This is a genomic window from Micromonospora sp. NPDC023737, from assembly GCF_040639715.1.
GTDB lineage: Bacteria > Actinomycetota > Actinomycetes > Mycobacteriales > Micromonosporaceae > Micromonospora.
In genome coordinates, this window is sequence record NZ_JBFAAL010000004.1 from 230,687 (window position 1) to 288,357 (window position 57,671).

Here is a 57,671-nt window from a genome sequence, read left to right on the forward strand (position 1 = left end):
ACGCCCGTCGAGCAGCACCGGTGCCCGCAGGTGCACCTCCTGCGCCCCGGTCTCCGCGAGCACCTGCCGGACGTTGTGCGACCGGATACCGCCGCCGGCGATCACCCGCAACCGGTCGCCGGCCCGTTGCCGAAGGGCAGCGATGCGCGCGGCGCCGGCCAGCGCGGTGGGCGCCGCGCCCGAGGTGAGCACCGCGTCCGCCCCGAGGTCGATGATCTCGTCGATGGCCCGCAACTGGTCGTCGACCTCGTCGAAGGCCTTATGCACGGTCACCGGCAGCGGGCCGGCCGCCTCGATCAGCCGGCGTAGCACGGCCAGGTCGAGGCCACCGTCGTCGGCCACGGCGCCGACCACCACCCCGACTGCGAGACCGTGTGGATTGGGCAGCCCGCGGATGGCCTCGATGTCGGCGAGCATGACCTGCTCCTCGACCTCGCTCACCCGGAAGTCGCCACCGCGGGGACGGACCATCACCCGCACCCCCACCCTGCGCAATGTCCGCAGCGCGACCCCGACCGTTCCGAGGCTGGGTGTGGTGCCGCCCTGGCCGAGGTCGGCGCAGAGCTCCAGCCGGTCGGCCCCGGCCGCCTCGGCCACCAGAGCGGTCGGCACGTCACTCACGCAGATCTCGACAGTGGTCACGCCGCGGCCCCCGTCCCCGCGGACGCCGCGGTCGACTCCGGACGCAACGGGAAGTGGCAGGCCACCTGGTGCCGGTCGCCGGCCAGCGGCGGCTCCGTCTCGCAGATCTCCTGGGCCAGCGGGCAGCGGGTCCGGAACCGGCACCCGGTGGGCGGGTTCATCGCACTGGGCAGCTCACCCCGGATGGTGATGCCGTCACGGGCCGCCGCGGTGTTCGGGGTGATGGACGGGACGGCGTCGATGAGCGCCTGCGTGTACGGATGCCGGGCGGCCCGGACCACCTCGCGGGCGGGTCCGATCTCGACGAGCTTGCCGAGGTACATGACGCCGATCCGGTCGGCCATGTAGTCGACCACCGACAGATCATGGCTGATGAACACGTACGCCAGGCCCAGTTCGTGCTGCAGGTCCTTCATGAGGTTGAGGACCTGCGCCTGGATCGACACGTCCAGCGCGCTGACCGGCTCGTCGCCGACGATCAGCCGGGGTTGCAGGGCCAGCGACCGGGCCAGCCCGATGCGCTGCAACTGGCCGCCGGAGAACTCGTGCGGGTAGCGCTCCAGCACCCGCCGGGAGAGTCCCACCTGGTCGAGCAGGCTCGCGATCCGCGCCCGCCGCGCCGCCCCGTCGCCCACCTTCTGGATCTCGAGCGGTTCGGCGAGGATGGCGTCGACGCGCATCCGCGGGTTCATCGCGGCGTAGCTGTCCTGGAACATCAGTTGGACCCGCCGGTGCATCCGGCGGCGCTCGCGCCCGGCCAGGCCGGCGATGTCGGTGCCGTCCAGCACGATCTGCCCGGCGGTGGGCCGTTCCAGCCCGACGGCCAGCCGCCCGACGGTGGACTTGCCGCAGCCGGACTCGCCGACCAACCCGAAGGTCTCCCCCGGCGCGACCTCGAACGAGACGTCCGCGACGGCGCTCACCTGCCCGGCGTCCCGGCGCAGGAACCCACGACCGTGCGCGGCGTAGTCCTTGACGAGCGAGCGCACCGACAGGACCGGCGTCGCCGCCGGCCCGTCCGGTCCGGTCGGCGGGGCCGCCGGTTCCGGCGCCGGCTCGGCCTCGATCCGGACCGGGGCCGGCAGGGTGACCGCGCCGGCGGAGGCCGCGGGCACCGGGTGCAGGCAGGCGTGCTGGTGCGCGCCGGGTGAGAGGGTGACCTCGGTGGTCCGGCACTCGTCGGTGACGTGCCGGCAGCGGGGCGCGAACCGGCAGCCGGTCAGCGGTCGGGACAGGTCCGGCGGCAGCCCGGGGATGCTGTAGAGCCGGGCGTGTTCACCGGCCTCCCGGATGGCCGACTCGGGCAGCGCCTCCATCAGCGCCTCGGTGTAGCGGTGCCGAGGTGAGCGGAACAGCTCTCCGGTCGCCGCGGTCTCCACCACCCGTCCGGCGTACATGACGGCGACCCGGTCGGCACGGCCGGCGATCACGCCCAGGTCGTGGGTGACCAGGATGACCGCCATCCCGAACTCTTCGCGCAGATCGTCGATGAGTTCGAGGATCTGCCGCTGCGTGGTGACGTCGAGCGCGGTGGTCGGCTCGTCGGCGATGAGCAGGCGCGGGGAGCAGACCAGCGCCATCGCGATGGCGACGCGCTGCCGCATCCCGCCGGACAGCTCGTGCGGGTAGTTGTCGACGATCCGGTCCGGGCGTGGCATTCCCACCCGGCGCAGGATCTCGATGGCCCGCTCGCGGGCCTCCGCCTTGCCGACCCTCTCGTGCACCCGGAGCGGTTCGGCGACCTGGACCCCGATCCGCATGGTCGGGTTGAGTGAGGTGAGCGGGTCCTGGAAGACCATGCCCATCCGGACCCCACGGATCCGGCGTACCTCGTCGGCTGCCAACGACCGCAGGTCCCGGCCCTCGAAGAGGATCTGTCCCCCGGTCACCCGGCCGCCCTGAGGCAGCAAGCCCATGATCGACAGTGCGGTCATCGTCTTGCCACTGCCCGACTCGCCCACCACGCCGAGGGTCTCCCCCGGCATGACCTCGAAGCTGACCCCGTCGAGGGCGTGCACCGTGCCGCGGCGCAGCGCGATGTCCGTGTCGAGGTCACGCAGTTCCAGCAGGGGCCGTACCCCCACCCTGTCCCGGTCCGCCGAGGAGTTCCGGACGATCGGTTCGGTCGATTCGCTCATTTCGTGCTCCTGCTAGCGTCGCCGGAGGCGGACCTCGAAGGCGTCCCTGAGCCCGTCGCCGATGAAGTTGAAGGCGAGGACGATGAGGATGATGGCGATTCCGGGCGGGTACAGCAGCCACCAGTGGCCGCTGTAGGTGTCCGCGAGCCCGTCGGAGAGCATCCCGCCCCAGTTCGCCGCCGGCGGGGGTACGCCGAGGCCGAGGAAGGACAGGTACGCGACGTAGAGGATCGCGTCGGCCACCTGGAAGGTTGCGTTGACGATCACCGTTCCGATGGCGTTGGGCACGATGTGCCGGCGCACCGCCCGGCCGCCCGTGCCCCCCATCCCCCGCATCGCCTGGACGTACTCGCGGGAGCGCAGGGTCAGCGCCTCACCCCGGACCAGCCGGGCCGGCCCCAGCCAGGCGAAGGCGCCGATGATGACGATGAGCATCGGCACACTCGGTGTGACGATGGCGGCGAGCAGCATGAACAGGAACAGCGACGGGATCGACATCATCGCGTCGACCACCCGCATCATCGCCGCGTCGGCCCATCCACCGACGAACCCGGCGACGGCTCCCCAGATCGTGCCCACGGCGGTGGCGAGGATCCCGGCCGCCAGCCCGACGATGATCGACGTCTGGCCGCCGAGCATCAGCCGGCCCAACTGGTCGTAGCCGACCCCGTCGGTGCCGAGGGGGTGCCCCTGCTCCCCGGGGGCCAGGTGCACGGCGCTGAGGTCGGTGTGCACCTGGTCGGTGTGGTAGAAGACCGGGCCGAGGAAACAGAGCCCGGCCAGCAGGATGAACAGGCCCAGGCCCACCAGGGCGAGCCGGTTCTCGCAGAAGACGACCAGCCCCTGCCGCCAGAGGCCGCGTACCGGGGCCTCGGACGCGTCGGCCGGTTCGGGGGCGGTGCCGGGGTGGGCCGCCTCGGAGAGTGTGGTCATGACGCCCTCCCGCGGAGTCGGACCCGGGGATCGACGGCGGCGTAGAGCAGGTCGGCGACGAGCGCGCCGACGACCGTCGCGATCGAGATGATGACGGTGACCCCGAGCAGGATCGGGAAGTCACGCTTCAGCGCCGCCTGCCAGAACAGCTGCCCCATGCCGGGGAAGTTGAACAGGGACTCGACGACGAGTGCCCCGCTGAACAGCGCGGGCAGGTACATGCCGAGCAGGGTGATGACCGGGAACAACCCGTTGCGCAGGGTGTGCCGCAGCACGACCCGCCGCTCGGAGAGGCCCTTGCTGCGGGCGGTGCGGACGTAGTTCTCGTTGAGGTTGTCGACCATCGTGGAGCGGACGTACCGCGAGTAGACCGCGATGGTGACGATGGCGAGGGTGATCGTGGGCAGGACCAGCCCGGCCGGGTCGGCGAGCACCTCCCCGACCGTGAAGCCCTGCGGCGCCTCGGGTGGCAGGACCGGCCACACCTGCGAGAAGAGGATGATCATCATGAGGCCCATGAAGAAGATGGGCGTGGCGTACGCCAGCAGCGACAGCGAGGTGATGGCGTAGTCGGGCCAGCGGTTGCGGCGTACGGCCTGGATGACCCCGAGCGGGATCGCGAGCACGATGGCGAGCAGGGTCGACAGCAGCGACAGCACCATGGTCTTCGGCAGCCGCTGGGTGATCGCCTCGACGACCGACTGGTTCAGCTGGTACGAGTAGCCGAGGTCGCCGTGCAGCAGGCGCTGCACGTACATGAGGTACTGCTGGATCCAGGGCCGGTCGTAGCCCATCTCGTGGTTGAACGCCGCCAACTGCTCCAGCGTCGCCTCTTTGCCGAGGGTGGCTCGCGCCGCGCCTCCGGGCAACAGGTGCAGGATGAGGAACGCGATCACCGTGACGAGCACGACGACGACGAGGGCCTGGCCCAGGCGCGTGATGAGGTACCGGACCACCTGGTCGGTTCCTCCTCCCCGGTTGGGGCCCCGGCGGCGCGGTGTGCGCCGCCGGGGCCGGGACGATCAGTGATCGGTCACTTCCAGGACCAGTCCTGGAAGTACATGAGGTTCATCGGGTCCTGCGGCTCGACGCCCTGCAGGCCGGACCGGTACGCCGAGTTCTGGTAGACCGGGTTCGGCATCCAGAGCACCGGCAGGTCCTTGGCGAGGAAGTCGTTGTACGCCTTGAGCGCGCTCTCGTCACCGGAGAACTGCGTGGCCTCGATGAGCCGGTCGGCTTCCGCGTTGCTGTAGCTGCCCAGGTTCACCGGCGCGCCGGTGGCGAAGAGCCGCTCACCGCTGGCGAAGGCCGGGTAGTACCAGCTGCCCTGCGAGCCGAAGAAGGACATGTCCCACGAGCAGGTCGCCTCGGTCGGCTTGCAGGCCGGGGTGACGGCGACCGAGTCGGGAACCTCCTTGATGTTCAGCTGGATGCCGAGCTTGGACATCTGCGACTTGATCTCGGCGAACATCTTGGTCGTGGCGGCGAAACCGGTCTGGCTGGTCACGGTGAGGTTCAGCGCGGTGCCGGCGGCGATGCCCTCGCCGCACTGGTTGGCCGCGGTGCCCGGGGTCTGGCAGGTGGTCTCCCCGTCCGGGGTCACCTTCCAGCCGTGGCTCTCCAGCAGCTCCTTGGCCTTGGCCGGGTCGAACGAGTACACGCAGCCGGCGGCGTCGGTGCCGTTGGTGCCCGGCTTGGCCGGCACCGGGCCACAGGTGGGCGCCGCCGTGCCGGACCAGATCACCTTGCTGATGGTCGGCTGGTCGATGAGCATCTGCATGGCCTGCCGCAGGTACGGCTGCTTGAACAGCGCCCCGGTCTTCGGGTTGTTGAAGTTCAGCTGCAGGTAGGTGACGGACCAGCCGTACCAGGGCGAGACCGTGTAGCCCTTGGACTTGAGGTAGCTCTCCTGGGAGACGTTGGCCGCCGGGATGTACCCGTAGTCGACGTCCCCGGCGCGCAGCACGTTGAACTCGGCGTCGTCGCTGGTGAACGGCCGCAGCACGACCTTGGCCAGCTTCGGCTTGTCCTCGCCCGAGTACTTCGGCTGGGCGGCGAGGGTGACCTCACCGTTCGGGACGTACTTCGCGAGCTGCCACGGGCCGCTGTTGACCTTCCACAGCTCGTTGGAGTCGTACGTCTTCAGGTCCTTCGACGCCGCGGTGAGGAAGTCGAAGACCTTCTTGGCGCCCTCCGGCTTGCTGGCCAGGTCACTCACGGCCGCGGTCGCGGAGTCCTTGTCCCAGGCGTGCTGGGGCAGGGGCGTGATCCGGTTGAGCTGGTTGTCGACGAACCACGCGGTGTTGTAGGCCTGCTTGGTGGTGATCGAGAAGGTCTTGTCGTCCTTGATCGACCACTGCGCGATGTTGTCGGGGAAGCCGCCGGGCCGGTAGGACGCCCACTTGTCCTTGTTCGCGCTGACCAGGTCGTACCAGAACTGGATGTCCTTGGTGGTGACGGGCTCGCCGTCGGACCAGGTGTTGTCCTTGAGCGTGATGGTCAGCGTCTTACCGCCGTCGCTGACCACCGGCGGCTCGGCCATCGACCGCTTCGGGTCGATGTTGTACTGCGCCGTGCCGTCCAACTTGTACTGGTACAGCGACCGGTACAGCGCCTGGCCGAAGATGGCGTTCTCACCCTGGGTGAAGCCTGGCGCCGAGACCGGCAGGATCCAGTTGGGCGTGCGGAAGGCGACGGTCACGGTGTCCTTGCCCTGGCTACCGCCGTCCTTCGACGAGCCGCCGCCGCAGGCGACCAGGCCCGCCCCGAGGGCGAGCGCGCCCGCTAGCGCCACCGCGCCACGGAGGGCGCGCCCGGGAAATCTGCTCCTCATGAGTCTCCTCGATTGATGTGCACGTGCCCCGCGTCTCCGGGCGCTGGCGGCGTTGCCACAGGTACAGCCGCCTTGTGCCGCTGCTCGACGATCAACGCGGAGAATCTATCCACGCCGAAGTGCTGAGTCAACGAAAAATTCCCTCTTTATTCGCGAACTTTGGCCACGGTATGATCGAAGTCGGCGAGGCATCGAAAGATGCTCTCCGCGCGGACTCCGGAGCGCGACCTTGCTTTGGCACTGCGACACACTGAGGCTGCGGCGCCGGAGTACCGCCCGAACGAGGAGAGACATCTTGGAACCATCGATCTCCGCCACCTTGCGGGATCAGACCCTCGATCTGCTGGCCAGCGGCGCCGCCAGCTCGCGGGCGGACCTCGTCGAGGCGCTGCAGGTCGCTCCCTCGACCGTCACCACCGTGGTGCGTCGGCTGCTCGAGGAGGGCGTGATCCTGGAGGAGGGCGTGGGACGGTCAACCGGCGGACGCCGTCCCCGGATCCTGCGGCTGCGGGACACCGACGGGTTCTTCGCCGTCGCGGAACTGGGCGGCAGGCACGCCCGGGTGGGGTTGTGCGCACCCGGCGGCGGGCTCCGCGCAACCGAGGAGGTGGCGATCGACATCGCCGCCGGGCCCGCGGAGGTCTTCGACGTCGTCGCGACGAGCCTCGCGCGGCTGCAGACGGCGGCCGCGCCCGGCCAGCCGATGCTCGGGCTCGGCGTCGCCCTACCGGGCCCGGTCGAGTTCCCCCACGGGCGGCTGATCGGTCCGGCCCGGATGCCCGGTTGGAGCGGCCTCGACGCGAGGGCCGACCTGACCGCGCGCTTCCAGGTGCCGGTGCTGGTCGACAACGACGCCAAGGCGGCGGCCATCGGCGAGTACGTCACCCGCGGCCGCGAGTCCGCCGACATGATCTACGTCAAGGCGGGCACCGGCATCGGCGCCTGCCTGGTCAGTGGCGGGCAGATCTACCGCGGCGGTCGTGGCCTCAGCGGCGACGTCACCCACGTACGCGTTGCGGACAGCGGCGAGCGGCACTGCTCCTGCGGCAGCAGGGGCTGCCTGGAAACCGTCGCCAGCGGCGCCGCCCTGGCCCGCGAGTTGGCCGAGCAGGGTTCGTCGGCGACCACTGTCCGTGAGATCGTGACGGCCGTCGGCGACGCCGACCCCACCGTGGTGACCATGGTGCGCCACGCCGGTGGGCTGCTCGGGGTGGCTCTCTCCGGCCTGGTCAACTTCCTCAACCCCGACAGCGTCGTCATCGGCGGCGCCCTGTCCAGCCTCGACGTCTACGTGGCCGCGACCCGCGGAATGCTCTACGAGCGCTGCCTACCGTCCATGACCCAGTCCCTGACCATCGAAGCCAGCGTCGCGGGCCCGGATGCGGCCCTGGTCGGCCTCGGGCACCTGCTGCGCACGACGGCCGACGTACGACCCTCCTGAGGAGCCACCACCCGTGCCACGTCCCCTTCGCGTCGCCATCGGCGGCATCCACATCGAGTCCAGCACCTTCTCGCCCCACCTGAGCACCGCCGACGACTTCGAGGTCACCCGGGGCGATGCGCTGCTGGCGCGATACGACTGGCTCTCCCCCGCCCAGCCCTGGGCCGTCGACGTCGAGTGGATCCCGCTCGTACACGCCCGTGCGCTGCCGGGCGGGGCGGTGGACGCACCGACGTACCAGGCCTGGGCCACGGAGCTGGTGGAGAAGCTGACCGCGGCCGGCCCGCTGGACGGCATGCTGCTGGACTTCCACGGTGCGATGAGCGTCGTCGGACTCGACGACGCGGAGGGCGACCTGGTCACCGCCATCCGCTCGACCATCGGGCCGGAGCCGTTCATCTCCGCGGCGATGGACCTGCACGGCAACGTCTCGAAGGTGCTCTTCGACGCCTGCGACCTGCTCACCTGCTACCGCACCGCCCCGCACGTCGACGTGTGGGAGACCCGTGAACGCGCCGCCCGCAACCTGGTCGAGGCGCTGCGCCGGCAGCAGCGCCCGCACAAGGCGCTGGTCCACGTGCCGATCCTGCTGCCCGGCGAGATGACCAGCACCCGCGAGGAGCCGGCCCGGGGCCTGTACGCGAGGATCCCCGAGATCGAGGCCCGCGACGGCATCGTGGACGCGGCGATCTGGATCGGGTTCGCCTGGGCCGACCAGCCACGCTGCCAGGGCGCGGTCGTGGTCACCGGCACCGACGCCACCGCCGCCGCCGACGCGGCCCGTGAGCTCGGCGGTCACTTCTGGGCGGCCCGTGAGGAGTTCGCCTTCGTCGCCCCCACCGGCACGATGGACGAGTGCCTCGACACCGCCCTGGCCGCGGTCGCCGACCCGGCCCGGCGACCGTTCTTCATCAGCGACTCGGGCGACAACCCCGGCGCCGGAGGCGCCGACGACGTCACCTTCGCCCTCGAACGGATGCTGGCCCGCCCCGAGATCCGCGACGGCTCGCGCCGGGCCGTGTTCGCCTCGCTGGTCGACCCCGAGGCGGTGGCCCAGATCGCCGACCAGCCGCTCGGCTCTCCGGTCCGGGTGACGGTCGGCGGGCGGATCGACTCCCGCGATCCGGGGCCGCTCCCGCTCGACGGGATCCTGGAGGCGGTGGCCGACGATCCCGACGGCGGACGCTGCGTCAGCGTGCGGGTCGGCGGCCTCAGCGTCTTCGTCACGTCCCGCCGGATGCAGTACCGGCTGCTCAGCTCGTACAGCCGGTTGGGGGTCGCGGTCGACACGGTGGACCTCGTCGTGGTGAAGATCGGCTATCTCGAGCCCGAGCTGTTCGACGCGGCCGGCGACTGGCTGCTGGCGCTGACACCGGGCGGCGTCGACCAGGACCTCGTGCGGCTGCCGTACCAGAACGTGGTGCGACCGATGTTCCCCCTGGACCGCGACTTCACCGCGGACCTCGCCGTGGTGACCGGGTGATCGCGTGACTCAGCCCGAAGACCGGTGCGTCCTCGCCGTCGACGTCGGCGGGACGACCATCAAGGGAGCCGTGGTCGACGAGGAGGGCCGGTTCCGGCATTCGCTGGTCGTTGCGTCACAGGCGGACGACGACCCGGTCAAGACCGTCCGGTCCCTGTGCTCCCGGTTGCGCGACGACGCGCTGGCCCTCGGCGTCACACCCGCCGCGATCGGTGTGGTCACGCCCGGCATCGTCGACGAGGTCGACGGAGTGGTGCGGTACGCCGCGAACCTCCGGTTCCGTGACGTGCCGCTGCGCGCCCTCATCGGCAGCGACCTCGGGCTGCCGGTCGCGGTCGGGCACGACGCGCGTGCGGCCGGCGTCGCCGAGGCGGTGGCCGGAGCGGCTCGCGGGCTCGACAACTTCCTCCTGCTACCGCTGGGCACCGGCATCGCCGCCGCCGTGGTGGTGCACGGCATGCCGGTGTCGGGTGCGACCGCCTCGGCCGGCGAGGTCGGACACATGCCGGTCTACCCGGGCGGCGAGCCGTGCAGTTGCGGGCAGCGGGGATGCCTGGAGGTGTACGCCTCCGCCGGCGGGCTGGCCCGCCGCTACGCCCGGCTCCGGGGAACGCCGGGCTCGGACAGCCGGGCCATCGCCGACGCGGTGGCCACCGATCCGGTGGCCCGCACGGTCTGGGACGACGCGACCCAGGCGCTGGGGACCGCCCTCGCCACCCTCACCCTGACGCTCGACCCGGCCCGCATCGTCCTCGGAGGTGGGCTGGCCGACGCGGGCGCGCTCTTCTTCGACCCGGTACGCGACGCCCTGCGCGCGGCTCTCGCCTGGCGGAACCCGCCCCCGGTGCTGCGCTCCGCCTTCGGCGCGCAGGCCGCACAGGTCGGCGCCGCCGTCATGGCCCGACGGGAGGCGGGTCTGCCCGTGCCCGACGCCTGGGGCGCCCCCGAGCTCGTGCCTCCCGTCGGGTGACGGCGGATCAGCGGATCCGGGCCGCCGGCCGGTCAGCCACAGTTGCCCCAGCTGAACCGGCCGGCGCTCTGCCAGCTGGTGAAGTAGAGAACCTCACCGCTGTACATGACGCACTTGTCCCGGGCGGAGCGCTGGATCGCGGCGTAGTACTGGTAGTTCCCGGAGTCGTAGACCCAGGAACCGCCCTCCACCCGAACCCCGGCGGACACCCCGGTCTTCGAGCCGACGGCCACCGACTTGAGCGTGGCGACACAGTTGTACCCGGTGGCGCTGTTGTACATCAGGTAGACGTCGCCCACCTTGGTGCCGTCCGACGCGGTGATCGACCGATGGCCGTCACTGGCGTAGGCCCACGAACCACCGAAGTCGTTGTTGCACGCCTGCGCAGCGGTGAAGGGGTTCGTCGCGGCCTGCGCCGGTGAGGCCAGCGTCACCGCCGCGACGGTCGCGGAGAGAATCGAGATGGCCAGTCGTCGCACCGTTTTGCGCACTCAGTCCTCCAAGGAGTTCAGCGCGAAGATCGCGCGCTTGGGCCGCCATGATTCCACAATGGGCGGATATCCAGGGGGACCGGTCGGAGCGGCCCGGCCGCCGACGCACCGGCCACCTGTCGGTAATCCGTCGTTGTCTCCGGGGCGGGCCGCTCCGTAGCGTCGCGACTACCGATCGATGCCGCGTGGAAGGGGCTTCCTCGTGACCGAACTCGTCGCTCCGCAGCTCGTCGTGAACAGCAGGATGCTCTACTTCGGGTGGACGCCGGCCGACCCCGAGGCCGTGGCCGCCCTCGTGCCGGACGGGCTCAAGCCGGCCCCGAACCGTCAGGTCTTCATGAACCAGTACGTCGTCGACGATCCAGGCCAGACCTCCGGCTTCGGCGCCTACTCCCTGACCTACATCGGACCGGACCTGTCCGGACTCGACGCTCCCGACGGGATCACTCCCGGCCGATGGTGGACGCACTACTTCAACTCGAGTCCGGTCGTCCGCGCGTACGCCACCGCCCGCGGAGTGCCGGCCACCGCGGGGGCCACCACCATCGAGGTACAGGGCAGGCGGCTGGTCGCCACCACCGAGGCGGACGGCGTCCCCGTGATCAGGACGACGGCCCGTGTCGGCCGCACCGGCGACGCGGTCAACCGGGGACAGCTGCGCTACCTCACCCAGCTGGACGGCCGGTTCGTGAGCGGCAACTACCCGTTCGTGGCGGAACCCGTCGACCCCTTCGAGGTCGAGTCACTGGAGTTCCTCGAGCCCGACCACCCGGTGTACGCGCTGCGTCCGGCCGAGCCGCTGGAAGTCGTCTGGGGCTTCTACTCACCGCGCGCGTCGTTCGCCTACCCGGGCGGCGAGTCGGTCCTCGACTGAGCTGTCCCCCGACCAGGCCACGCCCGTGGCGCCGGCTCCGGCGCCACGGGCGGGCCTGTTTCAGCGGGTCGGAGGCGGGCCAGCCGATCTTCGCGCGGAAGCGGGCGGGGCGCCCGGTCACGCATCACCCGGCTGTGACCCCGGCCACGCATGGTAGTCACCACACCGTCCAGCGGCACCGACCCCGGTCCGCGCTACTGTCTCTAAATGCCGATCAAGGTATGACCGGTGGGAGGAAAAGGGCTAAATGAGCACGTCCATCATTGTCGGCGGAAGCAACGGACTGGGCCGGGTCATCGCGCAGCACTTCGCGGACCGCGGCGACACCGTCATCATCACCAGCCGGGACAAGGCACGAGCCGAGGCCGTGGCCGCGGAGATCGGCGGAACCACCCGCGGGCTGGCCGCCGACCTCTCCCAGCCGGGCAGCATCGCCGCCGCGTTCGCTGACGTCACGGAGGTCGACAACCTGGTCATCACCGCGACGAGCCAGACGCCGAACACCCTGGCCGAGTTCGACCTGGACGCGGCCGTCACCGCGCTGACCATCAAGCTGGTCGGCTACGCCGAGACGGTACGGGTCCTGCGCGACCGGTTCCGCCCCGGCGCCTCGGTGGTGCTCTTCGGCGGGGTCGCCAAGGACCGTCCGTACCCCGGGTCCACCATGGTCACGACCCACAACGCCGGCCTCAGCGGGCTGGTCAAGACGCTGGCCGTCGAGATCGCCCCGCACCGGGTCAACGCCCTGCACTCCGGAATCGTCGGCGACAGCCCGAAGTGGCGTGACATGCCCAACCACCCGCACCTCGCCCGGACCCCGATCGGGCGGCTGGTGACGATGGCGGAGATCGTCGACGCGACCGACTTCCTGCTGCGCAACGGCGGCATCAACGCCCAGGAACTGACCGTCGAGGGCGGCGTGCTGGCCAACTGACCCCCGACCGGCACAGCGGTGGGCAGGGCGGCCCGGCGAGAGCATCGTGCGTACCCGGGGAACCCGGGGTACGGGTCGCCCGGCCCGGCCGTGCGGCGGCCACCGGGGCTGCGCCGTGGCCCGTCTGACGGGTAGGGTCGCGGTGCCTCCCATGTGGACGCCGCTGGGCGACAGGTCGCACAGGGCCCGGCGGCAGGTCGCGGAGGCGAAGCCCGATGAACCGTGCGCTACCTACGGAAGGGGCCGGCATGGTTGGTGCGAGCGACGGCGGGACGAGGTCGGCGACCGCGGCCAGGATCTACGACTACTACCTCGGCGGCACGCACAACTTCCCGGCCGACCGCGAAGCCGCCGAGGCGATGATGCGGGTGCTTCCGCTGGGGCCGCAGCTCGCCAGGACCAACCGGGCGTTCCTGGGACGTGCCGTGCGTTACCTCGCCGAGTCCGGCGTGCGGCAGTTCCTCGACATCGGCTCCGGTATCCCCACCGTGGGCAACGTCCACGAGATCGTTCAGCAGGTCGCCCCGGACGCCCGGGTGGTCTATGTGGACATCGACCCGGTGGCGGTGGCGGAGAGCCTGGACCTGCTCAAGGACAACCAGCTGGCCACCGCCATCAGGGGCGACCTCCGCGAGCCGGCCGCCATCCTCACGCACCCGCAGGTCACGGAGCTGCTCGACTTCGATCAGCCGGTCGGTCTGCTGTTGGCGGCGGTCCTGCACTTCGTGCCCGACGACGACGTCGCGTACCGCGCGGTGGACCAGCTCCGCGCGGCGCTCGCGCCGGGAAGTCACCTCGTCGCGTCGCACGCGACGACCGACGACGTGCGGCACGATCAGGACGAACTCGATGTCGCCCACGACATCTACCAGCACCGGACCGAGACCCCGCTCGGTTTGCGCTCGCGGTCGCGGTTCGAGCGGTTCTTCGCCGGCCTCGATCTCGTCGAACCGGGTCTGGTGTGGCTGCCGTTGTGGCGGCCTGCCCCTGACGACCCGCAGTACTTCACCGATGACCCCAGGCGTAGTGCCGGCCTGGCGGCCGTCGGCCGGGTCCCCCGCCGGTAGTTCACGTGTGGCGCGCGGCGGAGCCCACGGGCCGCCGCGGCCGCCTCTGCTCTCTGCTCGCCAGGCCCTTCGTCAGGGGCCGAAGGTGAAGACGTACGCGCGGGAGCCGGGTTGGTCGGCGACGACCGTCAGCAGGTGATCGTCGCGTGATGCGTCGGCGACGAGCCGGACCATGCGTGGTCGGTCGACCCGGGCCGCCCCGTCGACGTCGACGTCGGCGCCGCGCCGGTCACCGATCGGTTGCCCGTTCAGCAGCACCCGCAGGGTGGCCGGCCCGGAGGGCCCCGGCTCGACGACGAGGTTCACCTCGCCGGCGTTGAAGGGCAGGGCGATCTCGCCTGTGCCGCTCGCCAGTTCGACGTAGTCGCCACCGTCGCGCCAGTTTCCGGTCAGGTTGAAGGCGCCCGGCAGCCGCCGGTCCACGCCGAGGTACGTCTCCTCCGTCACGTCGGCGTACGAGGGCTGCTCGGCCGCGGCGAAGGTCGCCGCTTCGGGGGTCACCGACGGCAGCTCGATATCGGGCTCCCGGTCCACGAGAAGCTGCCGGAGCACCGCCTCGGTACGGTCGTACTCGCCCTCGCCGATCCACCGGGCGGCGCGTTTCCCGTCCGCGTCGAAGAGATACCGTGCCGGCCAGGCGATGTTGTCGAGGCCGTCCCAGACCCGGAAGTCGTTGTCGAGCGCGATCGGATAGGTGAGCTGGTGCTCCCGGATGCCCCGGTCGATGTTCGGGGCGTGCTTGCCGAATTCGAACTCCGGCGCGTGCAGGCCGATGACGGTCAGGCCCCGGTCGGCGTACTCCCGGTGCCACGCCTTGACGTAGGGCGCGGTGCGGATCCAGTTGATGCAGGTGAACTCCCAGACGTCCATCAGGACCACCCGGCCACGAAGCGCGTCGAGGGTCAGCGGCGGTGAGTTCACCCAACGCTGGACGTCGAGCGCGGGGATCCGCATGGTCACGGCGAGATCCTCAACCGGCGGCCTGCCCACCCCGGTACAGGGCCAGGAAGGTCGTCAGTGCCGCGAGCAGTTCCTCGGGCGGCTGTTCGGCGAGCCAGTGCCTTGCGCCGGTGTCCACGAACCGGCCGGTGAACCTGTTCAGTGAACCCGGCCGGCGACTGCGGGGCATGCGAAACGGAGCCAGGACCCTCCGCGACGGGGTACCGCGCCGAAGACGATCTCACGACGATCAGCCTAACCGGGTGCGGGGGCGTACGAGCCGAAACGTGGCGTCCCGGCCGTCACCACCGGCGATCCCGGCTCCGGCCCGTCGCCGGAGGACCGTGCTGACATGAGGACACCGGCAGTTGGCGGCCGGAGCCACCGCGTCGCCGTGATCATTTGGCCGCGTCCGACGCCGGGCCAGGACCGGTGTGGTGCCGGCAGGCCGCGACACCACACCGGAGCCCGATCGAACGCTGTGCACGGCTGTTGCCGCAGTTCCCGTCCTCGCGCCGGGCGGAACTGCGGGCGCTACTCGAGCGGGGGCAGGTTCGACGGTGGAAGGTCCGGCCCGAGGTCCGGAGCGGTCTCGGTCGACACGATCCGCCTGGGTGGCCACTTGACGCCGCGCGGCGGCCAGGACTGCCGGGTCCGCTCGAGGAACCACTTCGGCGGCTCGTACAGCGGCAACTGGTAGTCGTCCGGCAGCATGCTCTTCCACTTGATCTTGGACGTGCGCCGGTCGAACTCCTCCTTCATCTCGGCCAGGATGGTCGGCTGGGTGAGCAGGTCGACGGTGGTCGCCGCAAGGTACTTGGCGGCGGCCACCATCGCGACGTGCCCCGAATTCGCGGCGGCGGTGGCGGTGTGGTGCCACGAGTGGTTCTTCGTGCCCCCCGGCTGGTGCGCGGTGCCCATGGAGATCGTGGGCACCTGCCAGCTGATGTCGGCGACATCGGTCGAGCCGCCGCCCATGAAGACCGGTGCCGGAGGTCTGAGCTCACTGATCGTGCTCGAGAATCCGGTCTCGGTCGAGCCGTTCGACCTCTGCAGCGCCTTACCGAAGCGCTGGTCGGCCTCGGAGAACGTCGGCGCGCCGATCTGCGTCATGTTGGCGTACATCAGCTCGGCGCCACGCTTGTTGCCGAGTTTGTTCCATACCCCGCCCATGATGCGGTGCTCCACCCGGGTGCCGGTGGCCAGGGCGGCCGCCTCGGCACACCTGACGATCTTGTCCATCAAGATCTTGGAGCGGGCCGGGCTGCCCTCCCGGGCGTAGTACCAGATGCTGGACAGCGTCGGGAACACGTTCGGCGCCTGCCCTGCCTGCCGGATGGCGTGGTGCATCCGAGCGGTGTGCGCCAGGTCGCTCTCGCGAAGGAACTCGGTCAGCATCGCCATGGCCGTGACCGCGTCCTGCGTGGACCGAGTCTCCAGTGGGGAGCCACCGTGACCGTCCGTGCCGAGAAAGTGGAAGGCGACGCTGTACATCGCGTTGCCCGAGCCCCAGCTGGTGCTGTTGCCGCTGGCCGGATGCCAGTCGACGAAGGCGTCGAGCCCACGGTAGACCCCCGCCTTCACCGCGACCGACTTACCGACCAGCTGCTCCTCCGCCGTGGAGCCGAAGAACTTGATGGTGCCGTCGAGGTCGCGGGCCTTCATCGCCGCCGCCGTCGCCGCCGCGGCACCCGCGGCCGCGGCACCCAGCGCGCAGTGTCCGCAGCCGTGCCCGAAGCCGTACGTCGGCGCGTACGGATCGTGGTGGTAGACCAGCGGGTTGTGCTTCGGGTTGCCCTTCTCCTGCGACAGCCCGGGCAGCGCGTCGTACTCGCCGCTGAACCCGATCACCGGCTTGCCGGTGCCGTGGCTGAACGTGGCGACGAACGCGGTGGGCATACCACCCGCGCCCCACTCGATGGTGAAGCCGTTGGCGGCCAGGAACTGTGCCTCGGCCCACGACGAGTTCCACTCCGCCAGTGAGGGCTCCGCGTACTCCCAGATCCGATCGTTCAGGCCGGCGATGCGGTCCGTTTGGCGGTCGATCCAGGAGATGGCCGCATCCTTGGCCTGCGAGTCTGCGGCCAGGTTCGTCGGCGCCTCATAGTTGACGAGGTCGGACGGCATCGTCTTCGGGTCCAGTGCGAGGTCGGACGCGGCGGCCAGTGCCGGGTCCGCCGTAAGCACGGGGGCGACCGCCAGCCCGGCGCCAGCCATGCCGAGCAGACCCAGGAGGTCCCGACGGCTGTACCCGGACGAGTCGAGATGATCGGTTTCGCACATGGGCAACTCTCCTCGATTGAGAGCTGATCAACCGGCCACCGTTGACGGGTCATCGACAAGCCCAGGAACGACCAGCGATCCGGAGTCACCGGGTCGCGTAGGTAGGAGGGGCTGGGGAGAACGGAGGCATGACGATGAGCCGGCTGACCATTGGACGCGGCGGGCGTCCTCCGTCCCCACTGTCTGTGTACCTGAGAGCGTCACCGGCTCTCGCCGGGTTCCTCCTTCGGTGAGCGGCACACGCCGCTGCTCTCCAGTGGCGCCTCGGAGCTGCAGTACGGGGGCCTGTGAGTTTCCGGGGAGGTTGCTCCTTCGGCGCCTCCCTTGGCCAGGGGGAGGACTCTCCTACAGCTCCTCAAACGGCTTACTTGATCCAACGCAGAAGGCGGCTGAATGTCAACCCTCGGCCCAGGTTTGATCGTCAAGCAGTTCGCTGGACGTCGATGCGTATGTGGACGCGGAGCCATCATCCGAGCCAACCAAGGGATCGGCTCAGGACTATGCCGAGATGTCTCGCTACCGCAGCCGGGCATCCTCTGGGCCGCACCGTGTGGCGCCGCGTCGGGGATCACGACGAAGCCGAGCCAGCGGCTTCGACGCCGGCGGCGCCGCGATCATCAGCACCAGCCACCCGCGGCGGCGCCGCCGCAGCGATCGTGACTAAGAACATGACGACCCGAGCGGTGGCGAATCGCAGATTCTTCAGCTTGATACTGGGTCCGGCACGAGGTCGGCGATGACCGGATTGCTGATCTGTCGGTTACGTTCGCGGAAATGTGCAGGCGGGCGGCCGTATCGGTCGAGGAAAACCCCGCCCGAATGCGGACTCGGAATAGCGCGAGCCGCCACGCGGATGCCGGCTGCGCCACGAAGATCAGAGCCGTGATCGGTGCGGCAACCGGAATGGCCGCTGCCGGTAGACCAACCCCGAGCCTGCTGCCGAGACGATCGCGCACCGGTATTTGCCGACCCACACCAGGAGAGGCCGTGGGCCGACCGCATCGACAACTGCGCGAAGCGGCGACGAGGCGCCGACAGCCCCGGGCGGTATCCGGGAAAGCTGTCCTCGAAAGCAGCTGTCGTCCCACCCACAACTGGTATCTCCGCCCCGCCGGACGTCGAGCACCCGAGGGGTGCGGATCAGTCCGGCGGCAGTAGCGCGGCGATGGCCTGGGCGGTGAGCCACTCCGCAGCCCGCTCCAGCGACCAGCCGCGATCCCGGACGAGGGCGGGCCAGGCCGCCTGCCCCAGGTAGAACCAGAGCAGGTCGAGCGAGTCGGCACGGTCCATACCGGGGCGCAGTGCGCCCAACTCGACCAGCCGGTCGGCGACCGCCCCGATGGCCTCCTGGTACGCCCGCAGGATCCGCTCGTACACCTCGGCAGCGGCCGGCTCCGACTGGCTCTGCGGGAACAGCCCGACGATGACGTCCCAGTGGCGTTCGTAGGTGCGCCGCACACCCTCGCCCAGCAGCGTGATGATCTCGGCGGCGTCCTCGCTCTCGGCGATCGCGGCCAACGTCTCGCCGACCGCGGGGTCGCGGGTGATCGGCTCGATCAGCGCCGCCAGGATGTCGGCCTTGCCGCCGGCGCTGGTGTAGACGGTGGGCACGGCCACCCGGGCGGCCTCGGCGATCTGCGGCACGGTGGTTCCCGCGTACCCCTTGCGCAGAAACAGCTCCCGCCCGGCGGCCAGGATCGAGGCCCGGGTCGCCGCGGCGGCGTCCGCGCGCCGCGGCGAATGATATCTGCTCGCTCCCACGGAGCGAATGGTATCGGGGCGGGATCGAGCGCTGTCGGCCAACTCGGAACGGTGGCCGAGTTCACCGCCGCGGCGATCCTTGCCGGATCGATTCCATTATTGGCTATATCACTCTATCTCGAATAAATCAGGCTCGCCAGCCGGGCGGGTCGGGCGCGAGCCGGACGGCGAGCTGGCCGATGTTGCCGCCGGCGAGCATCTCGATGAGTGCGCCAGGTGCGGAGTCGAGGCCGTCGCGGATGTCCTCCAGGACCGTCAGCTCGCCGCTCCTCTGCAACGCGTGCAGCTCACGCTGCGCCGTGCCCCACCGTGGCAGGTAGTCGGCGACGAGGAAACCCTGCATGCGCAGGCTCTTCACGATGAGCTGCATCGCAATGTCCGTCATCCCCACAGGCGGGCGGTCCGCGTCGTAGTGGGCGGTCACGCCGCAACAGACGATCCGGCCGTGCCGAGCCAGCAGCGGTAGGACAACTTCGCGTACCGGGCCGCCGACGTTGTCGAAGTAGACGTCCACACCCGCCGGGCACGCGGCCCGCAGGTCGTCCGCGAACGACGGCGACCGCCGGTCCACCGCCGCGGTGTAGCCGAGTTGCCGCCGGAGGATCTCGTTCTTCTCCGCGGAGCTGGTGATGCCGACCACCCGGGCGCCGACGACCCGGGCGAGTTGCCCGGCGATGTGTCCGACGCCACCGGCCGCGCCAGAGACCACGACGGTCTCCCCCGCCCGCAGCTGGGCGACCTCGCGGATGCCGAAGTAGGCGGTCAGGCCGTTACGGCCGAGCAGACCCAGGTGGTGGGACAGCTCGCCGACCCGCTCCAGCGGCCAGATCTCGGACGTGGGTACGACCGAGTACTCCTGCCAGCCCCCCGCCCCGCCGACGATGCTTCCGGGCTCGGGGCCGCCCGGCGGCGCGGCCATCACCTCGGCGATGACAGAACTCGGGATGACCTCGCCGGGGACGAGCTGCCGACGGTAGGCCGCACCCTGCATCACGGCCCGGGCGCCGGGGGCGACGGACACGAAGATGTTGCGCAGCAGCACCGCGTCGGCTGGGCGCTGCGGCACCGGCACGACCTCACTGCGAAAGTGCCGCATCGCCAGGGAGCCGGACGGACGTTCGGCCATGACGACCTGGCGTTGCGTATTTGGCATTAGCACGTTCGATCTCCTGAATTTGGCGCAGCGGCGGCCATTGCACTGCGGCCGACGCGTGATGAGAATATTCCCGGAAACCGTTTTCCCCGCCATTAGCAGAATCACGTTCGGGCCGATCATGTTCCGTCGCCGAGTGCGACGCCCGGTGGCGGGACGGACGAGCGTCCGACCAGGTGCGCGGCGAACAGCGCCACCGTGAGGACCGCCAGCGCCCACATGATCGGGAGCAGGATCGTCACCGCGGCCAGCGCGGCGACGACCAGGTTGGCCGCCCGCCGGCCACCGATCGGGCGGTTCGCGCGTCGCCAGATGAGCTGGTCGGCGAGGAGGTAGACGACGACACCGCACGCCAGGGTGACCTGCCCGACCGTCACCGCCATGTGCGGTTCGTGCCCCGGCTTCGGCAGGGTCGTACGCAGCCCGAAGGCGACCAGCACGAGGCCGATGACGAGGAACAGGTGCAGGTACGCGTAGGCGTCCCGGGCCAGGGCGCCGCGTTCGCCGCTGGTGTGCAGTTCGGTGAAGCGCTGCCCGACGACGACGTCACTGCCGACGTAGGTCCACCACAACGTGGAGATCAGGGCGGCGCTGAGCGCGACGACAACGAAGGTGGACATCGAGACGGGCGGATCGCCGGCGGCGATGCCGGTGGAGATGACCGCCTGGCCGAGCGCGATGAGGATGATCAGGTTGTAGCGACCCATCCATCGGCTGACGGATCGCAACCGCCAGTTGCGGGCCCGGATGAGGTAGCCGCCACCCACGTCGACGACGATGGCGAGGGCCCAGCACACCGCGACGAACAGCGCGAGCGAATCGCCCGCGATCGCCGAGGTCAGCCCCGCGCAGAGCAGCAGGGCTATCCCCACGCCGGTCGGCACGGCGGCCCGGACGACGATGGCGCGAAGGACGACGTCGTGCCGGAGCACCCACCAGAACGCCAGCAGATGCAGGATGCGCACCGCCGCGTACGCGGTCACCACGATCATCGCCCCGGACAGCCCACCGGGGACCTGTTCGAACGTCTGGGGTGCGGCGATGCCGAGCATCAGGGTGAGCCCCACCGCGGCGAGGACGACGAGCCGCACCGCGTTCCCCGCGCTGCGGACCGTGGTGGTGAACCAGGTGTAGTTGACCCACGACCACCACAGCAACGCCAGGACGGCCAGCCCCTGAAGCACCAGGAGCGCCGACGGGTTCCGAGCCATCAGCGCACTGACCTGGATGAACGCGTACACGAAGACCAGATCCAGGAAGAGTTCCTCGGGAGTGGCGTCGACCTCTCGACCGGCCGCCAGTTCGATGTCGCGGTGCAGCTGCCGGTGGCGGCGTCGAAACACCGTCACATGGGCGAGCACCAGAGCGACCAGGGCGCCGGCGAGGAGAACGAGCGACTCCAGAGCTGTCAGGCCACGGGCCGGCACGATCAGCAGTGCCACCATCACGAGGCCGAGCACCGGGCCGCGGCCGATCCGCCGCGCAGTACGCCACTCGAACGCCACCAGTCCGAGCAGGTACAGGAACACGCCGCCGTAGAGAGCCGCGAGGTCCGGCCCGCTCCAGTGTTCCGACTGACCGACCGGCGTCCCGCCCAACGCCTTCTTGAGCCCGAACGCCACCAGGATCAGCCCGCCGATCATCGGCAGGTGCAGCAGGGTGTACGCGGTGCGGGCGCGGCGCGACCGCAGGTTTCCGGGTGGGATGGACTCCAAGGCCTGCTCGCCGGCGGGCGAGGCGATGTCGAAGTACGCCCACCACAGGAACGCCACGACGAGAAGACCGAGCGCCGCCCCGGCGAGCGTGGACCACGTGATGGGAACAACTCCACCGAAGCCGCGACTCGTTCCGATCGAGATGATCGTCTCGCCGAGCGCGACGAGCATGATCAGGTTGTGTCGCTCCGCCCAGTGTCGTACCGACGTCAGGTGCCACGTCCCGGTTCCGATCACCCGCAGCCCGAGGTAGTCGACGACGATCGCGACCGCGAAGAGCGCCAGTTGAAGATTCTCCCTGCCCCATCCGGACGGTAGGTGATGGGGCAGCAGGACCGCGGCCAGCAGCAGTAGGGCGCTGCCGACGAGCGGCAGCCAGGCGCGCCGGGCCGGATAGGACGACCAGCGCGGGTCCGTGTGCCGGGCCCGGGACACGACCAGCAGGGAACCCACCCGGGTCGTCAGGAAACCGACGACGAAGACGAGCGGCCCGAGCAACCCGGAGGAGTCGTCGACGAACGCCTCCGGAATGGCGACCGCGACGAGGAGGATCGCGATGGCCACCGCGAAGACGGCGACCGGCAGGGCGCCGCGGTCCAACCGGACCAGGTTCCCCACCCAGCAGTACCCGGCCCAGCTGCGCCAGATGAGCAGCACCACCAACCCGCCGTGGAGCAACCCGTCCAGACCCGGGCGTTCGGCCATGAGGTGGGTGACGTTGATGAAGGCGTAGACGTAGACCAGATCCAGGAAGAGCTCGGAGCGGGTCACGCCGCCGTGTGTGGCGACCTCGACCCGTCCGCCGGCCCCGAACGCGCGCTGCGAGTCCACCTCCCCACCGCTCTCGTCCACTCACCCACTGTGCCCAGGCGGCGGTGGTTCGGAGGTGGAAACAGCCAACGCTCCGGGGTGCGCCGGACCGCTGTCCGCCGGCCGACCGTGCCGCACCGGCTCGGCGCGGAACTCCCCGACCCAGTGGGTCGGCACGACCGGAACCGGTCGGCGCACCGCGCGATCGTGGGTGGGTGAGCTCGCCGGGTGTGGATCCGCCGGCAGCGGGTAGCGCGTGCAGTCGGCGCGGGCGACGGGAGGGGGTGGGCCGTGCCGGACGACGGGGAACCAGCGCGGTCACCGCCGATCGGCGGTCCGCGGGTGCTGCGCGAGTACGCCCTGCTCGCCGACGGCCATCGAGGAGCGTTGATCGGCCCGGACGGCGACGTGGTCTGGTTGTGCGCCCCCGGCTGGGCCGATCCGCCGATCTTCAGCGGCCTGCTGGGTGGGCGCGGGCGCTACCTGGTCGCGCCCGCGTGCCCGCGGTTCGTCTGGGGCGGCCACTACGAGGCGGAGTCACTGATCTGGGTCAGCCGCTGGGTGACCACGGATGGCGTCGTGGAGGCCCGGGAGGCGCTGCTCTTCCCCGGCGACCCCCGGCGGCTGGTGTTGCTGCGCCGGGTCCGGGCGCTGGACCGGGACACGGTAGTCCGCGTCCGGCTCGACCCCCGGGCCGACTTCGGCCGTGCCCCGCTGGTCGACATACGTCGCGAGGCCGGCTCGTGGACGGCCCGGACGGGTGATCTGTACGTGCGGCACAGCGAAGGGGACCTGCTACGCCCGACCGACGACGCGGCGCTCGAGGGTGAGCTGCACGTACCGGCGGGCGGGCGGCACGACCTGGTGCTGGAGGTGTCGGCCGATCCGCTCGACGAGCCGCCACCGGACCCGGACGTGCTCTGGCGGATCACCGAGCAGGGCTGGCGCGCGGCGATGCCCCGCCTGACCGGCGCCGTGGCACGGCGGGACGCCACCTTCGCGTACGCGGTGCTGCGCGGCCTGACCAGTCCGGGTGGCGGGATGGTGGCGGCGGCGAGCACCGCGCTGCCGGAGCGGGCCCACGCCGGGCGCAACTACGACTACCGGTACGCGTGGGTCCGGGACCAGTCGTTCGCCGGGCAGGCCGCCGCCCTGACCGGCCGGTACGACCTGCTGGACGACGCCACCGCCTTCCTCACCGCGCGGGTGCTCGCCGACGGCGAACGGCTCGCCCCCGCCTACACCGTCGCCGGCGGGCCGGTCCCGCCGCAGATCGACCTGGAATTCCTGCCCGGCTACCCGGGCGCTCCGGTGCGGGTCGGCAACTGGGTCCGGCAGCAGTTCCAGCTGGACGCGTTCGGGGAGATCCTCCTCCTGCTCTCGGCGGCGGCCCGGCACGACCGGTTGCCATCCGACTCGTGGCGGGCGCTGGACCTATCCGCCCGGATCGTCGAGGAACGCTGGCGCGAGCCGGACGCGGGCATCTGGGAGTTGCCCGCCCGACAGTGGACCCATTCCAAGCTCACCTGCGTCGCCGGGCTCCGGGCCGCGGCCCGGGTGGCGCCGACAGCGGTGGCCGGGCGGTGGGCGGCGCTCGCCGACGCGATCCTCGCCGACGTCGCGGCGCACGGTAGGCATTCCTCCGGGCGCTGGCAGCGGGCGTACGACGACGAACGGGTCGACGCGGCGCTGCTGCTGCCCGGCATCCGCGGCGCGGTGCCCGCGGACGATCCGCGCACCGAGGCCACCCGGCACGCGGTGCTGGCCGAGTTGGCAAGCGACGGCTACCTGTACCGGTTCCGGCCGGACCGCAGGCCGCTCGGCGACGCGGAGGGGGCTTTCCTGCTCTGCGGGTTCGCGGCGGCGCTCGCCACCTTGCGAGCCGGCGATCAGGTGGCGGCGAACCGGTGGTTCGAACGCAACCGCGCGGCGTGTGGCCCTCCGGGGCTCTACACGGAGGAGTACGACGTCGGCCAGCGGCAGCTGCGCGGAAACCTGCCGCAGGCGTTCGTGCACGCGCTGATGTTGGAGACGGCCATGGCACTGGGGCAGACCGACGTGGGTTGAGGCCGGGCCCGGGCAGTGGCCGTCCGGTCACGCCACCCGGTACGGTTCCGCGCGTTCGGCACGGAACGTCAGGCCGTTGCCGTGGCCCTCCAGCGGCACCGGCGCGCTGCCACCGGTGGCTCGTACGGTGTCGTCGAACAGCATCGACTCGATCCGGACGTGGTCGTGGAACCACTCGATGTGCCGCAGGTTGGGGGTGGCCGCGGCGACCGGCAGGTGCTGGTGCGGCGCGCAGTGCGCGGACACCTCCAGCCCGGCGGCTTCGGCCACGGCCGCCGCCCGGAGGAACTCGCTGATGCCGCCGCATCGGGTCACGTCGAGCTGGAGGCAGTCGACGTAGGGCGCCATGCGGTGGAAGTAGACGAGGTCGTAGCCGTACTCGCCCGCCGTCACGTCGGGCCGGACGTGGTCCCGGACCAGTCCGAGCCCGACCAGGTCGTCGGAGCTCACCGGTTCCTCGTACCAGCGCACGTCGAGGTCCGCCGCGGCGTGGGCCACGCGGATGGCCTGTTTGCGCTGGTAGGCACCGTTGGCGTCGACGTACAGCTCGGCGTCGTCGCCGATGGTGCGCCGGGCGGCGGTCATCCGGGCGAGATCCCGGGCCACCTCGCTCCCCGACGACTCCCCGATCTTGATCTTCACTCGGGGGATGCCCTCCTCGTACACCCAGCCGGCGAGCTGCCGGTGCTGCCGCTCGGCGTCGTAGGTGGTGAATCCACCGCTGCCGTAGACCGGGACCCGTCGCCGGGCGGTGCCGAGCAGCCGGGACAGCGGAAGCGCGTGGCGGCGGGCCTTCAGGTCCCAGACGGCGCAGTCGGCGGCGGACAGGGCCAGCCCGGCGATGCCCGGTCGACCGGCGTTGCGCAGCCGTCGCCGCATCGCCGACCAGAGCGCCGGCACGTCGTCCGGGTCGAGGTCGGCGACCACGGGGGCGAGCAGGTCGGTCACCACCGGCACCACGGCCGGCGGGCCGTACGTCCAGCCGATGCCGGTGCGGCCGTCCGCCTCGGCGCGAGCCAGCACCAGGGTGGTGCCGCTCCAGTCCAGCGTGCCGTCACCCTCGGGCGCGTCGGTGGGCACCCGGTACGCCTCGGCGGTGAGCCGCACCGCTCACCCCCGACGACGCGTGGCCCGCACCGCGAGCGCGGCGACGGGTCCCAGCGCGGCCAGGCCGGCCACGCCGGCGGCGAGCAGGCGGGTGGGGCGGGACGGCGGGTGGGGCCGCTGTGACCAGCTCCGTTCCGGCTCGGGCGGGACGGTCCGGCCGTGCAGGCCGGCGCGGAGCAACTCGGCCAGGTGGATCGCCGACCGGCCGCCGGCCGCGCTCTGCTCCACCTGCGTGCGGCAGCTGAACCCGTCGGCCAGCAGCACGTCGGTGTCGGCGGCGTCCCGTACGGCGGGCAGCAGGACCCGTTCGGCGCACGCCTCGGAGACCTCGTAGTGCCCCTGCTCGAAACCGAAGTTGCCGGCCAGGCCGCAGCATCCGGAGTCGAGGAACTCGGCGTCCACGCCGGCGGCGGCGAGCACCGCCTGGTCGGCGGCGGTGCCCAGGATGGCGTGCTGATGGCAGTGGGTCTGGATCAGCGCGCGGGCCGGCAGCCGGGGCGGCTGCCAGCCCGGGGTGTGCTCGTGCAGCAGCTCCGCGAGCGTGACGGTCTGCTCCCGCAACCGGCGTACGTCCTCGTCGGCGGGGAACAGTTCGTAGGCGTCGCTGCGGAAGACCGCCGTGCAGCTGGGTTCCAGGCCCACCACGGGGGCGCCGGCCCGCAGGAACGGACGCAACACGTCCACGGTGCGGCGCAACACCCGCTTGGCCATGCCGAGCTGACCGGTGGAGATCCAGGTCAGCCCGCAGCAGACCGGACCGTCCGGCACCCGCACCCGCCAACCCGCGGCCTCCAGCACCTCGACCGCCGCCTGCCCGATTCCCGGGTGGAACCGGTTGGTGAAGGTGTCGGGCCAGAGCAACAGCTCGCCCCGCGACCCGTCGCCGTACGGGCTGTGCCGGCGGAACCACTGCTGGAAGGACGTCCGGGCGAAGGTGGGGACCTGCCGACGCTGGTCGATCCCGCCGACCAGCTTCGCGAGTCGGGTCAGCCCGGGCGCCTGGGCCAGCGCGTTGACGGCGCGCGGCGCGACCCCGGCGGCTACGGCGACGACCGGCAACCAGCCCATCGAGTAGTGCGCGCGCGGCCGGATCCGGCCGGCGTAGTGGTGGGACAGGAACTCGGCCTTGTAGGTCGCCATGTCCACGTTGACCGGGCAGTCCGCCTTGCAGCCCTTGCAGGCGAGGCAGAGGTCGAGCGCGTCCCGTACGGCGGTGGAACGCCAGCCGTCGGTGATGGCGCCGCCACGGCCGGTGCCGTCGAGCATCTCGAACAGCAGCCGGGCCCGCCCCCGCGTCGAGTGCTCCTCCTCGCGGGTGACCATGTACGACGGGCACATCACCTCGCCGTGTTCGCGGCGGCACTTGCCCACACCGACGCAGCGCAGCACCGCCTCGCCGAAACTTCCACCGTCATCGGGGTAGGCGAAGACGGTCTCCACGTCGCCGTGGTTGTAGTCCACGCCGAGGCGCAGGTGACTGTCCAACGGGTACGCCGGCATCACCTTGCCGGGGTTCATCCGGTCGTCCGGGTCGAAGATCGCCTTGAACTGCCCGAACGCCCGCATGAGCCGGTCGCCGTACATCTTCGGCAGTAGTTCGGCGCGGCCCTGACCGTCGCCGTGCTCGCCGGAGAACGAGCCGTCGTAGGAGACGACCAGGTCGGCGGCGCGCTCGATGAAGGAGCGGAACTGCCGGATCCCCTCGGCGCTACGCAGCCGGAAGGGGATGCGACTGTGCACACAGCCCTGCCCGAAGTGCCCGTACACCGAAGCCTGTTCGAGGCCGTACTCGCGGTACAGGCGGAGAAGATCCCGCAGGTAGGCGCCGAGCCGGTCCGGTGCGACGGCGGAGTCCTCCCAGCCGGGCCAGGTGCTCTCCCCGCCGGGCACGTGTGCGGTGGCGCCGAGCCCCGACTCACGTACCTTCCACATCCGCTGCTCGGAGTCCGGGTCGGCGAACTCGTGCACGACGGGCCCGCCGTCGCGGCGGACGGCGGCGATGAGCCGCTGCGCCGCCGCCTTGGCCTGCTCCGGCGTGTCACCGCCGAGCTGGACCATCAGCCAGGCCCCACCGGCGGGTAGTTCGTGCAGCGCGCGCGGGTGCAGGCCCTTGCGTTGCTCGAAATTGATCAGCTTGTCGTCGATGCCCTCGAGCGCGATCGGCTGATGTGGTAGCACGCGCGGCACGTCGTCCGCGGCGGCGGCGATGTCCGGGTAGCTGAGGAAGACGAGCGACTGGGCGGGCACGATCGGAACCAGCTTGAGCCGGGCGCGCAGGATCGTGACCAGGGTTCCCTCGGACCCGACCAGGGCCTGGGCGAGGTGGAAGTTCTTCTCCGGCAGCAGGCTGTCGAGGTTGTAGCCGGAGACGCGGCGCGGGATACGCGGGTAGCGGTCGCGGAGGTCGGCCAGGTACTCGTCGCGCAGGGCCCGCAGCTGCCGGTAGATCTCCGCGGGCCGGCCGCCCCGGCGCTGGATCTCGGCGTACTTCTGGTCGTCGGTCTCCCCCACCCACATCCGGGTGCCGTCGTAGAGCAGCACCTCCAACTCGACGATGTTGTCGACCACCTTGCCGGTGCGCTGCGCGGTGGCGCCGCAGGAGTTGTTGCCGAGCATGCCGCCGAGGGTGCAGTGGTCGTGGGTGGCCGGCTTGGGACCGTACTGGAGGCCGGTCGGAGCGAGTCGCTCGTTGAGCGTGTCGAGCACGATGCCGGGTTCTATCAGGCAGGTGCGCGCGTCGGTGTCGACCTCCAGCAGCCGGTGGCAGTACTTCGACCAGTCGAGCACGACGGCGGTGTTGGTGCACTCGCCGGCAAGGCTGGTGCCACCGCCCCGGGAGAGCAGCGGGGCCCGGTGGCGGCGGCAGACCGCGACGGCCGCGACCGCCGCCTCCACCGATCGGGGTACGACCACGCCGAGCGGCACCTGCCGGTAGTTCGAGGCGTCGGTGGAGTAGGCGCCCCGGGAGCCGGCGTCGAAGCGCACCTCGCCGTCGACCTCCGCGCGCAGGTCTGCGGCGAGCGCCGACAGGTCGAGCTCCTGGACCGGGCCGGGTGGCCGCACGACCGGTGCCGGTCGGAGCACCCTGGTCATGGCCGAAGCTCGTTGATCTTGTCTCGGGCGACGCTGGCGAGCGTGGCCATCTTCTTCGGTTGGCCGCGGAGGAAGGCCTCGGTGAAGTGTTTCGCCTGTTCGTAGTGGACCTTGCCGGGCATGGGCGGCTCGTTCGGGTTGACATCGCAGTCGACCAGCGCCGGTCCGGGGTGCGCGAGCGCCTGACGGATCGCGTCGGGCACCGCCTTCGGGTCGGTGACCTTGGCGCCGAACGCGCCGCACGCGCGCGCCCAGGCCCCGAAGTCGGCCTCCGGCTGCCGGTGCCGCACGGCGTACTCGGGGTAGCCGAGGATGATCTGCTCCCAGAGGATCTGCCCGTACGAGTTGTTATTGTTGATGATCACCTTGATCGGCAGCTCGTGTCGCACGGCGGTGAGGAACTCGGCCATGAGCATGGCGAAGCCGCCGTCACCGACGAACGCGATGACCTGCCGCCCCGGATGGGCGTGCTGGATGGCGATCGCGTAGGGCAGGCCCGGCGCCATGGTGGCCAGGTTGCCGGACAGGTAGTACTCCCGCCCGCCCCGGATCGTCCAGTGCCGCGCCGACCAGGTGGCGATCGTGCCGGAGTCACAGGTCAGGATCGCGTCGTCGGCCGCGGCCTCGTCGACACAGCCCATCAGGTACTGCGGTGCGATGGGGTGCCGGTCTGGGTCCCGGAGGCGCGCCATGTCGGCGAGCCAGGTGTCGCGCTCCCGCTGGTACTTGCCGAGGAACGACCGGTCGGTTCGGGTCTGGAGCAACGGCAGCAGCTGCTGCAACGCGAGCCGCGCGTCGGCCGTGACGGCGGCGTCGACCGGCAGCCGCATGGCGATGAGGCTCGGGTCGACGTCGATCTGCACCACCCGCGCCTGCCCCGGAGAGGGCAGGTACTTCGCGTACGGGAACGACGTGCCCACCATCAGCAGGGTGTCGCACTCCTCCATCAGCTCCTCGCTCGGCCGCGTGCCGAGCAGGCCGAGGCCGCCGGTGGTGAGCGGATGGTCGTCCGGGACCACCATCTTCCCGGGCAACGTCTTCACGATGGGGCTGCCCAACGCGTCCGCCACGGCGAGCACCTCCGCCCGCGCGCCACGGGCACCGATCCCCACCAGCATGGCGACCTTGGTGCCGGCGTTGAGCACCTCCGCCGCCCGCTCCAGGTCGGGCTGGGCGGCGGGCACCGCAGGCAGCGACACCACCGGGCTGCTCTTCGGTGGCTCTCCGGGGCTGACGTGCCGGTACGGGTCCTGGGTCACCGACGCGACCTGCAGGTCGTTGGGGAACGTCAGGTGCGCCACGGTCCGCTTGGTCAGCGCGTTGCGGATGGCGATGTCCAGCACGCCCGGCATCTGCTGCGGGTTGGTGACCATCAGGTTGTACGCGGCCACGTCCTGATAGAGGTGCGTCGTGTGCACCTCCTGCTGGTACTGCGAGCCCAGCACCGAGGTCTCCTGCATACCGGTGATCGCCAGCACCGGCACATGATCGAGCTTGGCGTCGTACAGACCGTTGAGCAGATGAATCGCTCCCGGCCCCGACGTGGCGGCGCAGACCCCCAGCCGCCCCGTGGCCTTGGCGTACCCCGTGGCCATGAAAGCCGCCGCCTCTTCGTGATGCACCAGCACGAACCGCAGCCGATCCTGATGCCGGCGGAAGCCCTCCATCAAGCCGTTGATGCCGTCACCCGGCAGGCCGAAGACCGTGTCCACCCCCCAATCCAGCAGCCGCCGGGCCAGGCACTCGCCAACAATCTCCTGCACGTCGTCCTCCTGGTTCCGGATTCGCCCACCCCTCGATCGGTGCCGAGCGCGCAGCTCCCGCGAGCGCCGAACCGGACAGCGTCCGGCAGAGCGAACTTTTCGGCGGCTACCCACCGGCCTGGGCGGTAAACGCCGAAACGACGCGAGATTCCACCACCAACGGGCGATTCACGGTCAGCGGGCACGGACGACCCGCCCGCCGCGGCACGGCGGGCGGGTCACCCCAGGACGTCGACGTTCGTCAGCGTCGATGGACCGTGTAGACCTTGCCGTCGGTCAGCGAAAGCACGGCCAGGTTGCCGTCCGGGTCGGTCTCGATGTCCGTGACGGCGCCGAAGTCCCGGCCGACCAGGAGGCTCTCGCTCTCCGTGATGTCGTGCTTGGCGACGTTGTCCGCCACCCGGTCCTTCAGGCGCGGATCGTCGACGGCGATCTGCCGGCCGTTGCCGGTCAGGTTGAAGCGGAAGAGGTATCCCCCGTCGAGGGCGCCCGTCGCGGCACCCATGAAGAGGTCACCCTCGAACTGTGGCCCGAGCCTCCGGCTGTCGAGGAAGCCCATCCCGCCGGGCGCGACCTCCCATTTCCAACTGAACTCGGGATCGCTGTAGTGCGCCCCGGGGAGCATGAAGAGCCGGCGGAGCGCCTGCTGCGGGCTGTCCGCGATGTTGGACGGCGGCCAGCGCAGTTGCTGCAGGTTCTGTCCGCCGAACGTGGTCTCGATCTCCTTGAACTGGCCGACCCGCGCCACCGGCCCGGCGATCTGAATCCAGCCGCCGTTCATGCCCGGCTCCAGGCGATTGAGTTCGCTGAAGCTGTCGTCGCCGTTCTCCTGCATCCACACGTTTCCGGTGTCGGGGTCGACAGTCATGCCGAAGCCGTTGCGGTGACCGTACGAGAAGATCTTCTGCACGGTCGCGCCGGCCTCACCGCCCAGGGCCGCGCCCGCCCGGAAGAACGGGTTGGTGATCGGGGTGCTGCCGTCGTCGTTGAGGCGCAGAACGACGCCGCTGAGGTGGGCGCTGTCCGGCTTCGGGCCGCCGAACTGGTCGTCGGGCACTCGCGCCCCGGGGCAGTCGGCGGTCGGGCCGCAGGTGAGGTTCTGCAACTGGCCGCGCCGGCCGAGGTCGCCGGTGAAGATGTAGAGCTTCCGGTCCCGGCCGAAGGTGATCACCCCGCCGTTGTGGTTCCCGCGTGCGGGCTGGCCCGCGTCCTCCTGGACGGCGCGGATGCGGATCAGGTTGCGGTCGAACGTGAGTGTGCTTCCGTTCCAGACGAACCGGTCGACCCGGTTGCCGAGTAGCGGGGTCTCGCTGAGCACGTTGGTGTCCGCGCCGGTCGTGCTCTCCGTCCAGTACAGATATACCCCGGGGTTCGCCGGGAAGCGTGGGTGCAGGGCGATCCCGAGCAGACCTCGCTCGGAACCGAAGTTGACGGCGAGGTCCAGCGGCGTGCCCGCGAGGGCTCCGTCGACCACCCGCTGGACCCGTCCGGTCGTCTTCTCGATCACGAACATGTCGTCGTCGCCGAGGAACGCCAGGCCGGTGGGGCTGACCAGCCCGGTGGCGGCCGTACGCACCGCCAGCTTCGGGTCGAGCATCGTCGGTCCGCCCGGCTCGGCGCCGGCCGGGGTGCCGGCCACGGTCATGGCCAGCCCCGTCGCGGCCAGGGCCAGCATCGCGATGGTCGCTCGCGTACGACGGCGAGTGCGTGGTGCCACCCGACCGCCAGGTGATCCATTCGGTACGTCCAGGAGTTTGCGGCGTGGGACGACGGTACGGACGTGTCGTTCGTGCATGCCAGGTTTCCCTTCTTGCCCGAGTGGTGACGGGTGTTCAGCGGACGGCACCGGACTGGGCGCAGCCGCACTGCCGCGGCCTCGCCCGTCATGCGTGTGGTCGCCTCCTCTCCGTCAAACGCGGGCGCAGGGACACGGAGTTACGGCCGTCGCTGCTGGTGCCGGCAGGTACGGCGACCGCCGGACACCCGGCGGGCCGAGGTCGACACCACGCACCGACAGGTTCGACGGAGACGCTTGTCGATACCTCGGTCCCATTGGTAGGCACGCGGCCGGCGCGGACCCGGTTCACGATCGATCGATGAATTTTCGACGAGCTGCCGCCCCGGTGCCCGATCGGCCTACTGGGGACGTATCTTCGCCTGCGCGAACGCCCCCTTGACCGCCGCCGAGAGCGCGACGATGTCGTACGCCCCGTGGTGACGCCGGCCGTTGATGAAGAAGGTCGGTGTGCCGGACACCCCGCTGAGGTCGGCCGAATCGACGTCCTCGCTGATCCGGTCGGCGCCCCGGCGCTCGGTGAGGTACTCCCGGAAACGGACGAGATCCAGGCCGAGCTGGTCCGCGTAGTGGAGCAGGTCGGCGTTCCTCAGCGCGTTCTGGTGTTCGAAGATCAGGTCGTGCATCTCCCAGAACGCGCCCTGCTCCCCCGCCGCCTCGGCGGCCTCCGCGGCGAGTTGGGCGTGCGGGTGCACCTCGGTGAGGGGCAGGTGTCGCCACACGTACCGGATGTTGGTGAACTCCGCCAGCAGTTCCCTGACCACCGGCTCGGCCTGTCCGCAGTAGGGGCACTCGAAGTCGCCGTACTCGACCACCGTGACCGGGGCCTCCGCCGGCCCCCGTATGTGGTCACGGTCGGTCTGGACCGGCACCAGCAGGTCGACGATCTCGTCCGCGGTGCCGAGCAGCGCCCGGGCGCGCCGCGGCTCCGGCAGCCGGGCGGCGAGCCGGAACACCGACCAGGTGACGACTGACGACACCACCGTCGCGACGAGGATGCCGAGCTTCGCCTCGTCCAGGGCCGGGCCGCTCAGCGCGTGGGAGGCGATCAGGAGGGCGACGGTGAAACCCACGCCGGAGACCGCGCCGACGCCGGTCACGGCGGCCCAGCCGACGGGCGGCCGGAGCCGGTTGTGGGTGAGCCTGGCCACCAGACGCGAGGTGAGAATGATTCCCGCCGGCTTGCCGATCACGTACGCCACCACCACGCCGATCGTGACCGGCGAGGTGGCGGCCCGGGCCAGCAGTTCGCCGTCGATCACGATGCCGACGTTGGCCAGCGCGAAGAGCGGCACGATCAGGTAGCTCGCCCACGGGTGGTAGAGGTGTTGCAGCCGGTCGTTCGGTGACAGCGCGGCGATGAGCCCGGCCCGTACGGAGTGGGCGAACTGCGGGGTGGGTTGTTCGCGGAAGAGGCGGAACAGGTCGCTCGCCCGTTGCAGTTCGACCCGGCTGGGAGCGTAGGCGTAGGTGAGCAGGCCCATCAGGAGGCCCACCACCACCGGATCGACACCGGAGACCGAGACCGCGACCCACGCCGCCACCCCCAGCAGCAGGTACACCGGCCCGTACCGGAGACCCACCATCCGGGCGAGCACGACGACGGCGAAGATTCCGGCCGCGACGAACAGCGCCGTCGGCGACGGATGTTCCGGATAGGCGACCGCCAGCACCACGATCGCGACCACGTCGTCGACGACGGCGACCGTCAGCAGGAAACCCCGCAACCGGTCCGAGAAGCGCGGGCCGAGGACGGCGAGCGTGGCGAGCGCGAGCGCGGTGTCCGTGGCCATCACCACGCCCCAACCGCTCGCGGTGGCCGTTCCGGCGTTGAACGCGAGATAGATCACGATCGGCACGAGCATGCCGCCGAGCCCGGCCAGCAGCGGCAACGTGAACCGCCGCCGCTCCCGCAGCTCTCCGATGTCGAAGTCGCGGCGCAACTCCAACCCGGCGACCAGGAAGAAGAAGGTCATGAGCCCGCTGTTGATCCAGCTACGCAGCTCGCGGGACAGGGGCCACTCGCCGACCTGCACAGTGAGAGATGTGTGCCAGAACGACTCGTACGACGACGCGCTCAGGTTCGCCCAGACGAGTGCGGCCACCGTCGCGACCACGACCACTCGCGCGCTACCGGTCTCGGTGCGCAGGAAGGAGCGGAGCGAGGCGTCGACCCGGCCGACCCACGTGGTCTGACCCGACCACGGTGAGCGGGACGCGCCTCTCGTCATCGCAGTCTCCTCGACCGTCTCGTCAGCCGCTCAGGAATCGGGCAATTCACCGTAACCGGCTGACCGGGTCGACTCGGCGGAATGCACTGCACCCCGGTGCCCTGCCGGGAGGAGCAGCCGGTGGTCCCGGTGCGTCGGTGCGACGGCCGCCCGTCAGCTACCTGCTCGCGCCTCGGCGGTGAGCAGCGCGGCGAGCTCGGCGGCGGAGCCGGGGCGGGCCCCGGCCAGCCCGGGGACCCGGTCGAGCACCCGGTGCACCAGCGGAGCCCAGGCGGGCAGCAGGTCCGCCGCGGCGAGGAGCCCGGTGTCGGCCAGACCTTCGGCTGCCGGCATCATCCGCACACCCCCGCCGGCGACCACCGCCACCGCGGTCGCCCAGCGGAAGGCGAGGTCGACGTCGTGGGTGGACAGCACCACGGTCGTGCCCCCGGCGTGCAGGTCGTCCAACGTCTGCAGCAGCGCCTCCACCCCGGCCGGGTCGAGCCCGGCGGTCGGCTCGTCCAGGATGAGCAGCCGGGGACGCATCGCGACCGCCCCGGCGATGGCCACCCGTTTGCGCTGACCGTAGGAGAGCAGGTGGGTCGGGCGGTCGGCGAGCGCCGCCACCCCGAGCGCCGCCAACGCCTCGTCGCAGCGGCGCCGAATCTCCTCCGGAGCCAGCCCGAGATTGACCGGCCCGAAGGAGACGTCCTGACGGACGCTGGCGGAGAAGAGCTGGTCGTCCGGGTCCTGCAAGACCAGTTGCACCTGCTGTCGTACCGCTCGTAGACCCGCCCGGTTGTGCCGTACCCGGGTGCCGGCGACCGCGACGTGGCCGGAGCCCGGCGTCAGCGAGCCGGCGGCGAGCCGGAACAGGGTCGTCTTGCCGCCACCGTTGGGCCCGACCACGGCCAGCCGCTGACCCGCCTCGACGCGGAGGTCCGCGCCGGTCAGGACGGGACGGTCCGGCTGGTAGGCGAAGTGCACCCCGGAGAACTCGAGCAGCGGGCCGCTCACCACTGCCACCTCACCACGGCGCTCAGCGCGACTATCAGCACGAGCAGCGCCACGGTCGCCGCCACGAACGGCGCCGACACCCGCCGGGCCTCCACCTGCACCGCGAGTGAACCGGTGTATCCACGCAACGCCAATCCCTCCTCCAGGCGCCGTGCCCGGCTGAACGCCCGTACGAAGATCGCCCCCGCCTGCCCTGCGAGCGAGCGGTAGGCGGTGCGCCAGGTCCGGAAGCCGAGCCGCGCCGCCTGCGCCTCCCGGACCGCGCGCACGCTGTCCACCAGGAGGAAGAGCATCCGGTACGTCAGCGCGGCGACCTCTGTGACGGCCGGGGGAACTCCCAGCCGGTGCAGCCTCGGCAGTACGTCCGACAGCGGCGTGGTGGCGCTGAACAGCAGCAGGCAGATCAGCGCCGCCACCGACCGGCCGGCCGTCTGCGCCGCCGGTACGACGCCTGCGGCGTTGACCGCCAGCCGCGCCGTCGCGTGCATGGTGACCAGTAGCGGCACCGTCGACGTGGCGACGAACAGCAGCGGCACCCGCGCCGCCCGCAGCACCACGGCCGGTGACACCCGGGCTGGCCCGACCAGCAGCACCGCCGCCGCGCCACCCGAGAAGAGCGCGCCCGGCCACGGCGGCAGGGCCACGGCGCAGGCGAGCAGCCCGAGCGACAGCATCGCCTTCTCGGCGGGGTGCCGTGACCGCCACGGTCCGGTGTGCGCCGCGATGTCGAGGGCGAACACCTATTCGCGCGGCGGCTTCGCGGCGGAGCCCCGCAGCCGCTGCCGGGTCCGCGCGACTCCGAAGTAGTAGCCGAGGAAGCCGGCGCCCAGCGCGGCCTGGAGGGCGAACAGTGCCGACTCCACCTCACCCGAGGGTGGTTCGTAGATCGGGGAGAACCACGGCTCGTAGTCGGGGTGGTTGTCGACGATCGCCTGCTCGGCGAGCGCGTCCGCCCCGGCGAACGGCTCGTCGCCCGATCCGAGTCCGAGCGCCACCGGCGCCACCGCCAAGAGCAGCACCACGAGCAGCAGGAGCAGGTTGACCCGGGAGAAGCGCTTCATGCCTGCACCGCCGGCGTCCGCAACACTCCGACCCGGCGCAGGTCATCCCCGCTGACCCGGGTCAGCAGCCGTACCACCAGCACGGAGAGCAGCCCCTCGCTGATCGCCAGCGGAATCTGGGTCAGCGCGAAGATGCCGCCGAACTTCACCAACGCGCCGAGGAACCCGGTCGCCGGGTCGGGGAACGCCAGCGCCAACTGGACGCTGGTGACGCAGTAGGTGGCCAGATCGCCCAGCGCCGCGGCCGCGAAGACAGCCACGTCCAGGCTGCCACCGACCCGGCGGATCAGCGCGTACACCGCGTACGCGACCCACGGCCCGACGATCGCCATCGAGAAGATGTTGGCACCCAGCGTGCTCAGCCCGCCGTGGGCCAGCAACACCGCCTGGAAGAGCAGCACGATGCCGCCCAGCACACTCATCACCGGTGGCCGGAACAGCACCGCGCCCAGCCCGGTGCCGGTCGGATGCGAGCACGAGCCCGTGACCGACGGAATCTTCAACGCGGACAGCACGAACGTGAAGGCTCCCGCTGCTCCGAGCAGCAGTTTCGTCTCCGGATCCCGGCGAACCTGCTGGACCAGCGCCCGGCTGCCATGGACGACGAACGGTGCGGACACCGCGAACCACGCCGCGGCCTGCACCGGGGGCAGGTACCCCTCGGCGATGTGCATCGACGACCTTCCTCTCCAGCACCTCGTGGATGAGATCACTTGTCAAGGCCGGTCTCCTGGCTCCCGGATCGACGCTCACTCCGGCCTTCCCAGGCCCGGATGGGCCCAGTGGCGTCTTCGGAGATCGCTACCCGGTCACAGTGGCGAGGGCCGCGCCGGTATCCCACCGGCTTCCCGTGCACCTTGACGGCGAGAGGCTATCGGGCGAGCGCCGAGCGGGGCAAGCGGCCGAGAGGTGCCGTGACCGACACCGCCTGGCCGCTCACGGCCGCGGCATCGGCTCCGGTCCACGTCGTTCGGAGGGCGACGTACCCGCCGGGCACGGCGTGAGCGGGTCCTGGCCGCCCGACTGGTGACGACCGGATCGCGGGCCGCGCGACACGATCCGGCGACGGTGAGAAAGGCGACACGCTGACGGAACATCTAGTGTTGCCATCCCAAGGATGGCGGCATATATGGTGTCCCACGCAGCTGGTTCGGCCGTACCTGCACGGTGCGGCCGAGGCAAGAGGGAACCCGGTGGGAATCCGGGACTGCCCCGCAGCGGTGAGTGGGAACGAACGCCGTCATCAAGCACTGGGCCTCGCCGGCCCGGGAAGCGACGGCCAGTAGGCGACCGGGTGTCCCGGTCACGCCCGCGAGTCCGAAGACCTGCCAGCGCGCCGTACGCGTTCGCGGACGGCGGTCGGAGGTCGCGTGGGACGACCGACGCCATCAAGTGGACCGGCAAACCCCGCCGTCGCCATGGCGTTCTCCCGCGTGCCCGAGGCCATCGGAGACAGGCGAGGAGGCGGCATGACGGTCGTGTGGGAGAGGTCCGGGTCCGGTTCGGACGCGCCGGAGCAGCGCCGGCAGGCGATGCGGGTGCGCAAGCGCGACGGCGACACCGAGCCGGTGGACGTCAACAAGATCGTCAAGGCGGTCGAGCGGTGGGTCAGCGATCTGGACGAGGTGGACCCGCTGCGGGTCGCCACGAAGACGATCAGCGGGCTCTACGACGGTGCGACCACCGAGGAGCTGGACAAGCTGTCCATCCAGACGGCGGCCGAGCTGATCGGCGAGGAGCCGCAGTATTCCAGGCTGGCGGCGCGGTTGCTGGCCGCGTACGTGGACAAGGAGGTCCGCGGGCAGGACGTGACGAGCTTCAGCCAGTCCATCCGGTACGCCCACGGCCTGGGTCTGATCGGTGACGACACGGCCGCGTTCGTGGCCCGCAACGCACGCGAGCTCGACGAAGCCGTGGACCCGACCGGTGATCTGCGGTTCGAGTACTTCGGCCTGCGTACGGTCGCGGACCGGTACCTGCTGCGCCACCCGGATTCGCGGCTGGTGGTGGAGACACCGCAGTACTGGCTGCTGCGGGTGGCCTGCGGGCTCTCCGAGACGCCGGCGGAGGCGATCGAGTTCTACCGGTTGATGTCGTCGCTGGCGTACCTGCCGAGCTCGCCGACCCTGTTCAACTCAGGTACCCGGCACACGCAGATGTCGTCCTGCTTCCTGGTCGACTCGCCCCGCGACGAGTTGGACTCGATCTACGAGCGGTACCACCAGGTGGCACGGCTGTCGAAGTTCTCCGGTGGCATCGGGATCTCCTGGTCGCGGGTACGGGGCCGTGGCGCGCTGATCCGTGGCACCAACGGCAGGTCGAACGGCATCGTGCCGTTCCTCAAGACCCTCGACGCCGGCGTCGCCGCGGTCAACCAGGGCGGCCGGCGCAAGGGCGCGGCCTGCGTCTACCTGGAGCCGTGGCACCCGGACATCGAGGAGTTCCTCGAGCTGCGCGACAACACCGGTGAGGAGTCGCGGCGTACGCACAACCTGAACCTGGCCAACTGGATCCCGGACGAGTTCATGCGCCGGGTCGAGGCGGACGGCGACTGGTCGCTGATCGACCCGACCGAGGCGCCGGAGCTGCCCGACCTGTACGGCGACGAGTTCGACGAGGCGTACCGCGCGGCCGAGAAGAAGGCCGTCAAGACGGTCAAGGCCCGGGAGCTGTACGGGCGGATGATGCGCACCCTCGCGCAGACCGGCAACGGGTGGATGACGTTCAAGGACCCCTCCAACCGGCTGTCGAACCAGACCGGCGCACCGGGAAACACGATCCACCTGTCCAACCTGTGCACCGAGATCCTCGAGGTCAACAACGACGCCGAGACCGCGGTGTGCAACCTGGGCTCGGTCAACCTCGGCGCGCACGTCAGCGCCGACGGCGTCCACTGGGAGAAGCTGCGCTCGACGGTGCGCACCGCCGTGCTGTTCCTGGACCGGGTGATCGACATCAACTACTACCCGGCGGAGCAGGCGGCGGCGTCGAACCCGCGCTGGCGACCGGTCGGGCTGGGCCTGATGGGCTTGCAGGACGCGTTCTTCACCCTGCGACTGCCGTTCGACTCGGCGCAGGCCCGGGAGCTCTCCACCCGGGTGCAGGAGGAGATCCTCCTGACCGCGCTGGAGACGTCGGCCGGGCTCGCGAAGCGGTTCGGTCCGCACCCGGCGTACGCCGAGACCCGCGCCGCCAACGGCGACCTGCACCCGGACCTGTGGGGTGCCGAGCCCACGCAGACCGGACGGTGGGCCGCGCTGCGGGAAACGGTGGCCACGCACGGGCTACGCAACTCGCTGCTGGTCGCAATCGCCCCGACCGCGACGATCGCCTCGATCGCCGGGTGCTACGAGTGCATCGAGCCGCAGGTGTCCAACCTGTTCAAGCGAGAGACCATGTCCGGCGAGTTCCTGCAGATCAACACGTACCTGGTCCGTGAGCTGAAGGCGCGCGGGCTGTGGACGCCGGCGATCCGGGAGCAGATCAAGCGTGCCGAGGGGTCGGTGCAGGGCATCGCCGAGTTGCCGCCGGAGGTGCGGGAGCTGTTCCGCACCGCCTGGGAGCTGCCGCAGCGGGCACTGATCGACCTCGCCGCCGCGCGTGCGCCCTACATCGACCAGTCGCAGTCGCTGAACCTGTTCATGGGCTCGCCGACCATCGGCAAGTTGTCGTCGATGTACCTCTACGCCTGGAAGTCCGGGCTGAAGACCACCTACTACCTGCGCTCGCGTCCGGCGACGCGCATCCAGCAGGCCACCGTCGCCGTCGGTCAGGCGGTCAAGCCGGTCGTCGCGGTGAGCGACGACGAGGCGCTGGCCTGCTCCCTGGAAAACCCCGAGAGCTGCGAGGCCTGCCAGTGACCACGATCCCTGAACCACGTACCGACAGCACCGGCACCGGTGAGCGGCACCTGCTGCTCGACCCCGGCATGGACCTGACCCTGCGGCCGATGCGCTACCCGCACTTCTTCGACCGGTTCAAGGACGCCATCAAGAACACCTGGACCGTCGAGGAGGTCGACCTGCACTCCGACCTCGCCGACCTGGCGAAGCTCTCCCCCGCCGAGCGGCATCTGGTGTCCCGGCTGGTCGCGTTCTTCGCCACCGGTGACACGATCGTCGCCAACAATCTGGTGCTCAACCTCTACCAGCACGTCAACAGCCCGGAGGGCCGGCTCTACCTGTCCCGCCAACTGTTCGAGGAGGCCGTGCACGTCCAGTTCTACCTGAACCTGCTCGACACCTACGTGCCCGACGAGAAGGAGCGGTTCGCGGCGTTCGCCGCCATCGAGAACATTCCGTCGATCCGGCGCAAGGCCGAGTTCTGCTTCCGCTGGATCGACTCCATCTTCGAGCTGCGCGAGCTGCGTACCCGCGAGGACCGGCGGGCGTTCCTGCTCAACCTGATCTGCTTCGCCGCCTGCATCGAGGGCCTGTTCTTCTACGGCGCCTTCGCCTACGTCTACTTCCTACGTTCCCGAGGTCTGCTGAACGGCCTCGCCTCCGGCACCAACTGGGTGTTCCGCGACGAGTCCATGCACATGGCGTTCGCGTTCGACGTGGTGGAGACCGTACGACGAGAGGAGCCGGAGCTGTTCGACGACGAGCTGGTCCGCCAGGTGCGGGAGATGCTGGCCGAGGCGGTCGAGTGCGAGACGCAGTTCGCCGAGGACCTGCTCGAACAGGGCGTCTCCGGGCTCTCCCTCGGCGACATGCGGGAGTACCTGCAGCACGTGGCCGATCGCCGCCTCGCCCAGCTCGGCATCGCACCGCTCTACGGATCGGCGAACCCGTTCGCGTTCATGGAACTGCAGGACGTGCAGGAGTTGTCGAACTTCTTCGAGCGCCGGGTGTCGGCGTACCAGGTCGCCGTCACCGGCAGCGTCACCTTCGACGACGACTTCTGACGACCGGCCGACCCCGGGGCCGTTGGCGCCCCGGGGTCGGCGCGCACCCTCCTGGCGGCCGGGCCCGGGCGCGGGCGTTGCCTCAAGTAATCCTCAAATCCGCAGCACGCCGGGCATCGATGTGAAGAATGCGAATACGATCACCGCACCTCGGCTCGCCCGCAGCCCGTCCGATCCGTCTCACGACCGCAGTCCCCGTCCTACCACGGCTCAGTGTGGGCGAGTTCAGCACGAATGACCTGAGTGGATCGGAGCGGTCGGCGCACGGGCGGGCCATGACATCAACCACTGGCCGCACACGGAAGGAGGGGAGCATGCGACGCAGGCAACTGCGCTTCGCGCTTCTCGCGTTGACCGCCATGACGGGAAGCGTCCTCATGGCGACCGCGCCGGCTGGCGCGGATCCCGCGCACCCCACAGCCAACGCGGGTTCGAAGCGATCCCACCTCGAGGACCAGGAGGCGGTGCGCCTCGTACGCCTCCAGCTGACCGGTGCCGACATGCTGGACAAGGTGGTCGCCGCCGGTTTCGACCTCGAGCACGGCGTCAAGCGAGTACCGACCGGCATCGAGGCCGAGGCGGTGCTGACCGCCGAGCAGACCGCCGAGCTCCAGTCGATGGGCGTCGAGATCCTCGGCAGCGACGAGGGCTTCGCCTGGAGCGAGGAGGCCGACGGCGGCATCCGCGCCGCCGGCAAGCAGGCCGTCCAGCCGCTCAACCACGAGCAGACGGTACGGGTCGTCCGCGCCGACTGGTTCACCACCAAGGGGCAGGGCTTCCTCTACGTCGAGGCGCGGACCACCGAGGGGCAGCAGGCCGACCCGGTCGTCCAGATGCAGCTCGAGAACGACTCCGGAGTGGGCACGTCGTTCGGCTTCGCCCGGACGATGAGCCGGTTCGTCGACTCCGGGCAGTACATGTTCCACCGGAACCTGTTCAAGCTCGACGAGCGCCCGAGCCAGATCCGGGTCACGAGCTCGACCGGCGGCGTCACCACCGGCAAGGTCTCCGACTGGCTCGAGAACGCCCCGCCGCCGCTGACGGACAACCCGGGCTACAAGTCGAACTTCATCGACGGCTACAAGACGCCGCAGCAGCTCTACGGCCGCGCCAAGGAGATCGCTCAGCAGTACCCGGACATCGCCGAGATCGTCTACCTGCCGAACAAGACGAACGGCTACCAGCGCAAGGCGCAGGCCACGATCGGCGGCACCGGCCAGTCCGCGGTGGTCGTCAGCTCGGCGGCGTGGGGCCACGAGGGTGGCAACGACATCACCGTCGAATTCGTCGACCGGCCGGGGGCGAACCTTCCGCTCGCCGTCGAGGTGACGGGCAAGGCGATCCGCGTCCTGCTCGCGAAGGACGCCTCCGGCGCGCTCGCGAGCACGGCCGCCGAGGTGGCGGCGGCGCTGGAGACCCGGTCCGCGGGCCTCATCGACCGGGCGCACCCGTACCGCACCAACGCGGGCACCGGCATCGTCGCGCCGTCGGCGCCGGTCGCGCTGACCGACTTCCTCGACCAGAAGCGCGCCGGCGCACCGGAGGGCGAGGTGCCCCGTGGCCCGGCCACGATCCCCGTCCTGCGGATCGGCAAGCACCGCGACGGCACGAAGCCCGGCGTCCTGATCCAGGCGCAGGACCACGCCCGCGAGTGGGTGCCCGCGACGACCTCGCTCGAGGCCGCCGAGCGGCTCGTGCACAACTACAAGTCCGACCGGGAAACCAAGAAGATCGTCGAGGACACCGAGGTCTTCTTCATCCTGTCCAACAACCCGGACGGCGCGAACTACAGCTTCTACAACTTCGCCTCGCAGCGTAAGAACCTGACGAACCACTGCCCGGACGAGAACGCCGATCCGGGTCGGCGTGACTCCTGGGGCGTCGACCTGAACCGGAACTACCGGGTCGCCTCGGGCCACGACGGCTACTCCGGTGGCTCGTCCGTGTGCACCAGCGGCACCTACCAGGGCCCGGAGAAGCTCTCCGAGCCCGAGTCGAAGAACATCATCTGGCTGGTCGAGAAGTACCGGAACATCAAGTTCATGATGTCGGTGCACTCGAACGGCGGCCAGCTGTTCTGGCAGCCGGGCGCGTACATCGCCGACGGCCGGATCACCACGCCTCGCCCGCCGCTGGGCGACGAGGCCTTCTACTGGCAGTCGGCCAGCCGGATCCTGTCGCAGGTCAAGGCGTACCGGGAAACCGTCGTGACGCCGGAGAACGTCGGCGGCTCCTCGGACGTCCTCTACTCCTCGGCCGGCAACGTACGCGAGGACCTGTACTACACCTACGGCATCTACGCCTTTGGTTGGGAGGTCGGCGGTTCGGTCTACAACCCGGCCACCGGCAACTGGCAGGGCGGCTCGTTCCAACCGCCGTGGGAGGGCGACCCGAACCTGGTCAGCGGGCACTCGGAGACGATGGAGTACGCCAACGGGATCATGGAGATGTTCCGGGTCGCGGCGGACTGGGGCAAGGACAAGAAGGACCCGAAGTCCACGCTCGTTCCGGGCGGCGGGAAGTACCGCGGGCCCGTCGACGTACGGTTCGAGACGAACGAGCCGGCCACCATCTACTACACGACGGACGGCAGCCGGCCCACGCTCCAGTCGCAGCGGTACGAGGCGACCGATTTCCGTGAGCCGGGTCAGGTCTTCCACGTGACCGAGACGACCACGTTCAACTGGTTCTCGGTCGACGCGGCCGGCAACATCGAGCGGAACTACGACCCGACGAAGCACGACAAGCGCAACAACTACCGCACGGCGACGATCAAGATCGACAAGAAGTAGCCGCACCTCCTGGTCATGGCCTCGTCGGCGCGGGTTACCTCCGCACCGACGAGGCCATGGTCGTGAGCGCTCCGGCCGACGATCTCGCGGCCGCGCGGCCCGGAGCACGACAAACCGTCATGCCGGGTGGACCAACCCGTCGCGGTGGACGCCGAAGGTGAGCAGGTCCGCCAGGCCGAAGCCGGATCCGGCGGCGGGCAGTTCCGGCTCCCAGTCCGGTTCCAGACTCAGGTAGCTCGCCGGATCGGCGCGTAGCAGTCCGATCAGGACCTCCGCCACGATCCGGCCGCCGACCGGCCCGAGCCGGTCACCGTCGCCGCGATGCTCGGCCTCCGTGAGGATGTAGAACCACAGCGGAGTGCCGTGCGGCCAGTTCTGCCCCAGTTCGTCGGTGGTCAGCGGCACCGCGCCGAGGAGCCGCGCGATCGCCTCGCCGCTGGGCAGGCGGGTGGTCTGACCGCGCAGCAGGTCGCGTGAGAGCGACGCGGCGCACTCGAAGGACCGCGACCGGCGAGTTTCGCGCTGATCAGCCCGGTGCCACCGATGGCCACGATCCTCATGACGAACCTCCCGCACATCGGGGCGTCCGTCGCTGCCCCGATGCCAGCTGAGACCGGGCAGCCCTCTGGCCTGTGACACCTCGATCGAGATTTCTCGGATCGCCGCTGCGACCGGGCGATCGGAGTTCGGCCGTCACAACCGCCGAGGCTGTCCTGTCATACGAGGCGAGAGAACATCCTTCGGAACCAGGAAGGTCAACGAACATGAAGATCGCTGTCATCGGCGGTACCGGGCTCATCGGGTCGCAGGTGGTCAAGATCCTGAACGCGAACGGGCACGAGGCGGTGCCGCACTCCCCGTCCACCGGACTGGACCTGATCAGCGGGAAGGGCCTGCCCGAGGCGCTGACGGGGGCCGACGTCGTGGTCAACCTGACGAACTCGCCGACCTTCGACGAGGCCTCGCCGGCGTTCTTCCAGACGACGATGGACAACCTGCTCGCGGCGGCCAAGGACGCCGGCGTCGGACACGCGGTGATCCTCTCGATCGTGGGTGCGGAGCAGGTGCCGGACCTGGTCTACTACCGGGCCAAGGTGCTGCAGGAGGACCTCCTCAAGGCCGGCCCCGTGCCCTACTCGATCGTCCGCGCCACGCAGTTCTTCGAGTTCATGGACGCCACGATGTCCTGGACGTCAGACGAGCACACCGTGCGCCTGCCCGCCACGCTCATTCAGCCGATGGCCTCGGCCGATGTCGCCCAGGCCGTGGCCGACGTCGCCGTCGGCGCCCCGCTGCGGGGCACCCGCAATGTCGCCGGCCCCGAGGTCTTCCCCCTCGACGAGCTCGGCCGGATCACCCTCGCCGCCCGCGGCGACAAGCGCACCGTCGTCACCGACAACAGCGCCGGCCTGTTCGCCGCCGCCTCCGGCGACGCGCTCATCGCCAAGGAAGACGCCGTGATCTTCAAGACCACCTACCGGGAGTTCCTCGCCCGCTGACCCCACCGGGGCCCGTACGACCCGCGTCGTGCGGGCCCAGCGTGGGCTCCGTCGGCGAGCGGTCCGTTCGTCGGCGGCGATGCCACCCGCGCGGCCCGTTGTCCCTCCGCTCCGTCACGGCGGGTCAGGCCGGGGCGGGCACCGCCTTGACCTTCTCCAGGTTCACCATCCACAGCACCTGGTCGATGCCCTCGGTCGAGGCGCTGACCGTGATCAGCCCGTACACCTCGCCGTCCTGCCGCAGCACGGCGGACGTCTGCCCGTTGGTCGTCACCAACCGCACCTCGACGTTCTCCCAGAACCAGGCGAGCGCGGCCAGGTACTTGGCCACCCGTTCGACGCCCACCACCGGCCGGCGCGCGACCCGCACCCTGCCGTTGCCGTCGGCGATGTTGGTCACGTTCTTGGCCAGGAGCTGCTCCAGCGCCGCCATGTCGCCGGAGCGGGCTGCCGTGATGAAGGTGGTCAGCAGTTCCCGCTGCGCGGCCGGGCTCGCCGGCGTACGCCGCTCCTCGGTCATGTGTTTGCGCGCCCGGCTGACCAGCTGGCGCACCGCCGGTTCGGTCGTCTGCAGGATGGCGGCGATCTGCCCATACGGGTAGTCGAAGGCCTCCCGCAGGACATAGGCGGCACGTTCGCTGGGCGTGAGCCTCTCCATCAGGAGCAGGGCGGCGAACTCCAGCGCCTCACCACGCTCGGCTCCCAGGTACGGGTCCGCGCTCGTGTCGACGGGTTCGGGCAGCCAGGGTCCGATGTACGTCTCGCGCCGCACCCGTGCCGACTGAAGCGCGTTGATGGCCAGCCGGGTCGTCGTGGTGGCCAGGAACGCGGCCGGATTGACCACCGCGCTACGGTCGCACGTCTGCCACCGCAGCCACACCTCCTGCAGCAGGTCCTCGGCCTCGGTGGCGCTGCTGAGCATCCGATACGCGATCCCGAACAGGCGCGGCCGCACGCTGGTGAAGATCGCGGCAGCCTCCTCCAGATCATCCGCGCCAACCGGCTCAGGACTCACATCGGAATCCGCCATCGCTCGCCCCCGTCTGGATCGTGTCGCGGCGCCCGCCCCGACCATCGTGATCCGAACATGCCTCGGTCGCCAACGTCGGGCGCGCGGCAGTGACGTTGGCGACCACGCGCCCTGTCACATTCCCCGCGGTCGCGCTGTCTCACTGGGTGAAGACAGCGACGACCCACGAGAGTAGCGAATCATGATCAAGCCGAGGCCGACCGCCGTTCTGGTGCACGGCGCCTTCGCCGAATCCGCGAGCTGGTCCGGGGTGGTGGAGCAACTGCAGGCGAGCGCCGTGCCGGTGGTCGCGGTCGCCAACCCGCTGCGTAGCGTGCCCGGCGACGCCGCCTACCTGCGCGACGTGATGGCCGGCATCGACGGACCGGTGGTGCTCGTCGGCCACTCCTACGTCGGCATGGTGGTCACCGAGGCCGCCGCCGGGCACGACAAGGTGGCCGGCCTCGTCTACGTCTGCGCGTTCGCGCCGGATCAGGGCGAGTCGGCGTTCGAACTGTCGACCAGGTTCCCCGGGAGCACCCTCGGCCCGGCGCTGACCGCCTACCCGGTCACGACCGGCGGTAACGAGTTCGCCATCCGGCCGGACGCGTTCCATCACCAGTTCGCCGCGGACGTCTCGCCCGCGCAGGCCGCCGTGCTGGGCGCGACCCAGCGGCCGGTCACGGAGGTCGCCCTCACCGCGGGGCTGCCGACCGGCTCCCCGGCGTGGAAGTCGATCCCGTCGTGGTTCGTCTTCAGCGACGAGGACTCCTGCATACCGGTCGCCCTGCACCGCTTCATGGCGGAGCGGGCGGGCGCGAGAGATGTGCGCGAGGTGCCTGGCGCCTCCCACGCGCTGACTGTCTCCCACCCGGACGCGGTGACGGCGTCGATCCTCATGGCCGTGGACGCGGTCGCGGCGTGACCCGATCCGGCGGGGGTGAGGTCCCCGGCAGCGTCGCCGAAGAGCCTCACCCCCGCCCTCGCGCGTCGACCCCACTCGTGGACGTGAGCGGGGGAGCACCGACTGTACCTACTGGTATGTACACTGCTCCCATGGATTCGCGACAGCTCCTGGTCGAGACGATGAGCGAGCTCATGTGGGAGCGCGGCTACGCCGACACCAGCCCGCGTGACGTACGCGAACGTTCCGGTGTCGGCCAGGGCAGCATGTACCACCACTTCCCGACCAAGCGGGACCTGGCGCTCGCCGCCCTCGAGCGCAACGTCGCCGACCTGCTGCCGGCCGCGTCCGAACTCGACGGTCCGGACGACCCGATGGCCCGGATCGAGGCCTATCTGATGCGTCCGCGCGACCCCCTGAAGGGCTGCAAGGTCGGCCGGATGACCCAGGACCCGCAGGTCCGGGAGGACCCGGTGCTGCTCGCCCCGGTGGCGCGCGCGTTCGCTCAGATCCACGTCAGCTGGGTCAAGGCGCTACGCGAGGCCGTCGCCGCAGGCCAACTGCGGGACGACCTCGATCCCGATCGCCTCGCCCACACCCTGATGGCCGTCCTGCAGGGCGGCTACGTGCTCGCGATCGCGCAGCAGGACCCCGGCCCGTTCGACGACGCCCGCGCCGGCGCCCTCGACCTGCTCCGGGCGGCGGCACCATCCACGCCCGGTCACCACAACGAAAAGAGGAACTGAACGCCATGACGGTTCGCATCGGCATCAACGGGTTCGGACGGATCGGGCGCACCTACCTGCGCGCGGCTCTGGCGAACAACGCCGACGTCGAGGTGGTCGCGGTCAACGACCTCACCGACGCGCGCACGCTGGCCACGCTGCTCGAGTGGGACTCCATCTCCGGCCACCTGGACGGCGTCGCCTTCGACGGCGACGCGATCTCCGTCCAGGGCACCCGCATGAGGGTCTTCGCGCAGTCCGACCCGGCCGACATTCCCTGGGGTGACGTCGGTGCCGACGTCGTCATCGAGTCCACCGGTCACTTCACCGACGGGGTCGCGGCGGCGGCCCACCTCAAGGGCGGCGCGCGGAAGGTCGTCATCTCGGCGCCGGCCAAGGGAGACGTCCCCACCTTCGTGCTCGGGGTGAACGACGACCGGCTCGACCCGGAGAGCCATGACGTCTTCTCCAACGGCTCGTGCACCACGAACTCGCTGGCCCCGTTGGCTAAGGTGCTCAACGACGCGTTCGGCATCGAGTCGGGACTGATGACGACGGTCCACGCCTACACCGGCGACCAGCGGTTGCACGACGCGCCGCACTCCGACCTGCGCCGGGCCCGCGCGGCAGCGGTGTCGACCATCCCGACGTCGTCGGGCGCGGCGAAGGCGATCGGCAAGGTCATCCCGGAGCTCGACGGGCGGCTCACCGGCGCGGCGCTACGCGTTCCGGTCGCGACGGGTTCGATCACCGACCTGACCGTGGTCCTGCGCCGCGGCGCGAACGTCGAGGAGGTGAACGCGGCGTTCCGCGAGGCCGCCGCCTCCGAGCGGCTACGGCGCTACCTGCAGTACTCCGAGGCGCCGCTGGTCTCGGCGGACGTCGTGGGCAACCCGTTCTCGTCGATCTTCGACGCGCCGCTGACCGAGGCCGTCGGCAACCAGGTCAAGGTGTTCGGCTGGTACGACAACGAGTGGGGCTTCTCCAACCGCCTCGTCGAGTTCTCGGAGCGGATCGGGGCGGCCACGGTGGCCTGACGCCGAGGAGGACGACTGCGGCGTGCTCGGCCGCCGGCTGAGCACGCCGTGCGGCGCGGCGCGGGTGTCCGTCCACACGGGACCCGTCGACAGACCACCGCTGATCAACATGTCGGGGTGGCCTGTTACGGTCGCGCCGCTCATGCCGCAGTCGACCCGGAGGTTGCCGTGATCCGCTCGCACGTGTCGTCGTTCGCCGATCTGCCGGTGCCGCGCCGTACATCGGAGGCCGCGCTGCCGGTGGGCATGGCCCGGTCGTTCGTGGTCGAGGGCCTCGCCGCAGAGCGCGACGCCGGGCAGTACGACCACTCCGTGGACGGGGAGTGATCGGCGATGGCGTTCGGTTCCCACGCGAGCTCCTTCGCCGGCCGGCCGGTGGTCGACGTTCCCGAGGAGGGCCCGCTTCCGGCCGTGGACGGTCCGGTCTCGTGGCGGATCGCCCGCTGGGACTTCGAGGACGACGACGAGGGCGTGCTCTCCGAAGAGTTCCAGGTCGCGTTCGAGCAGTTCGTCACGCAGGCCGGCCCGACGGTGGAGTCCCTGGTCATCGGGGCCTGGGGGTACGCCGCGTTCAACCCTGCCCCGATCGAGCAGCTCTGCGAGGCGGCGCCACGCCTGCCCGCGCTGCGTGCCCTGTTCCTCGGCGACATGACCAGCGAGGAGTGTGAGGTCTCCTGGATGAAGGTCGGTGACGTCAGCAAGCTGTTGGCGGCGTACCCGGCCCTGGAGGTGCTGCGGGTACGCGGCGGCGAGGACTTCCACTTCTCCCCCGTCCGGCACCCGCGACTGCGCGAGTTGGCGGTGGAGAGCGGCGGACTGTCGCGGGAGTTCGTCGGTGCGGTGCTCGACTCCGAGTTGCCCGCGCTGACCGACCTGGAGCTGTGGCTCGGCAGCAACTACTACGGCGGCGACTCGACGGTCGCGGACCTAGCCCCGCTGCTGGCCGGGGAGCGGTTCCCGCAGCTGCGCCGGTTGGGGCTGCGCAACGCGGACATCGCCGACGAGGTCGCGCGGGCGCTGGCGTCCGCACCGGTGGTCCGCCGGATCGAGCGGCTGGACCTGTCGCTGGGCACCCTCGGTGACGACGGCGCAGCCGCGCTGCTTGCCGGTCAGCCACTGACCCGTCTGGCGGAGCTCGACCTGCATCACCACTTCATGTCCGAGGAGGTGGCGGCGTCGGTGGTCGCCGCGCTGCCGGACGTCCGGGTCGACGTGTCCGAGCCGCAGAAGCCGGACGCGTACGGCGGTGAGAGTCACCGCTACACGGCGGTGTCGGAGTGACATGCGGCTGACCGTCGTCGGCAACCCCGACAACCGCCGGGTGCAGATGTTCACCCGCGCGGCGCTCGCCGCCGGTCTGCCCCGGCCGACGGTGCTGCCCTGGATCGACGTGCTGGCCGGGGCCGCGCCGCCGACCGTCGGTGAACTGGTGCGGGTGGACTCACCCGGCGAGGACCCGCAGGTCGATCGGATGCTGCGCCGGGCAGCCACCACCGCCCGGCACGGCGAGCTGGTGGGCCTCGCCGACGCGTACGCCGGTCTGGTCGGTGCTCTGTCGCGGGTGGCCGCCGGTGGCGCGGACCTGCTCAACCGGCCGGAGGACGTCGCGGTGCTCTGCGACAAGCGGCGCTGCCACACACTGCTGTCGGGCGCCGGGGTGTCGGTGCCGGCCGCCCTGCCGCCCGTCGGTGACTACGCCCAGCTGCGCGCGGCGATGGCGGCCACCGGCTGGGCCAGGGTCTTCGTCAAGCCCGCGCACGGTTCGTCCGCCGCCGGGGTGCTGGCGCTCGCGGTCGGTCCCCGGCGGGTGCAGGCGGTCACCACGATCGAGCACACCCCGGACGCGATGTTCAACTCGCTGCGGGTACGCCGGTACACCGACGAGCCGGAGATCGCCGCGATCGTCGACCGGCTCGCGCCGGACGGCCTGCACGTCGAACGGTGGCTGCCGAAGGCCGGCCTCGGCAACCGGGTGGTCGACGTCCGGGTGCTGGTCGTCGCGGGGCGGCCGACGCACGCGGTGGTCCGCGCCGCCCACGGGCCGCTGACCAATCTGCACCTGGGCAACGCGCGTGGTGACCTCGACGAGCTGCGGGCCACGGTCGGGCCGCGGGGCTGGTCGGCGGCGATGGAGACGTGCGAGCGGGTCGCCGCCTGCTTCCCCGGCTCGCTGCACGTCGGGATCGACCTGATGTTCCTGGCCGGCTGGCGTCGGCACGCCGTGGCCGAGGTCAACGCCTTCGGTGACCTGCTGCCCGGTGTGCTGTCCGGCGGGCGCGACAGCTACGCCGAGCAGGTGCACGCGCTGACCAGTGGCCGGTGGTGGCGGTGGCGGGCGTCCCTCGCGGCGGAACCGGCTCGGGAGGTGGTCGCGTGCGGAGCCTGATCGGCAGTCACGACCTGCTCCTGGTCACCCTCGACACGCTGCGCTACGACGTGGCCGCCGAGCTGGCCGCGACGGGGCGTACCCCGAATCTCGCCCGGGCGTTGCCGGATGGCCGGTGGGAACGACGCCACTCCCCCGCCAGCTTCACCTACGCCGCGCACCACGCCTTCTTCGCCGGTTTCCTGCCCACGCCGGTGGAGCCGGGCCGGCACGAGCGGCTCTACGCGGCGGCCTTCCCGGGCAGTGAGACCTCCGGCCCGGAGACCTGGGTGTTCGACGCGCCGGACCTGCCGACCGCGCTCAACGGAGTCGGCTACCACACGCTCTGCCTGGGCGGGGTCGGGTTCTTCAACCGGAACAGCCCCCTCGGCGCGGTGCTTCCGGGCCTGTTCACCGAGGCGCACTGGGAGGCGGAGTTCGGGGTCACCTCCCCGACCTGCCTGGACACACAGCTCGACCGGCTCGCCGAGGTGCTGCCCCGCGTGCCGGCGGCGCAGCCGCTGTTCACCTTCCTCAACGTCGCCGCGTTGCACCAGCCCAACCGGCACCACCTACCCGGTGCCGAGGTCGACAGCCTGGCCAGTCACACCGCCGCGCTGGAGTACGTGGACGGTCGGATCGGCCGACTGTTCAACCTGGTCGCCGGCCGCGGCCGGCCGGTGTTCACGATCATCTGCTCCGATCACGGGACGGCCTACGGCGAGGACGGGCACACCGGCCACCGGATCGGCCACGACGTGGTGTGGACCGTTCCGTACGCCCACTTCACCCTGCAACCGGGAGAATGGTGACCAGCAACGACCCGAGCCTCGACGGCTCGCCGTACCAGCAATACCTCTACGCGTACCCGCACAAGACCTCGTACCGACCGCTGCGGCCCCGTCCCCGGCTGACCGAGGTGTGGCGAGCCGAGGCACGGGACGCGCTCTTCCTCTACCTGCACGTGCCGTTCTGCGAGATGCGCTGCGGCTTCTGCAACCTGTTCACCCGGGCCAACGCTCCGGAGGAGCAGGTCACCGCGTACCTGCGGCAGCTGCGCCGGCAGGCCGAACGGGTCGCCGACGCGCTCGGCGACGACGCCGGGTACGTCCGCGCCGCGTTCGGCGGGGGTACCCCGACGTATCTCACCGCCGACGAGCTGACCGAGCTGTTCGACATCGCCGCCGGCACGGTCGGTGCCCGGCTGCCGGGCGTACCGCTGTCGGTGGAGACCTCACCGGCCACCGCGACGCCGGACCGGCTCGCGGTGCTCGCCGCGCACGGCACGACCCGGGTGAGCATCGGCGTGCAGAGCTTCCTGGACGTCGAGGCCCGCGCCGCCGGCCGGCCGCAGCGCCGTACCGAGGTGGAGGCCGCGCTGGGCGCGATCCGCGACGCCCGGATCCCGGTGCTCAACATCGACCTGATCTACGGCATCGACGGGCAGACCGCCGACACCTGGCAGCAGAGCCTCGATGCGGCGCTGGCCTGGCGGCCCGAGGAGCTGTACCTGTACCCGCTCTACGTCCGGCCGCTCACCGGCCTCGGCCGGCGCACCCAGGCCCGCGCCGACTGGGACGCCCAGCGGCTCGCCCTCTACCGGCAGGCGGTGGACGCTCTCGGCGCGGCCGGATACCGGCAGGAGTCCATGCGGCAGTTCCGCCGCGCGGACGCACCGGTGCCGGACGGCCCGGACTACTGCTGCCAGGACGACGGGATGGTCGGCCTCGGGTGCGGCGCCCGCTCCTACACCACCACCCTGCACTACTCCTTCGACTACGCGGTCAGCGTCTCCCAGGTGCGGGCGGTACTCGACGACTACCTCGCCCGCCCCGCCGACGACTTCGGGTACGCCGAGTTCGGGTTCCACCTCGACGGCGCCGAGCAGCGCCGCCGCTGGCTGCTCAAATCGCTGCTGCGCGCCGAGGGTGTCGACGCCGCCGCCTACCGGACCCGCTTCTCTCGTCGGCCGGCGGACGACTTCCCCCAGCTCGCCCGCCTCGTCGAGCGGGGCTGGGCCACCGAGGACGGGCTACGACTCACTCCCGCGGGACTGGCCCGGTCCGACGCCATCGGCCCGTGGCTCACCTCCGCCGAGGTCCACCACGCGATGACCGGGTACGTGCCGCGGTGAACCTGGCGATCCTCTACCGCGGGCCGCTGGCGAGCTGCAACTACGACTGTCCGTACTGTCCGTTCGCCAAGCGGCACGACCCGCCCGAACTGCTGCGCGCGGACCGGGAGGCGCTGACCCGGTTCACCGGCTGGGTGACCGAGACCACCGACGTACGGCTGTCGGTGCTGTTCACGCCGTGGGGCGAGGGGTTGACCCGCAGTTGGTACCGGGACGCGATGGTGTCGCTGTCCCACCTGCAGCACGTGGAACGGGTGGTCATCCAGACCAACCTGGCCGCCCGCGTCGACTGGCTGGCCGACGCCGATCCCCGCTCCGCCGCCCTCTGGACGACCTACCATCCGGGGCAGGTCACGCGGGAGCGGTTCCTGCGGCGCTGCGCCCGCCTGTCCGAGCTGGGCATCCGGTACTCCGTCGGCGTGGTCGGTCTACCGGAACACCTCGACGAGGCGCGGGCGCTGCGCGCCGCGCTGCCCGAGCACGTCTACCTGTGGGTGAACGCCGCCGAAGGGCGCCGCTACGACGCCACCGAGGAGGCGACCTGGACCGAGTTGGATCCGCACTTCGGCTACAGCGTCCGGCCGCACCTGTCCCTCGGTCGGCCCTGCCACGCGGGGGAGACGGCCGTGTCCGTGCTCGGCGACGGCACCGTCCGCCGCTGCCACTTCATCCAGACCCCGATCGGCAACCTGTACGACGGCTCGTGGCGGGCCGCCCTGAAGCCTCGGCCGTGCGGCAACGCGATCTGCGACTGCCACATCGGATACGTCCACCTCAAGCCGCTCGGGTTGCGGGACGTCTTCGCCGGCGGGGTGCTGGAGCGCATCCCCGCCGGCTGGCCGCAGCGCCACTGAGACCCACAAGCCGGGTTCAGCCCCGGGCGCCGGGCCACACGAGCATTCGACCGACCCTGGATCTGGCCCGTCACGGCAGACGACTGTCCGCCACGGCGACCTGCGAACGTCGGCTCAACCATCCGGGACGGTTCGGGTACGACGGAGCGCCGGCCCCGACCGGGCCGGCGCTCCCGCTTCGACGTGCCGGTCAGAGCGTGGTCTCGCCGTTGAGGCCGAAGAAGTCGTGCCACTTGGCTCCGCCACCGAACGAGGCGCCGGTGGAGAGACCGACGTAGACGTCGTTGGTGGCACCCTTGGCGAACACGACGATGTCGTCCCGGCCGTCGCCGTCGAAGTCGCCGAGATAGGGGAACTCACCGGCCAGGCAGAAGAAGTCGTTCCACTTCACTGTGGTGCCCACGAAGCTCGCGCCGTCGGAGACCGCCGCGTACACGTCCGCGTCGGCATCGCAGGTGAACGTCACGATGTCGTCCTTGCCGTCACCGTTGACGTCACCCACCCTCGGCTGCTCGGCGCCGACGGCGAACAGGTCGTGCCACTTCTGCGCTCCGCCGAAGGCGGTGCCGGTGGAAAGGGCCACGATCACGTCGGAGGCCGTGGCCGGCCCCTGGGTGAACGTGATGATGTCGTCCCGGCCGTCGCCGTTGACGTCCCCCAGCGCCGGGTACTCGCCGGCGATGGAGAAGAACTCGTGCCACTTCACCGCCGTGCCGCTGAACGACGAGCCAGTGGACAGCGCCACGTAGACGTCGCCCGCGGCGTCATGGGTGAAGGTGATGATGTCGTCCCGGCCGTCGCCGTTGACGTCCCCGACCGCCGGCACCTCGGCGCCGGGCGCGAACCAGTCGTGCCATTTCGCCCCGGCGGAGAATCCCGTGCCCGTGGAGAGCGCGACGTACACGTCGCCGAGCGAGCCGTGCGTGAAGGCGACCAGGTCGTCCCGGCCGTCGCCGTTGAAGTCTCCGGTCAGCGGAGTCTCGCCGGTCAGCGCGAAGAAGTCGTTCCACTTCACCGACGTCCCCGCGAAGCCGGTGCCCGTCGAGGTCGACACGTAGACGTCGGCCAGCGAGCCGTGCGTGAACGCCACCACGTCGTCCCGGCCGTCACCGCTGAAGTCGGTCGACGAGCCGGCCAGGTACTTCGACCCGGTACCACCCTGGTTGACCAGGGAGAGGTAGTAGTTCCAGTTCCAGTTCGGCCCGGGGTCGGTGTGGTCGTTGCCGGGGATCTCGTTGTGTCCCTTGATGCCGCTACGGCTCTTCGGGATGCCGTACTTGTCGCAGAGGTAACGGGTCAGCGCCGCCGATGACCGGTACATCGCGTCGGTGAACCACGCCGGGTTGTCCACGTACCCCTCGTGTTCGATGCCCACCCCGTACGCGTTGCCGGAGCGGGCGTGGTACGCGGTGTCGCCCTCACGCACCATCTGGGTGATCTCACCGTTGCTCGACTTGACGACGTAGTGCGCGCTCACTCCCGCCGACGGGTTCTGGAACCAGCTGATGGTGCCCGCGTACGAGCCCTGGGTGACATGGATGATCACGGTGGTGATCGCGCTGGACCGGCCGGCGCCGTAGTTGGCGCCGCTGGCCGCGATCCAGCGAGCCGGTCCGTACTCGGGCACGGCGGCGGCCACCAGGTTCGAGGCCGTCGTGCCGGCCGACGGTACCTGCGCGTAGCGTCCCCGCTCGGGCTCGACCCGGTGCGGGCGGACCGGGGCGGCGCCCGGGATGCCCTGTTGCAGCAGGTCGTAGACGTGGTCGGCGTAGAGCCGGGCGGTCGGGTCGTCGACCGCTCCCCCGTACCTCGCGACGACCGGATACCAGGCGGTGATCCGGTCACGGTCGGCCGCCGTCAGGCCCAGCCCGTCGGCCAGGTCACGCAGGACCGCGGCACCGCCCCGGACGTTCGCCGAGGTGGTCGACTTCAGCCTGGCGACCGGCTCACCGGTCAACGTGGCCGCCCGTTCGAGGCTGTGCAGGGTCGGGTTGCTCACCAGGTGCATGACGCCGTAGCCGTTGGCCTGGCTGGGTTCGCCGGCGTGCGCGTCGAGCCGGGACTCGCCGTACCCGACGGCGACCAGCAGGTCCCGGGGCACGTCGAACTCGTTCGCCGCGCGCTCGAAGGCGAAGTCGATCGCGGTACGGGCCGGCGTGGCCGCAGCTGACGGCACCGCTGGACCGACGGCCGCGGCGGTGAGCGCCACGGCGAGGAGGACGACGGTGCCACGACGCCGGCGGGGACGTGTTCCTGCCATGGGGGTCTCCAGTCCGGGTCTCACAGCGTCGCCTCCCCGTTGAGGCCGAAGAAGTCGTGCCACTTGGTTCCGCCACCGAACGAGGCGCCGGTGGAGAGACCGACGTAGACGTCGTTGGTGGCGCCCTTGGCGAACACGACGATGTCGTCCCGGCCGTCACCGTCGAAGTCGCCGAGATAGGGGAACTCGCCGGCCAGGCAGAAGAAGTCGTTCCACTTGACCGTGGTGCCCGCGAAGGACGTGCCGGTGGAGGTCGCCGCGTACACGTCGGCGTTGGCGTCGCAGGTGAACGTCACGATGTCGTCCTTGCCGTCACCGTTGATGTCACCCACCCGGGGCAGCTCCGCGCCGACGGCGAACAGGTCGTGCCACTTCTGCGCCCCACCAAAGGAGGTGCCGGTCGACCGGGCGACGATCACGTCGGCGGCGGAACCCTGGGTGAAGGTGATCAGGTCGGCCTTGCCGTCACCGTCGACGTCGCCCACCGCCGGGTACTCGCCGAACGGGCTGAAGAACTCATGCCATTTCTGGCCCGGACCGAACGAGGTACCCGTGGAGAGCGCCACGTAGACGTCGCCCGCCGCATTGTGGGTGAAGGCGACGATG

General features: G+C 70.8%; 44 protein-coding genes and 3 riboswitches (2 of these 47 running past the window's edge). Of the genes, 20 read left to right on the plus strand and 24 right to left on the minus strand.

Translation table 11 applies throughout. The features are described 5' to 3' along the window. From AB0F98_RS12255 to AB0F98_RS12275, 5 genes are all read right to left on the minus strand, one after another. On the minus strand, nt 1-642 hold the 5' portion of the coding sequence (locus AB0F98_RS12255) for a copper homeostasis protein CutC (RefSeq protein WP_357732975.1). The gene continues 51 nt to the left of window position 1, outside the view; 642 of the gene's 693 nt are visible here — the first part of the coding sequence; the start codon lies at nt 640-642; its stop codon lies beyond the left edge, outside the window. Then, nucleotides 639-2,780, minus strand: coding sequence for an ABC transporter ATP-binding protein (locus AB0F98_RS12260; RefSeq protein WP_357732978.1), 2,142 nt, complete (start codon nt 2,778-2,780; stop codon nt 639-641). The genes AB0F98_RS12255 and AB0F98_RS12260 overlap by 4 nt, the downstream gene beginning before the upstream one ends. Nucleotides 2,781-2,792: 12 nt before the next feature. After that, complete coding sequence (locus AB0F98_RS12265) at nt 2,793-3,713, minus strand: ABC transporter permease (protein ID WP_076469665.1); 921 nt, start codon at nt 3,711-3,713, stop codon at nt 2,793-2,795. Further along, nucleotides 3,710-4,669 carry an ABC transporter permease gene (locus AB0F98_RS12270; RefSeq protein ID WP_357732982.1) on the minus strand — a complete coding sequence of 320 codons (960 nt, stop codon included), beginning with the start codon at nt 4,667-4,669 and terminating at the stop codon, nt 3,710-3,712. The genes AB0F98_RS12265 and AB0F98_RS12270 overlap by 4 nt, the downstream gene beginning before the upstream one ends. A gap of 77 nt (nt 4,670-4,746) precedes the next feature. Further along, nucleotides 4,747-6,546 carry a peptide ABC transporter substrate-binding protein gene (locus tag AB0F98_RS12275; protein WP_357732985.1) on the minus strand — a complete coding sequence of 600 codons (1,800 nt, stop codon included), beginning with the start codon at nt 6,544-6,546 and terminating at the stop codon, nt 4,747-4,749. A gap of 295 nt (nt 6,547-6,841) precedes the next feature. Here AB0F98_RS12275 and AB0F98_RS12280 point away from each other — a divergent pair, with 295 nt between their 5' ends. The 3 genes from AB0F98_RS12280 to AB0F98_RS12290 are packed head-to-tail and all read left to right on the plus strand — an operon-like array spanning nt 6,842 to nt 10,440. Further along, entirely contained in the window at nt 6,842-7,987 is a 1,146-nt protein-coding gene (locus AB0F98_RS12280; RefSeq protein WP_357732988.1) for an ROK family transcriptional regulator, read from the plus strand. Nucleotides 7,988-8,000: 13 nt separating this feature from the next. After that, nucleotides 8,001-9,470 carry a M81 family metallopeptidase gene (locus tag AB0F98_RS12285; RefSeq protein WP_357732990.1) on the plus strand — a complete coding sequence of 490 codons (1,470 nt, stop codon included), beginning with the start codon at nt 8,001-8,003 and terminating at the stop codon, nt 9,468-9,470. A 4-nt stretch (nt 9,471-9,474) separates the two neighbouring features. Beyond that, on the plus strand, nt 9,475-10,440 hold the full coding sequence (locus AB0F98_RS12290; RefSeq protein WP_357732993.1) for an ROK family protein: 966 nt from the start codon (nt 9,475-9,477) through the stop codon (nt 10,438-10,440). Nucleotides 10,441-10,472: 32 nt separating this feature from the next. On the opposite strand, the gene AB0F98_RS12295 is transcribed toward AB0F98_RS12290, so the two are convergent. Beyond that, nucleotides 10,473-10,931 (minus strand): hypothetical protein, encoded by a 459-nt coding sequence (locus tag AB0F98_RS12295; protein ID WP_357732996.1) that lies wholly within the window; start codon nt 10,929-10,931, stop codon nt 10,473-10,475. A gap of 202 nt (nt 10,932-11,133) precedes the next feature. Here AB0F98_RS12295 and AB0F98_RS12300 point away from each other — a divergent pair, with 202 nt between their 5' ends. The 3 genes from AB0F98_RS12300 to AB0F98_RS12310 all read left to right on the plus strand — a co-directional run bounded on the left by AB0F98_RS12300 (nt 11,134) and on the right by AB0F98_RS12310 (nt 13,806). Beyond that, the gene (locus AB0F98_RS12300; RefSeq protein ID WP_357732999.1) at nt 11,134-11,805 is read left to right on the plus strand and encodes a hypothetical protein; all 672 of its coding nucleotides are present in this window, start codon (nt 11,134-11,136) and stop codon (nt 11,803-11,805) included. Between the two features lie 247 nt (nt 11,806-12,052). Continuing rightward, on the plus strand, nt 12,053-12,739 hold the full coding sequence (locus AB0F98_RS12305; protein WP_357733001.1) for an SDR family oxidoreductase: 687 nt from the start codon (nt 12,053-12,055) through the stop codon (nt 12,737-12,739). 248 nt (nt 12,740-12,987) lie between these two features. Next, nucleotides 12,988-13,806, plus strand: coding sequence for an SAM-dependent methyltransferase (locus tag AB0F98_RS12310; RefSeq protein WP_357733004.1), 819 nt, complete (start codon nt 12,988-12,990; stop codon nt 13,804-13,806). A 72-nt stretch (nt 13,807-13,878) separates the two neighbouring features. Here AB0F98_RS12310 and AB0F98_RS12315 read toward each other — a convergent pair whose 3' ends face one another. The 5 genes from AB0F98_RS12315 to AB0F98_RS12335 all read right to left on the minus strand — a co-directional run bounded on the left by AB0F98_RS12315 (nt 13,879) and on the right by AB0F98_RS12335 (nt 22,509). Continuing rightward, nucleotides 13,879-14,760 (minus strand): redoxin, encoded by an 882-nt coding sequence (locus AB0F98_RS12315; protein ID WP_357733558.1) that lies wholly within the window; start codon nt 14,758-14,760, stop codon nt 13,879-13,881. Between the two features lie 519 nt (nt 14,761-15,279). Beyond that, nucleotides 15,280-17,028: an amidohydrolase gene (locus tag AB0F98_RS12320; protein ID WP_357733007.1), complete on the minus strand. Its 1,749-nt coding sequence runs from the start codon at nt 17,026-17,028 to the stop codon at nt 15,280-15,282. A 169-nt stretch (nt 17,029-17,197) separates the two neighbouring features. After that, a riboswitch (glycine riboswitch) is annotated at nt 17,198-17,295 on the minus strand. Nucleotides 17,296-18,168: 873 nt separating this feature from the next. Then, nucleotides 18,169-18,789 (minus strand): helix-turn-helix domain-containing protein, encoded by a 621-nt coding sequence (locus AB0F98_RS12325; protein WP_357733010.1) that lies wholly within the window; start codon nt 18,787-18,789, stop codon nt 18,169-18,171. A 127-nt stretch (nt 18,790-18,916) separates the two neighbouring features. Beyond that, nucleotides 18,917-20,065: an NADP-dependent oxidoreductase gene (locus tag AB0F98_RS12330; RefSeq protein ID WP_357733013.1), complete on the minus strand. Its 1,149-nt coding sequence runs from the start codon at nt 20,063-20,065 to the stop codon at nt 18,917-18,919. Continuing rightward, nucleotides 20,062-22,509 carry a low temperature requirement protein A gene (locus tag AB0F98_RS12335; protein WP_357733016.1) on the minus strand — a complete coding sequence of 816 codons (2,448 nt, stop codon included), beginning with the start codon at nt 22,507-22,509 and terminating at the stop codon, nt 20,062-20,064. The genes AB0F98_RS12330 and AB0F98_RS12335 overlap by 4 nt, the downstream gene beginning before the upstream one ends. A 249-nt stretch (nt 22,510-22,758) precedes the next feature. On the opposite strand from AB0F98_RS12335, the gene AB0F98_RS12340 reads away from it, so the two are divergent. Next, nucleotides 22,759-24,534 (plus strand): glycoside hydrolase family 15 protein, encoded by a 1,776-nt coding sequence (locus AB0F98_RS12340; protein ID WP_357733019.1) that lies wholly within the window; start codon nt 22,759-22,761, stop codon nt 24,532-24,534. A gap of 27 nt (nt 24,535-24,561) precedes the next feature. On the opposite strand, the gene AB0F98_RS12345 is transcribed toward AB0F98_RS12340, so the two are convergent. The 9 genes from AB0F98_RS12345 to AB0F98_RS12385 form a co-directional block, all read right to left on the minus strand. Continuing rightward, nucleotides 24,562-25,641, minus strand: a complete 1,080-nt coding sequence (locus AB0F98_RS12345) for an enolase C-terminal domain-like protein (RefSeq protein WP_357733022.1) — start codon at nt 25,639-25,641, stop codon at nt 24,562-24,564. Nucleotides 25,642-25,644: 3 nt separating this feature from the next. Then, on the minus strand, nt 25,645-28,734 hold the full coding sequence (locus AB0F98_RS12350) for an FAD-binding and (Fe-S)-binding domain-containing protein (protein WP_357733025.1): 3,090 nt from the start codon (nt 28,732-28,734) through the stop codon (nt 25,645-25,647). Next, nucleotides 28,731-30,497 (minus strand): thiamine pyrophosphate-dependent enzyme, encoded by a 1,767-nt coding sequence (locus tag AB0F98_RS12355; RefSeq protein WP_357733028.1) that lies wholly within the window; start codon nt 30,495-30,497, stop codon nt 28,731-28,733. The genes AB0F98_RS12350 and AB0F98_RS12355 overlap by 4 nt, the downstream gene beginning before the upstream one ends. 241 nt (nt 30,498-30,738) lie before the next feature. Then, nucleotides 30,739-32,292, minus strand: a complete 1,554-nt coding sequence (locus AB0F98_RS12360; protein WP_357733031.1) for a PQQ-dependent sugar dehydrogenase — start codon at nt 32,290-32,292, stop codon at nt 30,739-30,741. 341 nt (nt 32,293-32,633) lie between these two features. Beyond that, nucleotides 32,634-34,523 carry a Na+/H+ antiporter NhaA gene (gene nhaA / locus AB0F98_RS12365; RefSeq protein ID WP_357733034.1) on the minus strand — a complete coding sequence of 630 codons (1,890 nt, stop codon included), beginning with the start codon at nt 34,521-34,523 and terminating at the stop codon, nt 32,634-32,636. A 153-nt stretch (nt 34,524-34,676) separates the two neighbouring features. Further along, the gene (locus AB0F98_RS12370) at nt 34,677-35,522 is read right to left on the minus strand and encodes an ATP-binding cassette domain-containing protein (protein ID WP_357733561.1); all 846 of its coding nucleotides are present in this window, start codon (nt 35,520-35,522) and stop codon (nt 34,677-34,679) included. Further along, complete coding sequence (gene cbiQ / locus AB0F98_RS12375) at nt 35,516-36,259, minus strand: cobalt ECF transporter T component CbiQ (RefSeq protein WP_357733037.1); 744 nt, start codon at nt 36,257-36,259, stop codon at nt 35,516-35,518. The genes AB0F98_RS12370 and cbiQ overlap by 7 nt, the downstream gene beginning before the upstream one ends. Then, nucleotides 36,260-36,580 carry an energy-coupling factor ABC transporter substrate-binding protein gene (locus AB0F98_RS12380; protein ID WP_357733040.1) on the minus strand — a complete coding sequence of 107 codons (321 nt, stop codon included), beginning with the start codon at nt 36,578-36,580 and terminating at the stop codon, nt 36,260-36,262. After that, nucleotides 36,577-37,254 carry an energy-coupling factor ABC transporter permease gene (locus AB0F98_RS12385; protein ID WP_357733043.1) on the minus strand — a complete coding sequence of 226 codons (678 nt, stop codon included), beginning with the start codon at nt 37,252-37,254 and terminating at the stop codon, nt 36,577-36,579. The genes AB0F98_RS12380 and AB0F98_RS12385 overlap by 4 nt, the downstream gene beginning before the upstream one ends. A 28-nt stretch (nt 37,255-37,282) precedes the next feature. Further along, nucleotides 37,283-37,455: riboswitch (cobalamin riboswitch) on the minus strand. 254 nt (nt 37,456-37,709) lie between these two features. After that, nucleotides 37,710-37,928, plus strand: a riboswitch (cobalamin riboswitch). 121 nt (nt 37,929-38,049) lie between these two features. Here AB0F98_RS12385 and AB0F98_RS12390 point away from each other — a divergent pair. From AB0F98_RS12390 to AB0F98_RS12400, 3 genes are all read left to right on the plus strand, one after another. Beyond that, a complete protein-coding gene (locus AB0F98_RS12390; protein WP_357733046.1) occupies nt 38,050-40,440 on the plus strand; it encodes a ribonucleoside-diphosphate reductase subunit alpha in 2,391 nt (796 codons plus the stop codon). Between the two features lie 68 nt (nt 40,441-40,508). Continuing rightward, nucleotides 40,509-41,486 (plus strand): ribonucleotide-diphosphate reductase subunit beta, encoded by a 978-nt coding sequence (locus AB0F98_RS12395; RefSeq protein WP_357733564.1) that lies wholly within the window; start codon nt 40,509-40,511, stop codon nt 41,484-41,486. Between the two features lie 314 nt (nt 41,487-41,800). Then, nucleotides 41,801-44,278, plus strand: a complete 2,478-nt coding sequence (locus tag AB0F98_RS12400; protein WP_357733049.1) for a M14 family metallopeptidase — start codon at nt 41,801-41,803, stop codon at nt 44,276-44,278. Between the two features lie 117 nt (nt 44,279-44,395). Here AB0F98_RS12400 and AB0F98_RS12405 read toward each other — a convergent pair whose 3' ends face one another. After that, nucleotides 44,396-44,917 (minus strand): hypothetical protein, encoded by a 522-nt coding sequence (locus tag AB0F98_RS12405; protein WP_357733052.1) that lies wholly within the window; start codon nt 44,915-44,917, stop codon nt 44,396-44,398. A gap of 125 nt (nt 44,918-45,042) precedes the next feature. Here AB0F98_RS12405 and AB0F98_RS12410 point away from each other — a divergent pair, with 125 nt between their 5' ends. After that, on the plus strand, nt 45,043-45,777 hold the full coding sequence (locus AB0F98_RS12410) for an NAD(P)H-binding protein (protein ID WP_357733055.1): 735 nt from the start codon (nt 45,043-45,045) through the stop codon (nt 45,775-45,777). A 124-nt stretch (nt 45,778-45,901) separates the two neighbouring features. On the opposite strand, the gene sigJ is transcribed toward AB0F98_RS12410, so the two are convergent. Continuing rightward, entirely contained in the window at nt 45,902-46,792 is an 891-nt protein-coding gene (sigJ, locus tag AB0F98_RS12415) for an RNA polymerase sigma factor SigJ (RefSeq protein ID WP_357733058.1), read from the minus strand. Between the two features lie 196 nt (nt 46,793-46,988). Here sigJ and AB0F98_RS12420 point away from each other — a divergent pair, with 196 nt between their 5' ends. From AB0F98_RS12420 to AB0F98_RS12460, 9 genes are all read left to right on the plus strand, one after another. Next, on the plus strand, nt 46,989-47,711 hold the full coding sequence (locus AB0F98_RS12420; protein ID WP_357733061.1) for an alpha/beta hydrolase: 723 nt from the start codon (nt 46,989-46,991) through the stop codon (nt 47,709-47,711). A 131-nt stretch (nt 47,712-47,842) separates the two neighbouring features. Further along, nucleotides 47,843-48,436, plus strand: a complete 594-nt coding sequence (locus AB0F98_RS12425) for a TetR/AcrR family transcriptional regulator (protein ID WP_357733064.1) — start codon at nt 47,843-47,845, stop codon at nt 48,434-48,436. A 5-nt stretch (nt 48,437-48,441) separates the two neighbouring features. Further along, nucleotides 48,442-49,452, plus strand: coding sequence for a type I glyceraldehyde-3-phosphate dehydrogenase (gene gap, locus AB0F98_RS12430; RefSeq protein ID WP_357733067.1), 1,011 nt, complete (start codon nt 48,442-48,444; stop codon nt 49,450-49,452). 117 nt (nt 49,453-49,569) lie between these two features. After that, the gene (locus AB0F98_RS12435; protein WP_357733070.1) at nt 49,570-49,779 is read left to right on the plus strand and encodes a hypothetical protein; all 210 of its coding nucleotides are present in this window, start codon (nt 49,570-49,572) and stop codon (nt 49,777-49,779) included. A gap of 6 nt (nt 49,780-49,785) precedes the next feature. Next, nucleotides 49,786-50,733, plus strand: coding sequence for an STM4015 family protein (locus AB0F98_RS12440; protein ID WP_357733073.1), 948 nt, complete (start codon nt 49,786-49,788; stop codon nt 50,731-50,733). A gap of 1 nt (nt 50,734) precedes the next feature. Next, nucleotides 50,735-51,838: an STM4014 family protein gene (locus tag AB0F98_RS12445; protein ID WP_357733076.1), complete on the plus strand. Its 1,104-nt coding sequence runs from the start codon at nt 50,735-50,737 to the stop codon at nt 51,836-51,838. Continuing rightward, on the plus strand, nt 51,826-52,629 hold the full coding sequence (locus AB0F98_RS12450) for an STM4013/SEN3800 family hydrolase (RefSeq protein ID WP_357733079.1): 804 nt from the start codon (nt 51,826-51,828) through the stop codon (nt 52,627-52,629). The genes AB0F98_RS12445 and AB0F98_RS12450 overlap by 13 nt, the downstream gene beginning before the upstream one ends. Next, nucleotides 52,626-53,951, plus strand: coding sequence for an STM4012 family radical SAM protein (locus tag AB0F98_RS12455; protein ID WP_357733082.1), 1,326 nt, complete (start codon nt 52,626-52,628; stop codon nt 53,949-53,951). The genes AB0F98_RS12450 and AB0F98_RS12455 overlap by 4 nt, the downstream gene beginning before the upstream one ends. Beyond that, nucleotides 53,948-54,805 (plus strand): STM4011 family radical SAM protein, encoded by an 858-nt coding sequence (locus AB0F98_RS12460; protein WP_357733084.1) that lies wholly within the window; start codon nt 53,948-53,950, stop codon nt 54,803-54,805. The genes AB0F98_RS12455 and AB0F98_RS12460 overlap by 4 nt, the downstream gene beginning before the upstream one ends. Before the next feature lie 190 nt (nt 54,806-54,995). Here AB0F98_RS12460 and AB0F98_RS12465 read toward each other — a convergent pair whose 3' ends face one another. Then, nucleotides 54,996-57,065, minus strand: a complete 2,070-nt coding sequence (locus AB0F98_RS12465; protein WP_357733087.1) for an N-acetylmuramoyl-L-alanine amidase — start codon at nt 57,063-57,065, stop codon at nt 54,996-54,998. A gap of 20 nt (nt 57,066-57,085) precedes the next feature. Beyond that, nucleotides 57,086-57,671, minus strand: partial view of a VCBS repeat-containing protein gene (locus AB0F98_RS12470; RefSeq protein ID WP_357733089.1) — the end only. The gene runs 854 nt beyond the window's last position; 586 of the gene's 1,440 nt are visible here — the last part of the coding sequence; its start codon lies off the right edge, out of view; its stop codon occupies nt 57,086-57,088.

Excerpts from the sequence above, each read along its gene's own strand:
- AB0F98_RS12425 (WP_357733064.1), top strand. The coding sequence starts at position 47,843 with ATGGATTCGCGACAGCTCCTGGTCGAGACGATGAGCGAGCTCATGTGG.
- AB0F98_RS12350 (WP_357733025.1), bottom strand. The coding sequence starts at position 28,734 with ATGACCAGGGTGCTCCGACCGGCACCGGTCGTGCGGCCACCCGGCCCG.
- AB0F98_RS12445 (WP_357733076.1), top strand. The coding sequence starts at position 50,735 with ATGCGGCTGACCGTCGTCGGCAACCCCGACAACCGCCGGGTGCAGATG.
- AB0F98_RS12315 (WP_357733558.1), bottom strand. The coding sequence starts at position 14,760 with ATGCGGATCCCCGCGCTCGACGTCCAGCGTTGGGTGAACTCACCGCCG.
- AB0F98_RS12465 (WP_357733087.1), bottom strand. The coding sequence starts at position 57,065 with ATGGCAGGAACACGTCCCCGCCGGCGTCGTGGCACCGTCGTCCTCCTC.
- AB0F98_RS12275 (WP_357732985.1), bottom strand. The coding sequence starts at position 6,546 with ATGAGGAGCAGATTTCCCGGGCGCGCCCTCCGTGGCGCGGTGGCGCTA.
- AB0F98_RS12395 (WP_357733564.1), top strand. The coding sequence starts at position 40,509 with ATGGACCTGACCCTGCGGCCGATGCGCTACCCGCACTTCTTCGACCGG.
- AB0F98_RS12265 (WP_076469665.1), bottom strand. The coding sequence starts at position 3,713 with ATGACCACACTCTCCGAGGCGGCCCACCCCGGCACCGCCCCCGAACCG.
- AB0F98_RS12260 (WP_357732978.1), bottom strand. The coding sequence starts at position 2,780 with ATGAGCGAATCGACCGAACCGATCGTCCGGAACTCCTCGGCGGACCGG.
- AB0F98_RS12440 (WP_357733073.1), top strand. The coding sequence starts at position 49,786 with ATGGCGTTCGGTTCCCACGCGAGCTCCTTCGCCGGCCGGCCGGTGGTC.
- AB0F98_RS12320 (WP_357733007.1), bottom strand. The coding sequence starts at position 17,028 with ATGTGCGAAACCGATCATCTCGACTCGTCCGGGTACAGCCGTCGGGAC.
- AB0F98_RS12305 (WP_357733001.1), top strand. The coding sequence starts at position 12,053 with ATGAGCACGTCCATCATTGTCGGCGGAAGCAACGGACTGGGCCGGGTC.
- AB0F98_RS12385 (WP_357733043.1), bottom strand. The coding sequence starts at position 37,254 with ATGCACATCGCCGAGGGGTACCTGCCCCCGGTGCAGGCCGCGGCGTGG.
- AB0F98_RS12310 (WP_357733004.1), top strand. The coding sequence starts at position 12,988 with ATGGTTGGTGCGAGCGACGGCGGGACGAGGTCGGCGACCGCGGCCAGG.
- AB0F98_RS12410 (WP_357733055.1), top strand. The coding sequence starts at position 45,043 with ATGAAGATCGCTGTCATCGGCGGTACCGGGCTCATCGGGTCGCAGGTG.
- nhaA (WP_357733034.1), bottom strand. The coding sequence starts at position 34,523 with ATGACGAGAGGCGCGTCCCGCTCACCGTGGTCGGGTCAGACCACGTGG.
- AB0F98_RS12390 (WP_357733046.1), top strand. The coding sequence starts at position 38,050 with ATGACGGTCGTGTGGGAGAGGTCCGGGTCCGGTTCGGACGCGCCGGAG.
- AB0F98_RS12330 (WP_357733013.1), bottom strand. The coding sequence starts at position 20,065 with ATGATCGGCCCGAACGTGATTCTGCTAATGGCGGGGAAAACGGTTTCC.
- AB0F98_RS12380 (WP_357733040.1), bottom strand. The coding sequence starts at position 36,580 with ATGAAGCGCTTCTCCCGGGTCAACCTGCTCCTGCTGCTCGTGGTGCTG.
- AB0F98_RS12420 (WP_357733061.1), top strand. The coding sequence starts at position 46,989 with ATGATCAAGCCGAGGCCGACCGCCGTTCTGGTGCACGGCGCCTTCGCC.
- gap (WP_357733067.1), top strand. The coding sequence starts at position 48,442 with ATGACGGTTCGCATCGGCATCAACGGGTTCGGACGGATCGGGCGCACC.
- AB0F98_RS12400 (WP_357733049.1), top strand. The coding sequence starts at position 41,801 with ATGCGACGCAGGCAACTGCGCTTCGCGCTTCTCGCGTTGACCGCCATG.
- AB0F98_RS12360 (WP_357733031.1), bottom strand. The coding sequence starts at position 32,292 with ATGCACGAACGACACGTCCGTACCGTCGTCCCACGCCGCAAACTCCTG.